The organism is Pseudomonas sp. SC11, assembly GCF_047039205.1.
GTDB lineage: Bacteria > Pseudomonadota > Gammaproteobacteria > Pseudomonadales > Pseudomonadaceae > Aquipseudomonas > Aquipseudomonas boreofloridensis.
The window spans coordinates 4,326,953-4,383,866 of sequence record NZ_CP178183.1; the positions used below are offsets into that span (position 1 = coordinate 4,326,953).

Here is a 56,914-nt window from a genome sequence, read left to right on the forward strand (position 1 = left end):
TGCCGGAACGCGCCAGGGTCCCTTCAGCGCTGATGATGTCGCCCAGGTCCCAGGTCTTGACCGCTGCCAGGGTCTGCTCGGGCAGGGTCTTGCGGTTGACGTAGACCTGGATGCGCCCGGTCATGTCCTGGATGACCATGAACGCGCCACGGTTGAGCATGATGCGGCCGGCGACCTTGACCGGAATCGCGGCTGCTTCCAGTTCTTCCTTGGTCTTGTCCACGTACTGCTTCTGCAGGTCGTTGCAGTAGCTGTCGCGACGGAAGTCATTGGGGAAGGCATTGCCCTTGGCCCGCTCGGCGGCAAGTTTGTCCTTGCGCAGGGCGATCAGAGTGTTTTCTTCCTGTTGCAGGTCTTGCGATTCGGTCTTCAGGTCGCTCATGTCGTCATTGGTTCCATCAGGTGTTCGTTGCCCCTGTCGGGCAGGCCACGCGACACCGGCCCCAGGCCAGGTATCGCGGCGGTGGTGTGCGGTTTACAGGCCCTGCTTGAGGCTCGCTTCGAGGTACTGATCGAGGTCGCCGTCGAGGACTTTCTGGCAATCGCTGCGCTCGACGCCGGTGCGCAGGTCTTTGATCCGCGAGTCGTCAAGCACGTAGGAGCGGATCTGGTGACCCCAGCCGATGTCCGACTTGCTATCTTCCAGCGCCTGGGAAGCGGCATTGCGCTTCTGCATTTCCAGCTCGTACAACTTGGCCCGCAGCATTTTCATGGCGGTGTCCTTGTTGGCGTGCTGGGAGCGTTCGTTCTGGCACGCCACCACGGTATTGGTCGGCACGTGGGTGATACGCACCGCCGAGTCGGTGGTGTTGACGTGCTGACCGCCCGCACCGGAGGAGCGGTAGGTGTCGACGCGCAGGTCGGACGGGTTGATCTCGATCTCGACCTTGTCGTCGATTTCCGGCGAAACGAACACCGCCGAGAACGAGGTGTGGCGACGGGCGCCGGAGTCGAACGGGCTCTTGCGTACCAGACGGTGCACACCGATCTCGGTGCGCAACCAGCCGAAGGCATATTCGCCCTTGATGTGCACGGTGGCGCCCTTGATGCCGGCGACCTCGCCTTCGGACAGCTCGATGATGGTGGCATCGAAACCGCGCTTGTCGGCCCAGCGCAGGTACATGCGCAGCAGGATGTTGGCCCAGTCCTGCGCCTCGGTGCCGCCGGAACCTGCCTGGATGTCGAGGTAGGCGTTGTTCATGTCCATCTCACCGCTGAACATGCGGCGGAACTCCAGTTGGGCGAGGGATTCCTCGAGCCCTTCGAGTTCCCCGATCACATCGCTGACGGCTGCGTCGTCACCCTCTTCCACGGCCATGTCGAGCAAGTCCTTGCAATCGGCCAGGCCGCCGGACAGCTTGTCCAGGGTCTCGACCACCTGCGCCAGCATGGCCCGCTCGCGGCCCAGGCTCTGGGCATACTCAGGCTTGTTCCAGACGGCCGGGTCTTCCAGTTCGCGGTTGACTTCGATCAGACGATCACTTTTGTGATCGTAGTCAAAGATACCCCCGAATTGACTGGGAACGCTCGGTAAGGTCCTTGATGGTATTGAGGATCGGTTGGATTTCCATGGGCGGGCAGCTCTCGCGCGAATTCGGTGAAAAGCCCGCGAGTATATCGCAGTCTGCCGCGTGACGGCAGGCCCACGCAATCGTGTGTTTTTGCTGAATCCAGGTGTGATTCAAAGGGGCTTGCAAAGCTGTCTTGATTGATACGGATTCAAGACAGCCTTGCAACCCAATGAGGTGCCTGCTCAAACCTGCAGCCTGAGCCGACGCTCAGGGGAGCACTGCTTGATCTTCCTCGAGATAGCTCATAGGCGTAGAGGTGGATAGCCGGCGCAAATCCACTTTGACGACCGGCAGCCAACCGTCGGTGCTCTGCTTGAACTTGCGCTGGAAGTTCATCGCCGCTTCTCGCCCTTGGCTACTGGTATAAAAGAACGCCTCCATCGGGAGTTGATCGGGAATATCCTGCGGCCATGTGGCTACCAGCACTTCATTGTAGGTATCGACGATATTGGGCGGACGCTTGTCCCTGACCTTGTACGCCACCGCAAACTGACCGGCATCGCGAGTACTGAGTGAGCACTGATACTTGGAGTTTTCGATGGTGCGGGTGAACGCGTACCAGCCCGTCACAGTCGTTGCTTGCTGGCTGGCGCAAGTGCTTAGATCCAAATCAGCGGCAGACCGATTCGACGGCTGTAGTCCGCAACCATTGGCTGGGCGCCCTTCAAGTGCTGTCCAGGCGTCGTAGGCATAGACGCAAAGGTAGCGCAGGTCGAAGCCCTTCTCGATGGCCAGTTGCTGGGGCAGAAATATGAAACCGCTGGCGGTATGCAGACGCGTGACATGAGTACCCCGCCGTAGCCAGGACAACGACACCGCACCCAGTTTCTCAGCCCTCGGGCTTGGGTTCCACGGCATGAAATCGCCATCATCTATAGCCCGTATCAGCAGACCATTACAGTAATACGCGGGCGTTCCAGCTCGGCAGCTATCACGGGTGTCGACGAAACGTTGGTTGAGCGCCTGAGCTACATCTCGACCTGTCCTGGCCTTCTTGACCGCCAATCGGGCAGAAGGGGACACAATCACCCGTTCATCGGGCCAGCGGGTAACACTGGCAGTGACGAGCACGTGCCCATCCAGAGCGGCACGCGCCACGTCGTGTGGCACCGCGAAGGACAAGCCCCGGTGGTCTTTACCGACAACCTTCGACTCGGTCCAGGACTTCTGCGCATTGGACCACTGAAGCGTGATGCGATGACCTTCTGCCATACCCGGGTAGTCGACGTAAACATCGACGGGCTGCGTCCCCAGCGAGGAGAGCTCCAGCACGCCACTGCTGCCTACGCCTTTGATCTCAGGCGCCGGCACCTGAGCTACACGTTGATCCTCAACGTGATAACTGAACGGAGATTGTTCGAGGCGATCCAGGTCGAAGGCAACGACCGGTACCCACAGGCCCGTACGGGCATGGAACTTGTACTGGAAGGTCCTGGCATCCTCCAGCGAACGCACATCGCGCGCACGGTAGTAAAAGGCCTCGATCGGCAACTGCGCCCCGTGGCCCTGGGGCCAAAGCTCGACCATAAGCTCGTTCCAGGCGGCGTTCATGTTATCGGGCTTGTTGGCACGCACCTGGTAGCTGACCGCAAACTGATCAGCCTGACGCGTGCTCAAAGAACACTGATAGTCACGGTGAGCCAGGCTTTTAGTGAAGGCGTACCAGCCTTCGACGGTAGTGGCATTCTTGCCAGCGCACGTGCTGAGATCATCGTCCGAAACGCGCTCTTGCTTGAGTCCACAGCCTTTGTCGGGACGTGTACCCACCAGGGTGCCGGCATCATAGGCATAAATGCACAGGTAGTTGACAGCCTTCCCCTGAGCAATGGCCTCCGATTGCGGCAGAAAGATGAATCCACTCTTTCTGTACAGGTTATCGGTATGGGTGTCGACGCGGAAGTACGAAAACGATATCGCCCCCAGCCGCTCGCCGGAAGGACTGGGATCCCAGGGGTCGAAGTCGCCGTTATCTACCGAACGCACGATGATGCCGTTGCAGTAGTAGGCCGGAAGGTTGCCAGGACAGGCATTCTCGGTCGCGTTGAAACGTGCGTTGAGCCGCTGCGCAATACCGTCCCCCGTGGAACTACCCTCCCTGCCCACCGTGACGTTAAAAGCAGGCGAGGTCACTTCGGGTTGAGTGCCTGTTTTGACGCTGGCCGTTACGACCGCCCCACCGCCATCGTCGCCTGCGACCACAGAGGACGGAATCTGAAAGGCCATGGGTACACCAGGCACGGCCACCACCTGCTCCGGCGCCTGGTAGTCGGACGTCCCCTTCCAGTTCAGCGTGACGACATCGCCAACCGTCATAGGCTTGTACAGAAAAGTGATCACGACCGATTCGCCAATCTGGTCAAGGTTGACATGCGCGGCGGCAGAGTCGGGGAATCTCGGCCTGTACAATTCAAGCGCCAGACCTGCAGTGACTGACGAAGAAGGCGCCGTCACTGCATTTGATTCGGACCAAGCGGGATTCGGGAACAGCGCTGAAAGAAGCAGAACCAGCGCGTACGAAACGAAGGAGGAGCTGACAACCGTTGGTATATGCATGATGCCACCTAAGCACTTGAATGCCACAACCCTGGCGATAGTGGCTATTGAAATGCCTGAAGACAAAGCGCGGTACTGACAAAAATATCAGTGACACTCCCCCCTTGACGATCATAAGTGCACAGTCCTGACAAGGCCGGCGCTCAACACATCGCCATACGGGGTGTAATCGGTAGCTCCTGCCTCTTACAATGCGCGGCCTGGTAGTCTCAAGCGATACCGACCTGATTGCGACCGCTGTTCTTGGCCTGGTACAGGCCTTTGTCCGCCGCCGAGATCAGTTGCCGGCAATGGCTGCCGATCGCCGGGGTCTGGGTGGCCAGGCCGATGCTCACCGTCAGGCTCGAGTCCGCCTGCGGTGCGCTGTGGGGAATTTTCAGCGCCAGGACGGTCTGGCGCAGCTTTTCCGCGATCAGGCGCGCGCCGCCCGGTGAGGTGTTGGGCAGTACCAGGGCGAACTCCTCGCCGCCGTAGCGCGCCGGCAGGTCACTGGGCCGCGAACAGGAACCGCGAATGGCCTCGGCCACCTGGCGCAAGGCCTCATCGCCGGCCAGATGGCCAAAGCTATCGTTGTAGGCCTTGAAGTAGTCCACGTCGATCATCAGCAATGACAACTGCTGCTGCTCGCGCATGGCCCGGCGCCACTCGAGCTCCAGGTACTCGTCGAAGTGGCGGCGGTTCGACAGCCCGGTCAGGCCATCGGAGTTCATCAGCCGCTGCAGCATCAGATTGGTGTCGAGCAACTGCTGCTGGCTCACCCGCAAGGCCCGGTAAGCCTCGTCGCGCTGCAACAGGGTCAGGTAGGAACGCGAGTGATAGCGGATGCGCGCCACCAACTCGATGGTGTCCGGCAGCTTGACCAGGTAATCGTTGGCTCCGGCGGCGAAGGCGGCGCTCTTGACCAGCGGATCCTCCTTGGTCGAGAGGACGATGATCGGAATATCCTGGGTGGCGGGGTTGTTGCGGTATTCGCGCACCAGGGTCAGACCGTCCAGGCCCGGCATGATCAAGTCCTGCAGGATCACCGTGGGCTTGATGCGCATCGCCTGGGCCACCGCCTGATGCGGGTCGGCGCAGAAGTGGAAGTCGATGTTCTCTTCATGGGACAGCCCGCGACGCACCGCCTCGCCGATCATCGCCTGGTCATCGACCAGCAGGACCATGGCGGCACCTTCGTTGATCGTCGTGAAACCTTCGATCGGTAGATCATTCATCTGTATTCACCAGATCACTACCGACCACTCGGCGTGACTCAACACATGTCGTCATTTCGGAAAGATTTCCACTAGTCGCCCGGCAATCCGCTCCAGCGGCCGAATCTCGACGGCCGCCTGAATCGCTGCGGCCGCTTTGGGCATGCCAAATACCGCACTGCTCTGCTGGTCCTGGGCAATGGTCAGAAAGCCCTGCTCGCGCATCAGCTTCAAACCCTGGGCGCCGTCACGGCCCATGCCGGTGAGCAGCACCCCCACCGCCTCGCTGCGCCAGAAGCGCGCCACACTCTCGAAGAACACGTCGATCGAGGGTCGATAGATTTCGTTGACCGGCTCGGCGGTGTACGCCAATTGGCCGTTTTGCAACAGCCGAATATGGTGGTTGGTGCCGGCCAGCAGCACCTGACCCGGCTGCGGCGGCTCGCCCTCGCGCGCCAGGCGCACCGGCAGCCCGGACACCCCGCTGAGCCACTCGGCCATCCCGGCGGCGAACACCTGATCGACATGCTGGACCAGCACGATGGCGGCGGGAAAATCCCGCGGCAACGCCTTGAGCAGCACTTCCAGAGCCGCCGGACCACCGGCTGAGGAGCCGATGGCCACCAACGCACAGCGCGACGCCGGATTACGCGCCGGTGCATCCAGCGAACGTGCCGCACTGGAGCGTTGCTGACCGATCAGCCAGCCGATATTGAGGATCTTGCGCAGCAACGGCGCGGCAGCCTCACGGGCATCGCCCGCGCCCAGCGCCGGCGTATCGACCACATCGAGCGCGCCGTGGCCCATGGCCTCGAACACGCGGTGCACGTTCTGCTTGCGATCCACCGTGACGATGACGATCGCGCAGGGCGTTTCGGCCATGATGCGTCGCGTCGCCTCGACGCCGTCCATCACCGGCATGATCAGGTCCATGAGGATCAGGTCGGGCGTGAGTTCGGCGCACTTACGCACGGCCTCCTCACCGTTACCCGCGACCCACACCACCTCATGGGCAGGCTCGAAGGCCAGCGCACGGCGCAAGGCTTCCACGGCCATGGGCATGTCATTGACGATGGCGATTTTCATCCTTGTGCCCCTCCGATCAGCTCCACCACGGCGTCCAGCAACGCATCGTCATGGAAGCTGGCCTTGGCCAGATAATAGTCGGCACCGGCGTCCAGACCACGTCGTCGGTCTTCTTCCCGGTCTTTGTATGACACCACCATCACCGGTAATGACTGCAATCGATTGTCGCAACGGACCAAAGTCACCAGTTCGATGCCATCCATGCGCGGCATGTCGATGTCGGTGATCAACAGGTCGAAATCCTCGCCTCGAAGCGCATTCCAGCCATCCATGCCATCGACCGCCACGGCCACCTCGTATCCGCGTGTGCTGAGCAGCTTGCGCTGCAATTCGCGCACGGTGAGCGAATCGTCGACCACCAGCACGCGCTTGCGCGGTACGCCTCGACCAGCGCCCGCGCTGCGCTCGATGCGCTCCAGGCGACCGGTGCTGAGCAGCTTGTCCACCGAGCGCAGCAAGTCTTCGACATCGATGATCAGCACCACCGAGCCGTCGTCGAGCAACGCCCCGGAAGAAATGTCCTGCACCTTGCCCAGACGCGGATCCAGCGGCATCACCACCAGCACCCGCTCGCCGATCAGGCGCTCGACCGCCACCCCATAAAGCTGCTCGCGCTCACGGATGACCACTACGCGCAGACTGTCCGCATCCCCCTGCGCGGGCGGACGATTGAGCAACTGGCTGGCGGCGACCAGGCCGATATGGCGGTCTTCGTGCCAAAAGTGCTGGCGCCCCTCGATCTGCACGATGGATTGCGCGGGGACGTCGAGGGTGCGCTCGATGTGCGCCAGCGGGAAGGCGTAGGCTTCGCTCCCGACCTCGACCACCAGGCTGCGCACCACCGACAGGGTCAGCGGTACTTCCATGTGGAAGCAGCAGCCGTGGCCTGGCGACTGGGTCAGCTCGATCGAGCCGCGTAATTCGCGAACCATGTGCTGCACCGCATCCAGGCCCACCCCGCGTCCTGACACCTCGGTGACCTGCTCGCGCAGGCTGAAACCCGGCAGGAACAGGAAGGTGAGCAGTTCTGCTTCGCTCATCTGTGCGACGGTTTCGGCCGGCGACAAGGCGCGCTCGACGATGCTGCGGCGCAGGCGCTCCAGGTCGATACCGGCGCCATCGTCGGTCAGCTCGAGGATCAACAAGCCGGCCTGATGGGACGCGCGCAAGCGCAAGGTGCCATCGGCCGGCTTGCCCGCCAGCAAGCGCTGTTCCGGCGACTCGATGCCGTGGTCGACGGCGTTGCGCAGCAAATGGGTGAGCGGTGCATCCAGGCGCTCCAGCACATCACGGTCGACCTGCGTCTTGTCGCCCTCGATCAGCAACTGCACCTGCTTGCCGAGCGACCGGCCGAGGTCGCGGACCATGCGGCTCTGCCCGGTGAGTACGTCGGCGAACGGCCGCATGCGGCACGCCAGCGCCGTGTCATACAGCAATTGAGCGCGTTGACTGGCCTGCCAGCCGAACTCGTCGAGGTCGGCGGCCTGCTGCTGGAGGATCTGCTGGGTTTCGGCCAGCAGGCGTTGGGTCTGGGCCAGGGCCTCGAGCACCTCGACGTTCTGAGCGCTGCCCTCGAGCTGGCCCCTGAGCCCGTCCAGCGCACGCATGCCCTGGCCATGCATGCGCTTGAGGCGCTGCAGGGTGGCCAGGTAAGGCTTCAGGCGTTGGGTTTCCACCAGGGATTTGCTCGACAGGTCAAGCAAGCTGTTCAAGCGATCGGCGGTGACCCGCAATACCCGCTCGCCGCCCTCACCGCCTCGCCTGCTGGTCTTGGTAGCGATCGCCGCTTCGGATTCGGGTTCGCGCTCGACCGTGGCCACCGGCAACGCCGGCGGATACGCTGGGGTCGGGGCGGGCGCAGGCTCGGCGGGCAGGCTCGGGCGCGGCACGATGGGCGTGGTGGGATCGAGCAGCGCCGCCATCTGCACCAGGAACGCCGGCACCGCTGCCTCGCCTTGCAGATCGCCCGGGGTGGCGATTCGCATGAGCAGATCGGTGCCCTGCAACAAAGCGTCGATGTGCTCCGGGCGCAACAGCAGTCGCTGTTCCTGAGCTGCCACCAGACAGTCTTCCATGACATGGGCCACGCTGACGCCCGCATCGATCCCGACGATTCGCGCGGCGCCCTTGAGCGAGTGCGCGGCACGCATGCAGGCCTCGAGCTGATCGGCCTGGGCCGGATTGCGCTCCAATGCCAGCAGGCCGGCACTGAGCACCTGGGTCTGGGCCTCGGCCTCCAGGCTGAACAGTTCGAGCAGCGAAGCGTCGCGCATTTGCTCCGGGGTCATGACAGGCTCCGCTTCACGGCAGACAGAAGTTGGCGCTCATCCAGCACGCGCACGCTGCGGGCACGCCACTGCAGTACCGCCAGGGTGAAGGTCGCGGCGTCGCGCTCGTCCTGCGCCTGCGCAAGGTCCAGGCGATGGATGCCGTCGACCTCGTCCACCGGCAACACCACCGGCCCGCCCTCGGCGGCAAGGATCAGCATGCGCGGCATGATTCGGCCCGGGCGCTCAGCGCCTGAGACTGCGGCCACGCCCAGCAGGTCGGCGAAGGACAGGCACGGCACCAGCGCACCGCGCACGTTGGCCACCCCCTGCAGGACTCGCGAGCGTTGGTGCGGCAGCGAATGCACCGGCAGCAGCGGTTCGATCTCCGCCAGGCAGGCTGTGGCCAACGCCAGCCACTCCTCGCCCAGCCGAAACAGCAGCATGGAGCGTCCCGCAGCCCTCGGCTCGACGCTGACGGCCTCGACCTGCTCGTCCTGTTGCAGCGCGTAGCGATCCAGCAGTCGGGTGGCCGCAGCGGCGTGCACTTCGCAGTTACGACAGTGGATATGCCGTTCAAGCAACGGGCATTGCTTGTCGCCGTGAACACCGATGCGGTTCCAGCAGTCATCGATATCGTCGTCGGCCCGGGCGATCAGTGGCAGGCCCTGTTGCTCGCTCATCGCTCAGACTCCCGGTCCGCCTTCGCCGCACGCGCCTGCAGGCGCCGTGCGCCGGCACTGTCCCCCTGGGAGGCCAACAACGCGGCCAGGTGCATCAGTGCCTCGGCATGCTGCGGCTCCAGATACAGTGCCTTGCGGTAATGCTTGAGCGCCTCGCCGGCATCGCCCTGGGTATCGCTGAGCAAGCCCAGCCAGTAATACACCTGGGCCTTGGGCGCGAACTGGCGCAAGTAACGCTCGCAACTGGCGCGGGCCTGATCGCTGGCGCCGCTGTTGGCCAAGCGCGCAATGCTCGCCAGCAGTTCGGGCTCACCCTCGCTCGCCGCCGGTTCTGGCAGCGGCCTGATCGGCGCTGGCGGAGTGCGGGTAGCCTGCAGCGCATTCGGCGCCCAGGCAGTCGCTCGCGGCGGCGGTGCGGGCGTCGCCGCCACACGCACGACAGGTGCGGGACTGGGCGGCGCAGTGACGCTGGCGGGATCCTGGCGCACATAGGCGAACGACTGCGCGATACCGACCGGGCGCATGCCCAGGCGTGCCAGCAGGCTGCCCTCGGCCGGGCCGATGAACAATACACCGTCGTCGTGCAGCAACAGCTTCAATACCTCGAACACGCGCTGCTGAGTCGGGATGTCGAAATAGATCAGCAGGTTGCGGCAGAACACGATGTCATACAGTCCACTGCGCGCGCGCAACGCCGGATCGAGCACGTTGGCCGCTTCCAGGCTGACCTGCCGGCGGACCCGCTCGGATAACTGGTAGCTGTCGTTGACGCCTTCGAAGTGCCGGTCACGGAAGGCCAGATCGCTGCCGCGGAATGAATTGCGTCCATACACCGCGAGTTCGGCGCGCGCGATGGAGCTGGGGCTGATGTCCATGGCGTCGACGCGGAAGGCACAGGGCGCAAAGCCCGCGTCGAGCAACGCCATGGAAATCGAATAGGGCTCTTCGCCGGTCGAGCACGGCAGGCTGAGCAGGCGCAAGGGCCGGGCACCGGCCAGTTCGGCCAGGCGCTTACGGGCCAAGGTGGCCAGCGCGGTGAACGACTCGGGGTATCGGAAGAACCAGGTCTCCGGCACGATCACCGCCTCGATCAGCGCCTGCTGCTCGACGGTCGATTGCTGCAGGCACAGCCAATAGTGGTCGAGGTCGCCGGCCGCCGACGCCGCACAGCGTTGGCGCAAGGCGCGCTCCACCATCGAGGCGCCCACCGACTCCACGTCCAGCCCGATGCGCTCCTGGAGGAAGCGGAAAAAGCGCTGCTCGCTCATTCAGCCTCCGCTTCAGAGACTTCGGGGAACAGCAGCCGGCGCACATCCTCGTCGAGCAAATCATCGACCTGAATGCGCTGCAGCAGGCCATGTTCGTCCTGTCGTACCGGGCCGAGGTAGCGTGCTTCGCGGTTATCCACGCCATACGGCAGGAACTCATCGGGTTGGCAGCGCAGGGTGTGGGTGGCCTGTTCCAGCACCAGGCCCAGGCGAAGCGGCGCGCGCAGGGGATCGCCTTGATAGTGCACCAACACCAGACGCGTACCGGTGCGGCGCGGCGCAGGTGTGCCGAAGCTCAGCGCCGACAGGTCGATGACCGGCACCAGCGTACCGCGATGACCAAGAATTCCGGCCACCCAATGCGGTGCCTGGGCGATGGGCTTGAGCGGGCGCAGCGGCAGCACCTCGATCACCTCGCGCACGTCCAGGGCGAAGCGCTGCTGGCCAATGCTGAACTGCAGGTACAACACGCCCTTGTTTGCGGTCTGGCGCTGCTCGTGCGATTGCGGCTCGGCCATCGTCGTCAGACTTTGAAGCGCGAGACGCCGCCGCGCAGTCCGGTTGCCACCTGACTCAATTCGTCGATGGCGAAGCTGGCCTGACGCAGCGACTCGACCGTTTGCGTGCTGGCATCGCTCAACTGAGCCAGCGCCTGGTTGATCTGCTCGGCACCGGTGGCTTGCGCCTGCATGCCTTCGTTGACCATCAGCACGCGCGGCGCCAGGGCCTGCACCTGATGGATGATCTGGGTGAGCTGCTCGCCCACCTGCTGCACCTCAAACATGCCGCGGCGCACTTCTTCGGAGAACTTGTCCATGCCCATGACCCCAGCCGACACCGCAGACTGGATCTCGCGCACCATCTGCTCGATGTCGTAGGTGGCCACCGCGGTCTGATCGGCCAGGCGACGCACCTCAGTGGCCACCACGGCGAAGCCACGGCCATACTCACCGGCCTTCTCGGCTTCGATGGCGGCATTGAGCGACAGCAGGTTGGTCTGGTCGGCCACCTTGACGATGGTCACCACCACCTGATTGATGTTGCCGGCCTTCTCGTTGAGGATGCCCAGCTTGGCGTTGACCAGGTCGGCCGCGCCCATCACCTGGTGCATGGTTTCCTCCATCCGCGCCAGACCTTGCTGACCGGAGCCGGCCAGGCTGGAGGCCTGATCGGCGGCGCTGGTGACCTCGGTCATGGTGCGCACCAGGTCGCGAGAGGTCGCGGCGATCTCGCGCGAGGTCGCGCCGATTTCAGTGGTGGTGGCTGCGGTTTCGGTGGCGGTGGCCTGTTGCTGCTTGGAGGTGGCAGCAATCTCGGTGACCGAAGTCGTGACCTGGACCGACGAGCGCTGGGCCTGGGCGACCAGGTTGGCCAATGCCTCGGCCATGTCGTTGAAGCCGGTCTCGATGGCGCCGAACTCATCCTTGCGCGCCATGCTCAGGCGCACGCTGAGGTCGCCCGAACTGAGTTTGTCCAGGGCCTGCACGATGCTGCGCATGGGCGCGCTGATGACCCGCATCAGCAGCAGGCCGCAGATGCCGGCGGCGAGAATCGCCAGGATCAGCGATACCACCATGCTCACCTTGGCCGTGGCCACCGCATCGACGATGTCCCGCGTGGCGGCATTGGCTGCTTCGGTGTTGCGGTCGATGACCGTGTTCAGGTGCTTGCGGCCAGCGGTCCAGGCCGGCGTCAGCACCTCGATGATCAGGCGCTCGGCTTCGGCATAGTTCCCTGCTCGATAGGCACCCAGCACCTGATCGATGGCTTTCTCGTACGCTTGTTCAAGCCCCACGAAGGTATCGAAGGAGGCTTGATCCTGGGCATCCTGGATGGTGCCCTGGTAGTTGGCCATCTGCTCTTTGAGCCGGTCGTGGAAGCCCTTGAACAGCTCGGCGTCGGCCGAGCTCAGCTCGCGGTGCTCGGACAGGCCGACCAACTGCTGGGTCGCGACGTAGCTGTCGACCCAGGCGCTGCGGATCATCGAACTGTAGTAGATGCCGGGAATGCTGTCGGACCCCACCGCTTCCTCGCTGGACTCGATGGTCACCAAACGCGAGTAGGCGGCCACGATCATCAACAGCATGATGGCGATGATCACGGCAAAGCTTGCCAGGATCCGTTGGCGCAAGGTCCAGTTCTTCACAATCAGCCCTCAGGAAAGCTTCACGAGCGGGAAAATCGTCGAAGTATAGCCCAGGCGCCTGACGCTTTATCGGGAGAATTGAAGGCTTACCGGGCTTCCGTGCCCGATGGGTAGCTAAAAGCCATCTCAGGATGTCGATACCTGCCTGACCTGCAGTTCAAGTTCCTCGCGCAATGCGGGTTCCAGGCGCAGTTGGCGAGCCAATTCGTCGAGGTAAGCACGTTCCATGAAGTGCTCCTGATCGACCATCATCACGCTGGCCAAGTACATCTCGGCGGCCATCTCCGGCGTTTGCGCCGCACGCGCCACCTCTGCCGGATCGAGCGGCTTGTTCAGTTCGCCCTGCAACCAGCGCTGCAGCTCTGGGTCGCTGTCCAGGCGCGTGAACTCGCCCTCGATCAGCTCACGCTCACGCGCATCGATATGGCCATCGGCCTTGGCGGCGGCCACCAGGGCCTTGAGTACGGCCTGGCTGTGTTGCTCGGCCTGGGCTGGCGGCAGTCGGTCGAGCGTCTGCGGCTCGCCAGCGTCGCCCTGGCCCTGGCGCGCCTGCCAGTTGCCGTAGGCCTTGTAGGCCAGCACGCCCAATGCGGCGAGGCCACCGTAGGTCAGCACCTTGCCACCGACCTTGCGCACCTTCTTGTTGCCCATCAGCAGGCCCATGGCCCCGGCAGCCAACGCGCCGCCACCGGCGCCGGAAACCAGGCCTCCCAGGCCGCCGGCCTTGCCGCCGAGCAGATCGCCGAGCCCCGGCACCTTGCCGGTACCGGGCTTGCCCGACGAATTCTGCAGCAGCGATTGACCGGATTTGAGCAATTGATCGAGCAGACCACGGGTATTCATCTGGCGAACCCTCAAGGACAGGAAAGCACCAGATTACGACCGCAGTCTGAATCCAGGCTTAATCGCGCAAATCCGACTCGTGAATCGGGTTGGCGCGATGGGTGGCGCGCTGGTACTGGGCAGGCCAGGTCGCCTTGTTGCCGCCCAGGTCATCGTCGGCATGCAGCGGCCAGTAAGGGTCGCGCAGCAGCTCACGGGCCAGGAAGATCAGGTCGGCCTGACCGGTGCGCAGGATGTGCTCGGCCTGGGCCGGTTCGGTGATCATGCCGACGGTGCCGGTGGCGATTTCCGACTCCTTGCGCACCCGTTCGGCGAAGCGCGTCTGATAACCGGGCCCGGTGGGAATCTCGGCGTTGACCGAGGTGCCGCCAGAGGACACATCGATCAGGTCCACTCCCAGCGCCCGCAGCCGGCGCGCCAGCTCCACCGTCTCGTCAGGGTTCCAGCCATCCTCGACCCAATCGGTGGCCGACACTCGTACGAACAGCGGCAGTTCCTTGGGCCAGACCTCGCGCACCGCTTCGGTCACCTGCAAGGTCAGGCGGATGCGGTTGTCGAAGGAACTGCCATAGTCGTCACAGCGCTGATTGCTCAATGGCGAGAGGAATTGATGCAGCAGGTAGCCGTGGGCGGCGTGCAATTCCACCACTTTGAAGCCCGCGGCCAGGGCGCGCCGCGCGGCCTCCACGAACGCCTCGACGACCTCCTGGATGTCATCGTGGCTCAGTTCGCGCGGTGCGGTGTGCTGGGGGTCGAAGGCGATCTTCGACGGCCCCACCGGCTGCCATCCACCGTCCTGCGGCGCGACGCTGCCGTGCTTGCCGAGCCAGGGCCGATGGGTACTGGCCTTGCGCCCGGCGTGGGCCAACTGGATACCTGGAACCGCGCCCTGGGCGGTGATGAAACGGGTGATGCGTTGCAGCGCAGCGATCTGTTCGTCGTTCCACAACCCAAGGTCTTCTGCGGTGATGCGTCCGTCGGCGGTCACAGCGACGGCCTCCGTGATCACCAGGCCAGCGCCGCCGACAGCGCGACTGCCCAGGTGGACCAGGTGCCAGTCGTTGGCCAGGCCATCGACGCTCGAGTACTGGCACATCGGCGAAACGGCGATGCGATTGGGCAACGTCAGCTGACGCAGGGTGTAGGGCTCAAGCAGCATGCTCATGGGAGGGCCTCCGAAGGTCTGCAATGACGGTCCGGCCCAGACGCTGTGGTGCGATCCTGGACCGTTACCGGCGTTCCTTGAGACTAGACCAGATTACCCTGGGGATCGGTTCCCGAAAATTCAGGCCATGGCACCTGCACGGTCATCGGTCGCGACCTGGCGCCGCCATCCCGAGCGAATGCGCCGAGCCCTCAGCGCGGCTCCATATGCGCAATCATCAACTGCACACTTTCGTTGCCGCGAAACTCGTTCACATCCAGTTTGTAGGCCAGCTCCACCCAGCGCACCGTCGGGTTGGGCCATACCTCGCGATCGACGCTGAAAGCGATGCCGTCAAGACGCAGCGAACCGCACTCGCTCTTGAGCACCACTTTCAGATGGCGCTCGCCGACCACCCGTTGCTCCACCAACTCGAACACGCCGTGGAACAACGGCTCGGGAAAATGCTGCCCCCAGGGGCCGGCATTACGCAGGGCGCGGGCAAGGTCGAGGTGGAACTCCTCGACCGCCAGGCTGCCGTCGGACAACAACCGACCGGTCAGATCGTCCTCATCCAATTGGCGTCGCACCTCCTGGTCGAACGCCTCGGCGAATACCGAGAAGTGCTCAGCCGGCAGCGACAAGCCTGCCGCCATGGCATGTCCGCCGAACTTGCTGATCAACTGGGGGTGCCGCGCCGCCACCGCATCCAGGGCATCGCGAATGTGAAACCCCGGCACCGAGCGCGCCGAGCCCTTGAGCATGCCTTCGCCGGCGTCGGCGAAGGCGATGGTCGGACGGTGATAGCGCTCCTTCAAGCGCGAGGCGAGGATGCCGATCACGCCCTGGTGCCATTCGGCGTCGAACAGGCATAGCCCATAGGGCATGGCGTCGAGCGGCAGGTCCTTGAGCTGGGCCAACGCTTCGCGCTGCATGCCTTGTTCGATGGACTTGCGGTCCTGGTTGAGCCCATCCAGTTGCGCAGCCATGTCCAACGCCGTGGCGGGGTCTTCGCAGAGCAGGCATTCGATGCCCAGGCTCATGTCGTCCAGACGCCCCGCTGCATTGAGCCGAGGCCCGAGAATGAAGCCCAGGTCGGTTGAGGTGATGCGCCGGTGATCGCGCCGCGCGACCTCAAGGATGGCCTTCAGGCCTGGCCGGGCACGGCCCGCACGGATGCGCTCGAGTCCCTGGTGAACCAGGATGCGGTTGTTGGCATCCAGCGGCACCACATCGGCGACGCTGCCCAGGGCCACCAGATCGAGCAACTCCCCGATGTTCGGTTGCGCCTGGGTCTCGTAGCGCCCCAGGCTGCGCAAGCGCGCGCGCAGCGCCATGAGCACGTAGAAGATCACCCCCACCCCGGCCAGCGATTTGCTGGGGAAGGTGCAACCGGGCTGGTTCGGGTTGACGATGGCATCGGCCTGCGGCAACTGCTCGCCCGGCAAGTGGTGGTCGGTGACCAGCACCTTGAGCCCGGCCGCCTTCGCCGCAGCGACGCCTTCGACGCTGGAGATCCCGTTGTCCACCGTCACCAGCAGGTGCGGCTCGCGCTGCAGCGCCACCTCGACGATTTCCGGCGTCAGGCCGTAACCGTACTCGAAGCGATTAGGCACCAGGTAATCGACCTGGGCTGCACCCAGCAGACGCAGGCCGAGCACGCCGACGGTGCTGGCTGTAGCGCCATCAGCGTCGAAGTCGCCGACGATGAGGATGCGCTGGCGCCGGTCCAGGGCCTCCACCAGCAGGTCCACGGCAGCGTCGATGCCCTTGAGCTGCTGATAGGGCAGCAAGCGCGCCAGGCTCTTGTCCAACTCCAGTTCACTCTGCACACCACGGGCGGCGTACAGACGGGTCAGCAGGGGCGGCAGTTGGCCGAGAAATGGCAGGGTTGCAGGCAGGGGGCGGGGCTCGATGCGCATGGGGCTCTTCAGTCAGGTCGAATCAGGTCAGCCGCGCTCGCCGAGCAGCCACTGCAGTTGGACTTCGTGCTGACCCCGGTCGTCGGTCACGAAGAGCGTGCCTTCGCTGATCATCACGTCCCACTTGATGGTGCGCGGCATGTCGGTGGCCAGCACATCCAGCACCTCTTGCGGCACCGCTGCGATGCTCAGGTTCTTCAGGCCCTTGACCGCCGGCACCACCTTGCCCTCCCACACCCGCAGGCTGCCGTAGGCCAGCAGGCTGGTGCGCTCGGTGCGACGCGAGCACCAGGTCAGGCGATCGGCATCGGGCTGGCCCACTTCGATCCAATGCAGGATCCGATCATCCAGGCTCTTCTCCCACACCGCAGCCTCATCGACGTCCGACAGACCGCGCCCGAAGGCCAACTGTTCGTTGTACCAGAGCGCGTAGGCCAGCAAGCGAACAGCCATGCGCTCCTCGGTCTCGGACGGATGACGGGCGATGGTCCGGCGTACGTTTTCGTACACGCCACGGTCGAGGTCGGTGAGATTGAGTTCGAACTTGTAGGTGGTGGACGGCTGGGCCATGGGGCAGAGGCTTCTTCGAAGAAAGTCGGAGAGTTTACCCGATCCGCGTGCGCAGAGGGGCTCGTGTCGTCCGCCATTGCGCACAGGCACGCAACCGCTGTCGCGAGCCATTACCTGCATCGAGCCAGCTGTGATAAAACCAAGCCCTCTTTTCAGCCGTCACGGATCCACCATGTCCAGTCCTGCCAAACCCCTCGCCGGCCTCAAGGTGATCGAGCTCGGTACCCTGATCGCCGGGCCCTTCGCCTCGCGCATCTGCGCCGAGTTCGGTGCCGAGGTGATCAAGGTCGAATCGCCCGACGGCGGCGATCCGCTGCGCAAGTGGCGCAAGCTCTACGAGGGCACGTCGTTGTGGTGGTTCGTGCAGGCGCGCAACAAACAGTCGCTCACCCTGAATCTCAAAGACCCGGAGGGTCGCGAGGTGCTCAAGCGGCTGCTGGCCGAGGCCGACATCCTGATCGAGAACTTCCGCCCCGGCGTGCTGGAAAAACTCGGCCTGGGCTGGGACGTGCTGCACGCCCTCAACCCGCGGCTGGTAATGGTCCGCCTTTCCGGCTTCGGCCAGAGCGGGCCGATGAAGGACCAGCCCGGCTTCGGTGCGGTCGGCGAGTCCATGGGCGGCCTGCGCTACATCACCGGCTTCGACGACCGACCACCGGTGCGTACGGGCATCTCCATCGGCGACTCGATCGCCGCCTTGTGGGGCGTGATCGGTGCGCTGATGGCCTTGCGTCATCGGGAAGTCAACGGTGGCCAGGGACAGGTGGTGGACGTGGCCTTGTACGAAGCGATCTTCGCCATGATGGAAAGCATGGTGCCGGAGTTCGACGTGTTCGGTTTCATCCGCGAACGCACCGGCAACATCATGCCGGGCATCACCCCGTCGTGTATCCACACCAGTGCCGACGGCCGCCATGTGCAGATCGGCGCCAATGGCGATGCGATCTTCAAGCGCTTCATGCAGGCCATCGGCCGTAACGACCTTGCCGACGATCCCACTCTTTCCAGCAATGACGGTCGCGACCTGCGCCGCGACGAGTTGTATGGCGTGATCGACCGTTGGGTCAACGGTTTGCCGCTGGATCAGGTGATGCAGGTGCTGAACGATGCCGGTGTGCCCGCCAGTCGCATCTATTCAGCCGAAGACATGTTCCACGACCCGCAGTTTCTCGCTCGGGAAATGTTCGTCCAGGCTCGGCTGCCAGACGGCAAGCCGTTCAAGATGCCAGGCATCGTTCCCAAGCTTTCGGACACGCCCGGCTCTACCGAATGGGTGGGGCCGGCCCTTGGCGAGCACACCGTCACGCTGCTGACCCGCCTGGGCTACAGCGAGGCCGACATTGCCCGACTGCGCGAACAGGGGGCCATCTGATTCAACTTCAAAGGGCCGCGCAGCGCCTGCTGCTGTGCATCCTGCCGCTACTGGCGCTGCAACCTGCGAAGGCGGGTGAGCGCCTGACCTGGTTGGTGCGTGACCTGCCGCCGTTTACCATATACGAAGGCACGGAAAAAGGTCAGGGTGTGATCGACAGCCTGCTACCCCAGTTGATCGAGCAGTTGCCGGAGTACCAACACAGCATCGTGCGCGTCAACCGCCCGCGTGGCATCCAGATGCTGCAGGACCCTACCCTCACCTGCGATCCGACGCTGCTGTGGACACCGGAGCGGGCCAGCTTCGCGAAATTTTCCCAGCCTTTGCTACCGATCGTGAGCAGTGGCGTGATCATACGCAGACAGGATCTGGCAGCGCTGAACCTGTCCGCAGGCCAGACCTCCGTGGACCTCACGCAATTGCTCGGCGCGCCGGGTCTGAAACTGGGCGTCGTCGCCGGCCGCAGTTACGGGCAGGAAACCGATGCGATCCTCAGTCAGTTGCCTGACTCGGCGTTGAGTCGGCACTACGGCAACGATGCCACCGCCAATCTATTGCAGATGCAGCAGTTGGGTCGGTTGCACGTGGTATTGGGTTACTGGCCTGAAGCACGCTATCTGCTTCAACAGCAAGGCAACGCGTTGGACGCGTATGCGTTTCTCTCGATCAAGGGCGCCAAACGCTATCAACTGATCCACGTCGGTTGCTCCGACACCCCGGCAGGTCGAGAGGCCATCGCCAAGATCGACCGACTCCTGCCCCATCTGCGCTCAGCGGAGCTGCTTGAGCGCTATGCCCGATGGCTGGATCCCGAACTGCGCGAACACTACCTGAAACAGGCGCAGCGGCTGTTGCAAGCAGAGCAGCCACCGGACGCCGCCCACAGCGCTGATCGCTAAAAAGAAACCCCGCAGGCTGTCGCACAGCCAACGGGGTCAAGCAAAGGCCTTGCGGGCCTCGCGCCCTGGGTCGATACCACCGGAGCAAAGCAGTATCACCACAGGGTCAAGAAATGTGACGGGGCGCTTACGCGAAGGTTCCCTGAGCTTGCACAGGCTGACGCAGCGCCGCGATCACGCACGGCTGCAAGCGGCCTTCGACGATCTGCAGGTCGCGGTGCAGACCGTCCACCAGATCCACCAGCAGCCGCTGATCCTGCAACTGCAACAGGCTGACCGAGCGCCGCAGCACGGATGTGCCGCGCATGTCGACGACGCTCAACTGGCGGTGGCCGCTGGCGTCCACGGCATCGAGCTGGACCTGATAGGGGGACAGGGCATCATTGAGCAGGGTGCAGATTCTTTCCATCCGGCGTACTCGCTTTGTCGGTAACCTAACGAAACTGACCGCCAAGCGAAGCGGAAAGTTCGCTTGACGGTCGCCGCGTCATCGAGCATGGAGGCTGGAGGTGACAGTTTCGATATCCCGCGTCTGCAGCCCACCGATCGCCGGACGCAAGCGCAACAGCGCAGCGTGCAAGGCCGGCATCGAGAGCGGCCAGGAAAGGTTGGCGACCACCCACAACCCTCTGCGCCAGGCTTCCACGGACAGGTTCGGAGCCCCCGCCGGTGGCGCGCCGATGAACAGCACCGCACGCACTTGCCCTTGACGCACGATGCTTTTCAATAGCGCCTGAACGGCCAGGGTGGGCATGCCATGATCGATGAGCACCGCATCCGGCGCTTGGGCCAGACTCGCCTTGGCGTTGTGCAGGTCGTTGACCACCCGCACCTTGAACACGCCCAGCGCGTTGCAGGCTTGGTGGAGGGTGATCTGGTGAGAGGGACGGGACTGGACGACGAGAAGATCGAGGCGCTGCATGAGCCGCTCCTGAGGGCTGCTGGCCCTGGTGGACAGGGCGCCCACTCTAGAAAGGCGATACAGAAACTCCTATAGGAAGAAACTGATAGTGCAGGATGAATCTTCGCAGAACCCCCTCCATTCGAACGAAAACGGGGCAAGCCGGATGACCGACTTGCCCCGCTTGGCCTCTCGACCAAAACGCCTTACAGCGGCTTGCCGCGATTACCGTGCTGGCTGACGAACGCCTGGACCGCTTTCAGATCGTTGGCCAGCACCGTGCAACGCTCCTCACGGCTGAACAGGTCGCTCAGGTGCACCGGCAACTCCAGCGCCTTGCCGACGCCCGCCTGCTCGACCGCCTCGGGGAACTTCACCGGGTGTGCAGTGCCCAGCACCACCATCGGCGTATCCAGGCTACGGCGGCACTCGCGAGCGGCCTTGACACCGATTGCAGTGTGCGGATCGAGCACCTCGCCGGTGGCCTTGAACACCTCGGCAATGGTGTCGCACGTCTGCTCGTCGCTCACCGCCAGTGAGTCGAACAGCTTGCGCGCCTCGGTCCAGCGGTCCTGCTCGACGCTGAAACCGCCGCCTTGCTTGAAGTTGGCCATCAACTCGGCAATCGCCGCGCCATTACGACCATGCAGGTCGAACAGCAGGCGCTCGAAGTTCGACGAGACCATGATGTCCATCGACGGCGACAGGGTCGGGTGCAGGGCGTCCTTGACGTACTGGTTGCCGCTCATGAAGCGGTGCAGGATGTCATTGCGGTTGGTCGCCACGACCAGCTGGCTGATCGGCAGGCCCATGTTGCGCGCCAGGTAACCGGCGAAGATGTCGCCGAAATTGCCGGTCGGCACCGAGAATGCCACGGAACGGGCCGGGCCACCCAGCTGCAGCGCCGCATGGAAGTAGTAGACGATCTGGGCCATGATCCGCGCCCAGTTGATCGAATTGACCGCCACCAGCCGGGTGCCTTTGAGGAAGGACTGGTCGGCGAAACTCGCCTTGACCATCTCCTGGCAGTCGTCGAAGTTGCCCTCGATGGCGATGTTGTGGATGTTGTCGCCCAGGATGGTGGTCATCTGACGGCGCTGGACTTCCGACACACGCTGGTGCGGGTGCAGGATGAAGATGTCGACGTTGTCGCAGCGGCGGCAGCCTTCGATGGCAGCCGAGCCGGTGTCGCCGCTGGTGGCGCCGACGATCACCACGCGCTCGCCACGCTTGAGCAAGACGTGGTCGAGCAGACGACCCAGCAGTTGCAGGGCGAAATCCTTGAACGCCAGGGTCGGGCCGTGGAACAGCTCCATCACCCACTCATTGCCATTGAGCTGGCGCAGCGGCGCCACCGCGGCGTGGGCGAAGACGCCGTAGGTTTCCTCGAGAATCTTCTTGAAATCGGCATCGGCGATGCTGCCCGCCACGAAGGGGCGCATCACGCGGAACGCCAGCTCGTGATACGGCAGGCCGGCCCAGGAAGCGATCTCTTCCTGGGTGAAGCGCGGCAGGTTTTCCGGTACGTACAGGCCGCCGTCGCTGGCGAGGCCCGCCAGCAGAACGTCTTCGAAATTCAACGCCGGAGCCTGGCCCCGAGTACTGATATAGCGCATGGGTGCAAACCTTTCATTTGAGCTGCAAGCTGTAAGCGTCAAGCCACGAGAAAAAGCCGATTGGCGTTGGTCTCGCGCCGTGCTTCTCACCTTTGCCGCGAATGGACTCTATTGAAAGCCTCAACACCGCGCCGCTTTTACTGGCAGCTCGCAGCGTGAGGCTTGCCGCTTAATTGAGCTGTTCGACGCGGATGCGTACCACGCTGCCGACCACGTCCTGCAGCGCTTCCAGGGCGACGATGGCGTCGTCGATGCGCTGTTCGATGACCCGGTGAGTGAGCAGGATCATCGGCACCAGGCCATCCTGCTCCTCGGCTTCCTTCTGCATGATCGACTCTATGTTGATGCCACGCTCGGAAAGGATGCTCGCCACCTGGGCCAACACGCCCGGGTGATCCTTGGCCTGGATGCGCAGGTAGTAGGCGCTTTCGCAGGCCTCGATCGGCAGGATCGGATGCGCCGACAGCGAGTCGGGCTGGAACGCCAGGTGCGGGACGCGGTTCTCCGGGTCGGCGGTCATGGCGCGCACCACATCGACCAGGTCGGCGACCACCGAAGAGGCGGTCGGCTCCATGCCGGCACCGGCGCCGTAGTACAAGGTCGAGCCGGCGGCATCGCCGTTGACCATCACCGCGTTCATCACGCCGTTGACGTTGGCGATCAGGCGGTCGCTGGGAATCAGGGTCGGGTGGACGCGCAGCTCGATGCCATCGGCGGTACGGCGCGCCACGCCCAGGTGCTTGATGCGATAGCCCAGGGCCTCGGCGTAGTTGACGTCGGCGGTGGTCAGACGGGTGATGCCTTCGGTATAGGCCTTGTCGAACTGCAGCGGAATGCCAAAGGCGATGGACGCCAGGATGGTCAGCTTGTGCGCAGCATCGATGCCCTCGACATCGAAGGTCGGATCGGCCTCGGCATAGCCCAGCGCCTGGGCCTCAGCCAGCACATCAGGGAAGGCACGGCCCTTCTCGCGCATTTCGGTGAGGATGAAGTTGCCGGTGCCGTTGATGATGCCGGCCAGCCAATTGATACGGTTGGCCGACAGCCCCTCGCGAATGGCCTTGATCACCGGAATGCCACCAGCGACTGCGGCTTCGAAGGCGACGATCACGCCCTTTTCGCGGGCTTTGGCGAAGATCTCGTTGCCGTGGACGGCAATCAGCGCCTTGTTGGCCGTAACCACGTGCTTGCCGTTTTCGATGGCCTTGAGCACCAGATCGCGGGCAATGGTATAGCCACCGATCAGCTCGATGACGATGTCGATCTCAGGGTTGGTCGCAACGTCGAACACATCAGCGGTAATGGGGGTACCGGTAATCTGGCAGTTCGGGTTCTGCGAGCGCATGGCGATCTGGGCCACTTCAATACCGCGCCCGGCACGGCGGGCGATCTCCTCGGCGTTGCGCTGAAGCACATTGAAGGTACCGCCACCGACGGTCCCCAACCCACAGATGCCTACTTTGACCGGTTTCACTGTGAACTCCCCATAGAACGACCGGCACTGTGCCGACCGTGAAACATGCCGTCACCCCATGACGACGGCGTACTGAATGAATTACTTGGCCGCTTGCGCCTGGCCGGCCAACGCCAGCTTGGCCACTTGCGGTGCCGGCTGGTAGCCCGGAATCACCTGACCGCTTTCGAGCACGATCGCTGGCGTACCGTTGACGCCGATCGACTGGCCGAGGTGGAACTGTTTGCTGACCGGGTTGGCGCACTTGGCCGCCTTGATTTCCTTGCCATCGACCATCTTGTCCATCGCCGCGACGCGATCGCTGGAGCACCACACGGCCTGCAACTGCTCGTCACCCGGCGAGCCCAGGCCTTGGCGCGGGAAGGCCACGTACCGCACCTCGATACCGCGCTTGTTCAGCTCCGGTACCTCAGCATGCAGCTTGTGGCAGTACGGGCACGTGGTGTCGGTGAACACGGTGATGTGCGAGCGGGTTTCGCCCTTGGCCGGATAAACGACCATTTCAGCCTTGGGAATGCCGTTGATCAGCTTGGCGATGCCTTGGCGCTCGGTCTTCTCGGTGAGATTGACCGGCTTGCCGTCCTGCAGTTGATACAGGTAACCCTGCATGACGTACTGGCCGTCACCACTGGCATAGAGCACCCGACCGCCTTGTAGCTTGACTTCGTACAGACCACCGACCGGGCTGTTGGAGACGCTCTCGATCGGCACTTCCAGTTCAAGGGTCTTGAGCGTGTTGCGAATGGCCTGCTCGGCGCCTGCGTTGGCACCGGCACTGGCCTCGGTGGCCGCGGCGGCGGCAAAGGTACTGGCCAACGCCAGAGCGGCGGCGGCAAAAATCTGGGTCACGCGCATGGGGTACTCCTGAAGACGGACGGGGACCGGAGGACATCGCCTGCGGGAAAAGCGCGGCGACTAGAGCGGTCCCTGATGCAAACCGCCCAAGACTACCACATCAGGCGGGGACGAAATCAGTGTCTGGAAAGCCGCCGAGCGGAACATGAGGATCATTCATCCACGCGGGTGGTGCTGGGCGTGCAACTGCTGCAAGCGCGCCTTGGCCACATGGGTGTAGATCTGCGTGGTGGACAGGTCGCTGTGGCCCAGCAGCATTTGCACCACGCGCAGGTCGGCGCCGTGGTTGAGCAAATGCGTGGCGAAGGCATGGCGCAAGGTGTGCGGCGACAGCGGCTTGTCGATCCCGGCCACGCGCGCATGGTGCTTGATACGGTGCCAGAAGGTCTGCCGGGTCATTTCCTCTCCACGCAGGCTGGGAAACAGCACGTCGCTGGGACGACCGTTGAGCAGATCGGCGCGGCCACCGCGCAGGTAGCGCTCGATCCACAGCACCGCTTCCTCACCCATCGGCACCAAGCGCTCCTTGCTGCCCTTGCCCATCACCCGCAAGACGCCTTGCCTGAGGTTGACCTGGTCCAAGGTCAGGCTGACCAACTCAGTCACCCGCAGGCCGCAGGCATACAACACCTCGAGCATGGCGCGGTCACGCTGGCCGATGGCCTCACCCAGATCCGGCGCCTTGAGCAGGGCCTCGACATCCGCTTCCGACAGCGACTTGGGCAACGGTCGGCCCAGTTGCGGCATGTCCACCTGCAAGGTGGGATCGAGGGCAATCAGCTTCTCGCGCAGCAGATAGCGATAGAAACCCCGTACTCCGGACAGAAAGCGGGCGGTGGAGCGTGGCTTGTAACCCTGGTCCAGACGCCAGGCAAGGTGATCGAGGATGGCGGCACGGCCCGCCTCGGGCAAGGCCAGGCCCTGCTCCTGCAGCCAACCGTTGAACAGGGCCAGATCACTGCGGTAGGAAACACGGGTATTGTCCGAAAGTCCTTTTTCCAGCCAGAGGGCATCGAGGAATTGGTCGATCAGCGGGTGGGCCAGAGCAGGCATTTAACGGGTCTGTGGCGAAAAAGTGCGCCTAGTCTTCCACACGGGACAACGCTTGTCTGCAATGGCCTGGCGACACATCTTTTCACGGACGCAGAACGCAAAAAAGCAGCCCGAAGGCTGCTCTTTCTCTCGCAAGGTGGCCGAGGCCACCGGTCAAACTGCACTCAGGACAGTTTTTCCTTGATGCGAGCGGCTTTGCCGGACAGGTCGCGCAGGTAGTACAGCTTGGCTTTACGCACGTCACCACGACGTTTCACGGCCAGGCTGTCGATCTGCGGGCTGTAGGTCTGGAAGGTACGCTCGACGCCAACGCCGCTGGAGATCTTGCGCACGGTGAAGGCGCTGTTCAGACCGCGGTTACGCTTGGCGATGACGACGCCTTCGAACGCCTGCAGACGGGAACGCTCACCTTCCTTCACTTTGACCTGGACGACAATGGTGTCGCCGGGTGCGAAGGCTGGGATTTCCTTGCTCATCTGCTCGGCTTCGAGCTGCTGGATGATCTTGTTGGTCATGCTGTGCTCCTAAGATGGATACGCGATCCACCATCGATACGTTTAACTATCGTCCCGCTCGCGGAGGTATTCCTCGAGCAGCTTCTTCTCTTCTCCAGAAAGCGAGCGACTTTCCAGAAGATCGGCGCGTCGTTCGAAGGTCCTACCAAGGGACTGCTTCATTCTCCAACGCCGGATGTGTGCATGGTTGCCACTGAGCAACACGTCGGGTACACGCTGATCCGCATACACCTCAGGTCGGGTGTAGTGCGGGCAATCGAGCAGACCGTCGGTGAAGGAGTCTTCCTCCGCCGAGTCCACATGCCCTAAAGCTCCGGGCAGCAGCCGTGTAACCGCATCGATCAACACCATGGCCGGCAGCTCGCCACCGGAAAGCACATAGTCGCCAATCGACCACTCCTCATCGACATGAGCCTCGATAAAGCGCTCGTCGATGCCTTCGTAACGGCCCGCGATCAGGATCAACGATTCCTGTTCGGCCAGACCTTTGACCGCCTGCTGAGTCAGCTTGCGGCCTTGTGGCGAGAGGTAGATCACCTTCGCCGCTGCTCCGGTCGCTTGCCTGGCACTGGCCAGGGCGTCTTCCAGAGGCTTGATTTTCATCACCATGCCCGGACCACCGCCAAAAGGCCGATCATCCACCGTATGGTGACGATCCGTGGTGTAGTCCCGCGGATTCCAGCAGGTCACCTGAAGCAACCCCTGTTTCACCGCGCGGCTGGTAATGCCGTACTCCGTGATGGCCGAGAACATCTCCGGGAACAACGTCACGACTTCTACGCGAAGGTTACCCATCGTCTAGAAATCCGCGTCCCATTCGACTCGCATCACGCCTGCTTCCAGGTCGATGGCCAGCACGCATTGCGCCGTATAGGGCAACAAACGCTCGCGATCGTCCAGGCTGCCAGCGCAAGGCTTGACCACCATGACATCGTTCGCACCGGTCTCCAACAGGTGATCGACCTTGCCGAACAGCTGTTCGTCCTGGTTGATGACCTTCAGACCCACCAACTGGTACCAGTAGTACTCGTCAGCGGCCAGGTTGGGCAAAAGGCTCCGCGGTATGCAGATTTCGTAACCGCTCAGAAGACGGGCTTCATCACGATCCTCGAGACCTTTCAACTTCACGACCAGGCCCTTCTGGGAGCCACGACCGTTGACCAGCTCGACCTGTTTTACCTTGCCTTCGTGCCTGAGCGTCCAGCGCGGATAATCCAACAGGTTTTCAATCGGATCGGTAAAGGAATACACCTTCACCTCGCCGCGAACGCCGTGAACCGAAAAAATCTTGCCGACGACGATGAGATCGTCAGGCTTTTCTGGCGTCGCGTTCATACTGCTCAGGCGGCGGCCTTGGCAGCGTCCTTCAGCAGCTGAGCAACACGCTCAGACGGCTGCGCGCCCTGGCTCAGCCAGTAGGTGACGCGTTCCTGGTTGACCGACAGCTTGACTTCGGCGCCCGATGCGATCGGGTTGAAGAAGCCTACGCGCTCAACGAAACGGCCGTCACGGGCGTTACGCGAGTTGGTCACGGTCAGGTGGTAGAAGGGGCGCTTTTTCGAGCCGCCACGGGCCAGACGAATGGTTACCATGTGAACATCGTTCCTATAGTCGGTACTGCAGTCGGTGCTGCAAATCTGAATGCCAAATAGGCACACGGGTGCCCAAAAGGCCGCATATTCTCGGGGAATACACGGACATTTGCAAATGGCTTTTTCGCAAAAGCCTTGCAATGCCGGCCAGACCTGCCGGTTAAGCCGCGCTGAGGCGGCCGGTTTTCCCGCCGAAGCGGGGTCGGATCGGCTGCCGCGCGAGGCGAGCAGCCGATCGGATTCCTTACAGTTTCGGCATACCGCCACCGGGCAGCATCCCGCCCAGGCCGCGCATCATCTTGGCCATGCCGCCTTTGGCGGAGAATTTCTTCATCATCTTCTGCATCTGCTTGTGCTGCTTGATCAGCCGGCCGATGTCCTGCACCTGGGTGCCGGAACCCATGGCGATGCGACGCTTGCGCGACCCGCTGATCAGGTCGGGATCGCGGCGCTCGGCCGGGGTCATGGAATTGATGATCGCTTCCATCTGCTTGAACTGCTTCTCGGCCGCGCCCTGGGCATTGCCCATCTGCGACAGATTGACCCCGCCGATGCTCGGCAGCTTGTCCATCAAGCCGCCCAGGCCGCCCATGTTCTTCATCTGCTGCAGCTGGTCGCGGAAGTCTTCGAGGTCGAAGCCCTTGCCCTTCTTCAGCTTCTTGGCGAGTTTGTCGGCCTTGGCCTTGTCGATGTTCTGCTCGGCCTGCTCGATCAGGCTGAGCACATCGCCCATACCGAGGATGCGCGAAGCGATGCGGTCGGGATGGAACGGCTCGAGCGCCTCGCTCTTCTCGCCCATGCCGATGAACTTGATCGGCTTGCCGGTAATGGCACGCACCGACAGCGCGGCACCGCCGCGGGCGTCACCGTCGACCTTGGTCAGCACCACGCCGGTCAGCGGCAGCGCTTCGCCGAACGCCTTGGCGGTGTTGGCGGCGTCCTGGCCGGTCATGGCGTCGACCACGAACAGGGTTTCCACCGGCTTGACCGCGGCATGCAGGGCCTTGATCTCGTCCATCATGTCGGCGTCGATGTGCAGACGACCGGCGGTGTCGAGAATGACCACGTCGATGAACTTGATCTTGGCTTCGCGAATCGCCGCCTCGGCGATATCCACCGGCCTCTGGCTGATATCGGACGGGAAGAAGGTCACGCCGATGTCGTTGGCCAGGGTTTCGAGCTGCTTGATCGCCGCGGGACGGTAGACGTCGGCGGACACCACCATCACGCTCTTCTTCTTGCGCTCCTTGAGAAAGCGCGCCAGCTTGCCGGCAGTGGTGGTCTTGCCCGCACCTTGCAGACCGGCCATCAGCACCACGGCCGGCGGGGCTGCATTGAGCGCCAGGTCTTCGTTGGCCGCGCCCATCAGGCTTTCGAGCTCGGCCTGGACGATCTTCACGAAAGCCTGGCCCGGGGTGAGGCTGCGCGACACTTCGGTGCCGACTGCACGTTCCTTGATGCTGTTGACGAAGTCCTTGACCACCGGCAGGGCGACATCGGCCTCGAGCAGGGCCATGCGCACTTCGCGCAGGGTGTCCTTGATGTTCTCTTCGGTCAGCTTGGCCTTGCCGGTGACATGGCGCAGCGTCTGTGACAGACGGTCGGTCAGGTTTTCGAACATGGTGATCCTTTCAGGCCCAGTGAAGCCGAGGTTGTTCAGGCGCCCCGGCAAAGATCGCACGCCGAGGGCACAGCAAGCCGGGCAGTATAACGGAGAGCAACGAAGGCGCGAAGCGGCAAGCGGCAAGCGGCAAGCGGCAAGCGGCAAGCGAGTTTGGCGCGATCCGCTCCTGCTTGCCGCTCCAAGCTTGAAGCCCGCGGCTTCTTGAAGCTTGCAGCTTGCGGCTTGACGGTGCGAAACTCCCCTCCTTTAAGGGCTCGCCTCCCAGGACCTATGCTCTCCTCACCCAGCCTCATCCCCAACCTGATCGCAGCCATTCTCTACATCGCCGCGACCGTCCATCAGGGCACGCGCCTGGCACAGGGCAACAAAGCGGACAAACGGCTGCTCGGCTTGCTGGGCGTGGTCGCCGTGCTTGCCCAAGGCAGCGCCTTGTTCTTCCAGTTGCTCACCCCGCTGGGGCTGAGCCTCGACTTCTTCAGTGCGGCCAGCCTGATCGCCACGGCGGTCATTGCACTCACCTTGCTGGCTTGCCTGAGCATTCCGGTGGAGAACCTGCTGGTCCTGCTGTTCCCGCTCGGCGCCATCACTGCGTTGCTGTCGCAGTTCGCGCCGGCCGGTACGGTGCCACTGGTCAACGAAGAGCCCGGCATCCTTGCGCACATCCTGTTGTCGATCCTCGCCTACGGCCTGTTCACCATCGCCGTGGTGCAGTCGCTGCTGTTGCTGTTGCAGGATCACCAGCTCAAGCACAAGCACCCCTCCGGACTGATCCGTAACTTCCCGCCGCTGCAGACCATGGAAAGCCTGCTGTTCGGCTTCCTCTGGGCCGGGTGGATCTTGCTGTCGCTGTCGCTGATTTCCGGCTGGCTGTTCCTGGACAACCTGTTCGCCCAGCACCTGGTGCACAAGACCTCGTTGTCGTGCCTGGCGTGGATCGTGTTCAGCGTGCTGCTCTGGGGACGCACCCGCCTGGGCTGGCGCGGACACAAGGCAATCCGCTGGACGCTGGCCGGTTTCTGCCTGCTGATGCTGGCCTATTTCGGCAGCAAGCTGGTTCGCGAATTCATCCTGCACATCTGACGAGCGGTCATGAACACTCTGCCGTATGCCCCTCTGCTCGGCACCCTGACACTGGCGCTGCTGTGGTCGGCGCTGTTCAGCGCCGTCGACGCCGCCCGCCAGCACCTGCTTGGCCAGCCCCGCCACAACGACATGCCAGCCCCTGCCCTGCCCGCCCAGGCCTTGGTGCTATGCGCCAGCCTGGGCCGATTGCTGGTCCTGGGCCTGGCCTGCCTGATCGGCCAGCGCCATAGCGGCGAACACGGGTTTTGGCTGGGCGGACTCGGCGCCACGCTGGCGCTGCTGGTGCTGGCCGAGTACCTGCCGCGCCGCCTGGCCCGGCGTAACCCCCAAGCCTTCGTCAGCCTCGGCGCCAGCCTGCTGAAACTGCCACTGACGCTGCTGCAGCCACTGGCCTGCCTGCTAGACGGGATGGCCAAGCTCATTTTGCGCCCGTTCCGTGTACAGCCTGCCGCCGTCGCCCTGCACCCACAGGACGAGGAGCGTTTCGACGAACACGAGCCCCACGAAGCACCCCGCCAGGGCCTGGCCGAGGGCTTGCAAGCGTTGGACAAGATCACTGTCAACGACATCCTGGTGCCACGCAACGAAGTCGATGGCATCAACCTCGACGACCCGCTCGAACAGATCGTCCGGCAATTGATTGTCAGCCGTCACACGCGGCTGCCGGTCTATCACAACGACATCAATCAGGTCGAAGCCATCCTCAACACCAAGCTCATCAGTCACTTGCTGGCCAGCGCCGAGCTGACCTTGGAGAGCCTGAAGAGCGCCTGCTACGACCCCTATTTCGTCCCCGAAAGCACGCCCCTGCATCTGCAATTGCTGAATTTCCACAAGCAGCAGCGGCGCATGGGTGTGGTGGTGGACGAATATGGCGAGGTGCTGGGCCTGGTGACGCTCGAAGACATCCTCGAAGAAATCGTCGGCGAGTTCGAGGAAGAGCAGGGCCTGGACAATCCGCACATTCACCCGCAGGTCGATGGCCGCTTCGTCATCGATGGCACCGCTTCGTTGCGCGAGCTCAACCGCAGTCTCGGCTGGCACCTGCCCTGCGACGGCGGCCCGAAAACCCTCAACGGCCTGGTCACCGAAGCCCTGGAAAGCATTCCCCCCAGCGCGGTCTGCCTGAAGATCGGTCGCTATCGCCTGGAGATCCTCGAAATCGAAGACAACTGTGCGAGCAAGGTGCTGGTCTGGGCCGTCACTCGCTAGCTATACTCGGCCCACGCTTACCCAGCCCTGCCGTCCCGCCCGCTATCCGCATCGGCGGCTCACGGCCAGTCCGCTGCTGACGAGCCTGCGGTCCTGCCATCTACCCCGAACAGCATCCGCACCCTGCCATCCCTGGGTCTTCGTCAGCCTGGCGAACCACAATAATACGCGGTGGCCTGCGCGTGCAGCCTCGCGAACGACTGCTCAGGGACTTTCGCATGACAACCAGCAGCACCTACGCCGAGCCTGCCTCGGCGACTCCGGTCAATTCACCTGCCCGCGTGGCGACCGCCAGCTTCATCGGCACCGCCATCGAGTTCTACGATTTCTACGTCTATGCGACTGCCGCGGCACTGGTCATCGGCCCGGTATTCTTCCCCTCAGGCTCAGGCACCGCGCAGATGCTGGCGGCCTTTCTCACCTTCGGCATCGCCTTTCTCGCCCGCCCGCTGGGCTCGGCCCTGTTCGGCCACTTCGGCGACCGTATCGGACGCAAGTCGACGCTGGTGGCCTCGCTGCTGCTGATGGGCGTATCGACCACCCTGATCGGCGTGCTGCCTGGCTACGACAGCATCGGCGTGTGGGCACCGATCATCCTCTGTGTACTGCGCTTCGGCCAGGGCCTGGGGCTGGGCGGGGAATGGGGCGGCGCGGCGCTGCTGGCCACCGAGAATGCGCCGGAAGGCAAGCGCGCCTGGTTCGGCATGTTTCCCCAGCTCGGGCCGTCGATCGGTTTCCTGGCCGCCAATGGCCTGTTCCTGACACTGGCCTTGCTGCTCAGCGACGAACAATTCCGTGAATGGGGCTGGCGCATTCCCTTCCTGCTCAGCGCGGCGCTGGTGCTGGTCGGTCTCTATGTGCGACTCAAGCTCGAGGAAAGCCCAGTGTTCGCCAAGGCCGTGGCGCGTCACGAGCGGGTGAAGATGCCGGTGGTCGACCTGTTCGCCCACCACTGGCGCCCCACCCTGCTCGGCGCGGCGGCGATGGTGGTGTGCTACGCACTGTTCTACATCTCCACGGTGTTCTCGCTCAGCTATGGCGTCTCGACGCTGGGCTACAGCCGCGAGACCTTCCTCGGCCTGCTGTGCTTCGCCGTGGTGTTCATGGCCCTGGCCACACCGCTGTCGGCCTGGCTCAGCGATCGCTACGGGCGCAAGCCGGTGCTGGTGATTGGCGGACTGCTGGCGATCGCGTCGGGTTTCACCATGGAGCCGCTGCTGACCTCTGGCTCCACGACCGGCGTGGCGCTGTTCCTGGCCCTCGAGCTGTTCCTGATGGGCGTGACCTTCGCACCGATGGGGGCCTTGCTGCCAGAGCTGTTCCCCACCCACGTGCGCTACACCGGCGCCTCGGCGGCCTACAACCTGGGCGGCATCGTCGGCGCCTCGGCCGCGCCATTCTTCGCCCAGAAGCTGGTGAGCCTGGGTGGATTGAGTTGGGTAGGCGGGTATGTGTCGGCAGCCGCGCTCATCAGCGTGATCGCGGTACTGTGCCTGAAGGAGACCCGGCAGACGCAGCTTTAAGCCTGGGCCTGCGGCCAGTTGCAAGCGGCAAGCGGCAAGCTACAAGCTACAAGAGGATCCGCACACGCCGCGGATCGCTCTTTCTTGCCGCTTGTAGCTTGTAGCTTGTAGCTTGTAGCTTGCGGCAAGCGGCTTGCCGCTCGTGGTTTAAAAGTCGACGTGGACTGCCTGGGCGGCGCGGGTGGCCTTGGCGCGGGCGGCTTCGATCGACTCGTCGCGTGCCAAGCACACGCCCATGCGTCGGGTGCCGTTGATTTCCGGCTTGCCGAACAGGCGAATGGCGGTGTCGGGCTCGCTCAGCGCGGCGCCGAGGTTGGCGAACGCGGTCTGCTGCGACTGACCTTCCGGCAGGATCACCGCCGAGGCCGACGGGCCGAACTGGCGGACCACCGGAATTGGCAGGCCCAGGATAGCGCGAGCATGCAGGGCGAACTGCGACAAATCCTGGGAAATCAGAGTGACCAGGCCGGTGTCGTGAGGGCGCGGCGACACTTCGCTGAACCACACCTGATCGCCCTTGACGAACAGCTCGACCCCGAACAGACCACGACCGCCCAGCGCATCGGTGACCGCCTGCGCGACGCGCTGCGACTCGGCCAAGGCCTTCGGGCTCATGGCCTGGGGCTGCCAGGACTCCTGATAGTCGCCCTTCTCCTGACGGTGGCCGACTGGCGCGAGGAACGTGGTCCCGCCGACGTGTCGGACAGTCAGCAGGGTAATTTCATACTCGAAATCGATGAAGCCCTCGACGATTACCCGGCCCTTGCCGGCACGGCCGCCCTCTTGGGCGTAATCCCAAGCTTTCTGCAGGTCGGCATCGCTGCGCAGCAAGCTCTGGCCTTTGCCCGACGAGCTCATGACCGGCTTGACCACGCACGGATAGCCCACATCGGCCACGCCCTTGGCGAAGTCTTCATAGGTGTCGGCGAAGTGATACGGCGAGGTCGGCAACTCCAGCGCTTCGGCGGCCAGGCGGCGGATGCCTTCGCGGTTCATGGTCAACTGGGTGGCGCGGGCCGTCGGCACCACGTTGAAGCCTTCGTTTTCCAGCTCCACCAGCGTGGCCGTGGCGATGGCTTCGATCTCCGGCACGATGTAATGCGGTTTTTCCGCTTCGATCACAGCGCGCAGGGCGACGCCATCGAGCATGTTGATCACGTGGCTACGGTGGGCAACCTGCATGGCCGGCGCATTGGCGTAACGGTCCACGGCAATCACTTCGACGCCCAGGCGCTGCAGCTCGATCACCACTTCCTTGCCCAGCTCGCCGCAGCCACACAGCAGTACGCGGGTCGCGGTGGGCGACAATGGGGTTCCGATACGGGTCATTTCAGGTCCTCGTAGGCGTCCGGGGCGCGCCGGCAGGGGGCTGCCCGCTGAAAAAGGACCGGTATTCTACATCAATCGCGTGCGCTTCAACCTGCTGCCAGCAAGCGGCGAGCACGCCAGGCCATGATCAGCCAGACTGCGGTCACCCCGGCGAACTTGGAGGCCATGGCCGTGCCGATCACCGCTGGGGTAAGCGCACCGATCATGCCGAAGAAGATGAACGTGTCCACCGGAATGCTCAGGGCCGAGCTCAGCCACAGGCGATCGCGCAGGGGCCTGCGGGTGATGCTGAACACCAGCCAGTCGATCAGCTCGGACACGAAGAACGCCGTGGCACTGGCCAGGGCGATGGCCGGTTCGGAGGTGGCGTAGGACAGCACCAGCGCGACCAGCATGGCGATCAGGGCACCATGGCCGAAGCGGGTCTGGACCATGTCGCGCAGGATGAACACCAGCCCGCCCCAGGCGGACCAGATCACGTCCAGGTGCGGCGCACTGGAGAAGGCGTAGTTGATCAGCACCACGCTGCTGATGTAGGCGATGAGATAGAACATGACTGGAGATTCTGTGGGCAAGCCGGACAGATTAGCGGGGAGTGAATCGCCGGTAAACCCGCTGCTGCGCAACCCCGCCCGCAGACACGCTCAACCGATGACCAGGCCCGCCGCCAGCGCTCGTTCGTGACAACGCATCAGCACTGCCCGGCGCTGGTCGTTGTCCAGGCGTGTCCATTGGCTGATTTCCTCCACGGTACGCTGGCAACCCGTGCAAATGTCCTGCTCATCCAGGGCGCAGACGTTGACGCAGGGTGAGCCGACCGGCCGCTCGTCAGTCTTCATCGAGCACCAACTCGCGCCCATAACGCTCGGCGTTGTGCACGTAATGCGCAGCGCTGGCCTCGAGCATGCGTTTCTGCTGCTCGGTGAGCTCGCGCACCACCTTGCCCGGCGAGCCCATCACCAGCGAGCCGTCGGGAATTTCCTTGCCCTCGGGGATGAGTGCGTTGGCGCCGATGATGCAGTGTCGACCGATGCGCGCGCCGTTAAGAATTACCGCGTTGATGCCAATCAGGCTGTAGTCGCCGACGCTGCAGCCATGCAGCATGGCGTTATGGCCGATGGTCACACCCTTGCCCAGGGTCAGCGGCGAGCCCATGTCGGTGTGCATCACCGTACCGTCCTGGACGTTGCTGTCCTCGCCGATGTCGATCAGCTCGTTGTCGCCACGCAGCACGGCGCCGAACCAGACACTGGCCCGCGCCTGCAGGCGCACCTTGCCGATCAACGTGGCGGTGGGCGCGGCCCAACTGCTGGGATGGGCTTCGACGCGCAGGTCGCCCAGGCGGTATTTCATATGTGCTTCCTCACGGTTGGCTGCGGTTGGCGGGTGGACCCCGCTCAGTGCTCGATGAAACGCTCGGGCGGCCGGTGCAAGCTGATGCCGGCGTCGAACAGCAGGTTGACCAGCTCGACGATCATGATCGCCGACAAGCCCCAGATCTTGTAGTCGCCATAGCGGTAGCTGGGCACGTACCAACTGCGGCCCTGGTAGTCGATACGGTGGGTGTGATCGCGAGGGTCCTGGCGAAAGAACGACAGCGGCACCGTGAACACCGCAGCGATCTCGGCATCGTTGGCGCGGTATTGGACGTAATCCGGAATCACGCCGACGAACGGCGTTACCTTCAAGCCATGCAGGGAAACCAGCGGGCTCAGCGGACCGAGCACTTCCACCAGGCCGGGCGGCAGGCCGATTTCTTCTTCGGCCTCACGCAAGGCGGTGAAGACCAGGTCAGGGTCCTCGGGGTCGCGCCTTCCACCCGGAAAGGCCACTTCGCCGCCATGGGTCGACAGGCCCTGGGCGCGCAAGGTCAGGACCAGCTCGGGCTCTTCGCTGCGGGTGATGGGCAACAGCACCGCCGCCTCCGGAAAACGGCGGTCCGCCTCCAGGGGCACGGGGATATGGTTGCTCATACGGCGAAGAAGCTCGTCCAGCATCGCGCACTCTCGATTCCAAAGCCTACCCGGCATGATGCACCAAAAGCCCGGGAGCACCCAAGCCCTGGCCGCTTGCGGCAACCCACCGGGCCGCGCCAAGATAGCCACCCACACAGGACGATCAGCATGAAATTCTGCAGTGCGTGCGGCAACCCGGTCATTCAACAGATTCCCGAGGGCGACAGCCGGCTGCGCTATGTTTGCCCGGCCTGTCAGACTATTCATTACCAGAACCCCAACATCGTCGCCGGGGTGCTGCCGACCTGGGGCACGCAGGTGCTGCTGTGCCGCCGCGCCATCGAACCGCGTCGCGGCTTCTGGACCTTGCCGGCCGGCTTCATGGAAAACGGCGAGACGCTCGATCAGGCCGCCCGTCGCGAAACCGTCGAGGAAGCCTGCGCGCGGGTCGGCCCGACTACCCTCTATCAGTTGTTCGACTTGCCGCACATCAACCAGGTGCATGTGTTCTTCCGCGCCGAACTGGCCGACCTGGATTTCGCCGTCGGCGTCGAGAGCCTTGAGGTGCGGCTGTTCGAGGAACACGAAATCCCCTGGGACGCGCTGGCTTTTCGCACCGTGAGCAGGACACTAGAATGCTACTATCGCGACCGCATCAGGCAGCATTTCCCCTTGGGACATGAATCGCTGCCGCCGATGCAGGTGTCGTCGTCCAACTAGCTCTTTCAGGATACGTGTGATGCGTTGCTTGCTTGCCCTCTTCTGCCTGTGCGTGGCCTCGGTATCGCAGGCTGCGTTCACCGAAACCATCATCCGCAAGCCCGCGTCCGCGAACACGCCGCCGGTTGCGCAGCCACATGTCTTGCCACCGCGCAGTGCGAGCCAGCCGTTGATCGACAAGGTGCTGGTGCTCAAGTCCGAACGTCGCCTGCAACTGATCAGCCGCGGCGAGCCGCTCAAGACCTACCGCATCTCCCTGGGCAAGCAGCCCAAGGGCGCCAAGGAGCGCGAGGGCGACAAGCGCACCCCCGAAGGTTTCTACTGGCTCGACTGGCGCAAGGCCAGCGACCGTTACAACCTGGCGATGCACATTTCCTACCCGAACATCAGCGATGCCGCCAAGGCACGCCGTGACGGGGTGAACGCCGGCAGCATGATCATGATCCACGGCACGCCGATCAACGACGAGTACCCGGAGTGGTACTTCCATACCCTGGACTGGACCGAGGGCTGCATCGCCATGCGCAACGCCGACATGCGCGAAGTGTGGAGCATGGTCAAGGACGGCACCATGATCGAGATCCGTCCCTGACGACCACCCGCGTCAGCCCTTGGCCCGCCGGGCCTTGAAGAATTCGCTGAGGATCGCCCCGCACGCCTCGGCCAGCACCCCGCCCTCGAACAGCACCCGGTGGTTGAGAAAACCCTGGGTGAAGAACTGGCCCTGGCTCTGCACCACGCCAGCCTTGGGTTCGAGCGCGCCGAACACCACCCGCTCGATGCGCGAATGGACGATCAGCCCAGCGCACATGCTGCACGGCTCGAGGGTCACGTACAGGGTGCTGCCCGGCAGCCGGTAGTTGTTCGCCGCCTGCGCCGCCGCGCGGAGGGCGATCATCTCGGCATGGGCACTGGGATCGCTGTCGATGATGGGGCGATTGAAGCCCTGGCCCAGCACCTCGCCGTGCTGCACCAGCACCGCCCCCACCGGCACCTCGCCCAGCGCCGCGCCCTGGGCCGCGAGCGTCAGCGCCAGGCGCATGAATTCCTCGTCGCGGCTGCGATCAATGATCCGCGGACGCATCACACCACCGCGATCGCGGCCATCAGGCCGGTTTCCATGTGGTCGATCACATGGCAATGGAACATCCAAGTGCCGGGGTTATCCGCCACCAAGGCCACCTGGGCACGTTCGTTGCGGCCCAGCAGGTAGGTGTCGGTGAACCAGGGCTCGGTGATCTTGTGCCGATTGGAGGCGATCACCTTGAAGCTCATGCCGTGCAGATGGATCGGGTGCTGGTACTGGGTCATGTTCTTCAGCTCGAAGATATAGCTCTTGCCCTTTTTCAGCCTGGCGATGGGACGGTCGGCGCAGGTCTTGTCGGTGATATCCCAGGCCTGCCCGTTGATCTGCCACAGGCTCGGCGGCCTGCCGTTGTCGGTGTCCACCGAGACCTTGCCTGCCCACTCGAAATTGAAGTTGAGCTTCTCGGCGTTTTCCAGATCCGGCTCGGCGATGGGATTGGGCGGCAGGGCTTCGGGCCAGTTGCCTGGGGCCTCACTGCTGGCCACCGAACGCAGCGTACCGAGACGCACGAAACCATCACGCAACGAGATCTCCTCGCCCGCGTCGGGAATGCGAATGGCCAGGCAGATGCGCATGCCGGGGCCGAGCCAGTACTCGTCCTCCAGCGGCCTCGGCGTGACCGGGTTGCCATCGAGGGCGTAGACCTTGGCCTCGCAATTACCCTTGAGGTTGATGCGGTAGGTCCAGGTATTGTCCAGATTGAGCAGCCGCACGCGCACGACTTGGCCGGCCGGTAGCTCGGTGACCGCCTCGGCCTGGCCGTTGATGGTGATCAGCCGCCCGGCCGTGCCATTGCGCGCCGCCTCGCGCGGTACGCTGAAGGGCATGAAGGCGCCCTGCTCGTCCACGTGCCAAGTCTTCAAGCTCAGCGTGCGTTCGTGAAGAAAGCCGGTGGGCTCGCGCTCCTCGACGATCAACGGCCCCACCAGGCCGCGGCCAAGCTCTTCGGAACTGCTGACATGCGGGTGATACCAGTAGCTGCCGGCATCCGGCACGCGGAACTTGTAGTCGAAGAACTCACCCGGCTTGACCGGCAGTTGCGACACGTAGGGCACGCCATCCATTTCCAGCGGCAGACGAATACCGTGCCAATGGATGGTGGTTTCCACCGGCAGGTGATTGATGAAGCGCACCCGCAGCCAGGTTCCCTGGCGCACCCGCAGTTCGGTGCCCGGCGCCGAAGGCCCGAAGGCCCAGGCTTCGGTCGTGAAGCCCGGCACCAGTTCAACGTCCAGCGGGGCGGCGATCAGCTCGTAGTCGTGCCCGGCATTTTCGTCCTCGACCTTGCCCAGCCAGTAACGCGCCGCACCTCCGGCGCCCAGGCCAACCACCACGAGACCGGTCAGGCCTTTGAGCATTTGTCGACGGGTAAAGGACATCGGTGCAGGTACCTCGTAGGCGCAATCAAATGGCCATTATCGGCCAGTGACGGAAGGGCGAATACGATACACCTGCAACTGAGAAAGATTAAGTGCGCGATTGTCGCGTCTGCTCGCGCACCCAGTGACTTGACGGCCTCGCCAGCGATGGCTGCCCGCCGGACGGTCAGCTGTATTCGGCTTGCGCCTTGGCCAGCGCACGACGATAGCGCATGCCTCCGAGCAGCCCACTGCTCAGCGACTCGCGCAAAGCCTGGTATTCGGCGCTGTCCGGCTCGACCTGACACGCCTGCTCGCACCAGTACACGGCACGGGGGTACTGATCACCCAGTGGGCAGTCCTCGGTACGGTAGTATTCGACCAGCACGCGCATCGGCTCGGGCCATCCACCTGCGGCGAAGGCTTCGAGCATCGCCAGGTTGCGCCGCACCCGAGGCGAATCGACCCGATGATCGGCCAAATAGCTGCCCAGCCCGAGGAAACAGTTGAGCGCGCGGTTGTATGCACGTGTGGTGATCTGCTCCTGCCCCATCAGTATGCCCAGGCAGTCCAGCTCGGCGTCGTTGCCCATTTCGCGCAATGTCTGCACATCCATGCCGGGCAAGCCACCGGCCTCAACGCCCCGATCGCACACCGCGCTGAGGTTGTACAACGCTCGCGAAAAACCGTGGGCTCCAGCCTGCCGATAGGCCTGAAGGGCGACCAGCGGGTCGCTGTCCTCGTGCAGGCTCGCCCAGGCGAACTGCATTTCGGGCACCCCGCGCGAAGCGGCGTACTCGACCATCGGTCGCAGTGCGGTGGCCTGCACCGACTCGTCGAAGGCGTAATACAGGTCGTTGAAAGGACACAGCCCCTCAGGCTCGGGCATTGGCCCCATGTCCAGCGCGCAGGCGTACCATTGCCGGGCGATCGCCGGATCGTGCTGCACCCCGCACCAGCCGGTGTCGCAGAGCATGCCGTAGAGCACGGCGCCGACCGGCGAAGACAGCCGTGAATTCAAGGCGACCTGCCCTAGCCAAGCCTGCATTCCGGTCGCGACGGCGGTATGCAGCATCCTCACCAGCACGCGTTCTTCGACCCTCAATGTCGGAGCTTGCGCCAGGGCCTGGACGAAGTGCTCCCGCGCCTGTGCGGCATCGCCGGCCAACCATGACAGCTCACCCAGTCGTACCTGCACGGAGGCCTTGCCCAGCACACTGAGCGGCAGTTGCAATAGCTGTCGGCCACGCTCGAAAGCTGTTTGAACCGCTGCGGGCTCATCGGTATCGACGTTGTCTTCATCCAGCGTGTCCAACCAGGCGATCAGGCGCAGGTCGTTGCGCTGGGACTCGTCGAGCTTGGCGGCCATGGGCGAGTCGGCCAGCCAGAGGATTTCATCATGGCTACCGCCCCAGCGCGGAGTCGACAACTGAGCGAAGATCTGTAGCGCACTGGCGCCGACGGCAGCGCCCTGCAGGGCCTGCAGCAACCACAGGAAACCCTCTGGCTCACCCTCGGCGCGCGGATGTGAACGCATTACCCCGGCCAGTGGCTCTGGCGCGCTGCAGCCCAGCGCCGGCACTGGCCCCAACGCTGGCCAGCGCGCCTGGGCAGCGCCCGGTACACTGCCAAGGTATTGAAGATCATCCGCCATCAGCTCGCCTTGGAACCAAGCCTGCAACCACTGCGGTTCACCGAGCACCATCACGTTGCGCATCAACACCGTCGCCAGCACCCACGGCAGCGCGTGCCGTTGCACCAGGTCCATCGCCGTGAACAAGAGCGCAGCCTGGGCCAGGTCTGCGTCTTTCCGATTGGCCTCGGTGACTTCAGCCGCCAGACCCTGCCCCCGCGCCTGGTTGGCGACCTGCTCCCACATCAGGCACGCGACCAGGTCCGGCCATTGACTGTCAGGGCAGGCCAGACGCCAGCGCGGCAGCAGTTCGACATAGTGATGATTGCGCTGCGCCGCTTGTTGGAGATGGGCACAGAGATTGAAGAAACGTTCTTCGCTTTGTGCATCGGGCGCACGCAGCAGCGCTTGCAGGGTGGCGTCGACGCGCTCGAAGCGGCCTGCCGTCAAATCGACGATGACTGCAGGAAGGCAATCGACGAGTGAAGCCTCGACGCTGTGGGAGGGAATCATGGGCAACCTCATGGCTAGGCACAAGCTGACTGCAGGACAGCCTGTGCTGCGATTCATTCGGGGCGCGGTCTGGCGGGGTACGCCAGGCCGACCTGCGACCAGAGGTTGACCGTTTTACCGGGCGATGGTGCCCGTCGCAAGCGCACAACGCTTCTTGAGAATGACAAAGACTGGGAAGATCGCCGGACGACCTGAGGTTTGGGATTCGGCAGGCGAATCGGTTGCAACGCATGCACTGGATACGCATCCTCCCGACCGGAGATCTACAGGCAAGCTACGCCAGCACGGTGGCGGCGTTTATCCACTCACCCTTCGATGCACTGACGATGCTTTGCACAAGCATTCAGTCCAGGCACGCAGTGACCAAGATGATCAAACACCTCTACAGTCGTCGAGCATCAGCAGCACTTTTCAAGGTCTGGATCGTAACGAGCGGTGCGCTTCTCGTTGCCTGCCAGTCGCCGCACGACGCACTGCAACGATTGGCGCAGGAGCACGGCCGACAAGTGGACGTCGTGCCGGGACACGCCCTCCCCGTGGTGATACTCGCACCACAGACCCCACTGAAAACCTCGAGCCGCCTGCGTGTCTATGTGGAAGGAGACGGTCACGCCTGGGCAACGGCCAATCGACCCAGCCTGGACCCCAGCCCGCACAATCTCCTGGTGGCGCGCTTGGCGGTGAATGATCCGACACCCAATGTGTACCTGGCACGACCCTGCCAGTTCGTCATGGCTGAGGCTTGTCAGCCAGCACTCTGGACTGATCGACGCTTTTCCCAGGAAGTGGTCAGCCGCCTTAGCCAGGTACTTGACTGGGTGAAACAGCGTTATGGCAATCAGACATTCGAGTTGGTGGGGTATTCAGGCGGCGCAGCGCTCGCGCTGCTATTGGCCGTACAGCGCGATGATGTCACCCAGGTACAGACCCTTGCTGGCAATCTCAGCCCAGGCCTGTGGGCGACGATGAAAGACCTGTCGCCACTCGACGGCTCACTCGACCCGCTGGACTATCGCGATCAACTCGCCTCGTTGCCCCAGCGTCATTTCATCGCACAAGCCGATTCGGTCATCCCAGGCGCTCTCGCCGAACGATACCAGCAAGTACTTGGCGCCTCCGTGTCGCACTGCATCTTGATACCAGACGCGAGCCATGATCGAGGCTGGGAAGAAACGTGGCGTCGGTGGCGCGAAACGCCATGGGGTTCTGAGCGTACGGAATCGAAATGAAGGACCTGTGTCGCATTTCTGAAATGTCTGGCCGCGCGCTGAATGGATAGTGGTGAATTGCCATCTTCATTCGTGTAAATTCACGCGCGCTTGATTCAGCACTTCACTGAAAAGCTGGCAGGGATGCAGACAACAGACGCCAAAGCGGGTTGCTCCCTGTCAGTCTCTGCCCTGTAAGGATACTGCTTTGACTATTTCCCCTCTGCGCCGCTCACTGTTGGCGCTCTCCGTGGCGGCTGTCGTTGCCCCACTCCAAGCTGCAACCCTGGACAATCTGAATCACGACCTGAGTGCTGGGGGCTACCTTAGTACAGGTGAAGTTTTCAGTAATGCCACCTTCACCGGCACCTCCCAGAACGCAGGGGTTAGGTTTAACGACGTCACCCTGGCAGGTAACGTGATAAACCGAGGCACAATCAACCGAGCAGATAGCTCAAAAGGATCCGCAGCAGGACTCTCGATCGACGGCTTGTACGCCAACATCGCTGGCGATGTGGTCAACGAGGGTAACATCACGGTGAGCGGTGATCTCGGCGGCGGTCTGCAAATGTACCGGACCAAGATCGTAGGCGAGGTGAATAACTCCGGCAACATCACCGTCACGGGTGAAGAGGCCGAAGGCATGTGGATCAGCTCGACTCAAGCGCGCATCAACAACACCGGCACCATAACGGCACGTGGCACCGACGCTGAGGGCATCGTGCTCGATAAAGCCCAATTCACCGGTAACGCGCCGGGCTCTCCTTATCAGTCCGACGTCAACAACAGCGGGACTATTTCAGCCGACGGTGTAGGTATCCACGTCATCGATGCAAGTACACCGGGGAACCTGCTCAGCATCACCCAGACCAGCGGCCTGATCGAAGGCGGCGTCGCAGCGATTCTGGCCGACGAGGATGCACCTAATACCTACTTTTACTGGCGCGGCGGCCAAGTGAAGGGAGACCTGCAGGGCCTGGGCGGTGTCCTGGTCAAAGGCGATGCGCAGTTCGATGGCTCGACCATTCGCAGCGGCTTCGTCGATATTGACGGAGGCCGCCTGACGCTGCTGCGCCCACAGACCACGATCGTCGGCGACCTCGACCTGGACAGCGACACCGCACGCCTGCGCCTGTTGCTGGACAACGACACGCAGCCCAACACGCCGATCCTGAAAGTCACCGGCAATACCTACTTTTCCAAAGGCAGCCAGGTCGAACTGCAAGCGCGCTCCGACGACTTCCGCACATCCGCCCAAGGCACACGCTACACACTGATCAATTCCGGCACCTGGGAAGAACAACAGAACCTCTCCGTGGTGTCTTCGTCGGCCCTGCTCGAAGTCAAGAACTTCGGTATCGAAGGCCAGGACGTCAAAGCATTGGTGACCACCCGCAGCGATGAGGAGGTCGCACAGAACGTGGTGGAGGCCAGCGGTTCGGACAACGCGGTCAACGCCGTGAATCCGCTGAAGAACACGATCATGGGCCAGATCGCCGAAAGCGACCCGGTCTTCCAGCGTTTCGCCAGCGCCGCCAGCAACGCCGAACTCGCCAAACTGGCTGAAACCCTGACGCCGGACCTCAGCCGTGGCGTGATCAATGCCGCCACCGACAGTCAAAACCTGGTGGCCAATGCCATTCACGCGCGCGCCAGCAAAGCGCGTAGCGGCCTGTCTTCCGGTGACGTACTGGCAGAGCAAGGCGTCTGGCTGCAAGCGCTGTCCAGCGATGCCAACCAGGACAGCCGCCACGGCGTCCAGGGCTACGACGCCAAGACCAAGGGCATCGCCCTGGGTGCCGATGGCAAGCTCAATGCCGACACCACACTGGGCCTGGCCTACAGCTACCTGACCAGCGACGTCAAATCCGACCTGGGCCACAAAACCGATGTCAGCGGCCATGCCCTGACCTTGTACGGCAACTGGACGCGCGGCAACGTCTTCGTCGACACCTCGCTGATGTATGGCTGGAACGACAACGAATCCAAACGCTACATTGCTGGCACCCGTGCCAAAGCCGACTACGACAGCGAGACCTTCGGCGTCAATGCGCTGGCCGGCTACCGGTTCCAACTCGACAAGCAATGGCTTGTGGAACCGCAGGTCGGGGCACGCTACGCCAACGTGTCGATCGATTCGTACCGGGAAAAAGGCAGCTCGGCGGCCCTCAAGGTCGGCAGCCAGCGCTATGAAATCGGCGAAATGGGCCTGGGCGCTCGCCTGGCGGCAGCGTTCGACATGGGCGTGGGCAGTCTGGAGCCGGAGGCCAAATTGATGGCTTGGCACGACTTCATCGGCGACAAGGCCAGCACCACCTCCACCTTCGTGCTTGGCGGCAACGCCTTCACCACCACCGGTGCCACTCCGGCGCGCGACAGTTACGAGCTGGGACTCGGCGCGACCTATCGCGTGGGCGCATGGAGCGTAGGTGGAAGTTACAACTACCTGGCCCGCAGTGGTTTCGACGCAGACAGCTTCATGGCCAATGTACGTTATGACTTCTGACTGAACGCCTTCGCCTGAAACAACGAAGCCCGTATTTACGTTAATGCTGTTCGCTCAAAGAATGCTGGGGCCGCTTCGCGGCCCTTTCGCGGCACAAGGCCGCTCCCACCACGTCCGCGTGAACCCCGAAACATGGGGCTCAGCTCACCTCTAAGACAGGGCATAAAAAGCGAATGACGCTAGCCCACTAGCATGGCGCTACGGGTGCTTGCATTGTTCTTTTCTTGAATGCAATGACCCAGAGCATGATGAAAGCGGCCGGAGGTATCACAGCGGTCAAACACCACCATCCGCTGTAGCCAAACTTCTTGAGAATGACAAAGATTGAAAAAATCGGCATCACAAGGTGGAGCAGGACCAACGTGACGTTTTGAGGAACGGCCAGGAAGTACCTGTTGGGTAATTCATTTCTGGCAGGCCATGCCCTGAGGGCGAGAATCGGGAAGCCAATCCATGCGCCCAACGGTATACCGAATGGGACAATCATGAATATCAACGACCAATACGGAGAGAGCCCGGCCTTTTTAAGTAAAAAGGCATAAGGAATACCAAGCAAAACAAACACCAGCACAGCATCCTGCACATAAAACATGTTAGACATCCTTATCCATCATCATGAGTACATCCCAGGCTGCGAGCACTGGCCGGACAAGCGTAGTGTAAATCACCTAAGGCTATCCGTGTTTTGGGGTTAGGCCGTTTAGCCATTCGCGGAAACTGCATTCGTGGTAGTCAATACAGTCAGTGAGTCTGCAACGCATCAAAAACACTGCACAGCGTTACTTATTCCCAACTTCCAAAAACCCAAAGCCCGCAAGGACGCGGGCTTTGGGTGTCACTTCTACTACTTGATGCCGGTCTAAACCGGACGCGGGATCACTCCCACTCAATCGTCGCCGGCGGTTTGCTCGACACGTCGTAGGTCACCCGCGAGATGCCTTCGATCTCGTTGATGATACGCCCGCTCACGGTCTCCAGCAGCTCGTAAGGCAGGTGCGCCCAGCGTGCGGTCATGAAGTCCACAGTCTCCACGGCGCGCAGGGCAACGACCCAGGCGTAGCGGCGGCCGTCGCCGACGACGCCTACCGACTTCACCGGCTGGAATACGACGAAGGCCTGGCTGGTCTTGTGGTACCAGTCAGCCTTGCGCAGTTCTTCGATGAAGATGTGGTCGGCGCGGCGCAGGATGTCGGCATAGTCCTTCTTCACTTCGCCAAGGATGCGCACGCCCAGGCCCGGGCCTGGGAACGGGTGGCGGTAGACCATGTCGTACGGCAGGCCCAACTCCAGGCCGATCTTGCGCACTTCGTCCTTGAACAGTTCGCGCAGCGGCTCGACCAGCTTGAGGTTCATTTCCTCCGGCAGGCCGCCGACGTTGTGGTGCGACTTGATCACGTGAGCCTTGCCGCTCTTGGCGCCGGCCGACTCGATCACGTCGGGGTAGATGGTGCCTTGGGCGAGGAACTGGATGTTGGGCAGCTTGCTGGCCTCGGCGTCGAACACGTCGATGAAGGTGCGGCCGATGATCTTGCGCTTCTTCTCCGGATCGGCTTCGCCGGCCAGGTTGTCCAGGAACTGCTGCTCAGCGTCGGCGCGGATCACCTTGACGCCCATGTTCTCCTTGAACATGGCCATCACCTGGTCGCCCTCGTGCAGGCGCAGCAGGCCGTTGTCGACGAACACGCACGTCAGTTGGTCGCCGATGGCGCGGTGCAGCAGCGCCGCGACCACCGAGCTGTCGACACCGCCCGACAGGCCCAGCAGGACGTTGGCCGAACCCACTTGCTCGCGCACTTGAGCGATGGCGTCTTCGACGATGTTGGAGGGGGTCCACAGGGCTTCGCAGCCGCAGATGTCCTGGACGAAACGCGACAGGATGCGACCGCCCTGCTTGGTGTGGGTCACTTCCGGGTGGAACTGCACGCCGTAGTAGCCGCGCGCGTCGTCGAACATGCCAGCAATCGGGCAGCTCGGGGTGCTGGCCAGCACGTGGAAGTCGGCCGGCATCTGGGTGACCTTGTCGCCGTGGCTCATCCACACGTCCAGCCCCAGCACGCCGTCGGCATCGACATGGTCTTCGATGCCGTCGAGCAGGCGGCTCTTGCCGACCACATCGACTCGGGCATAGCCGAACTCACGCAGCTCGGAGCCGGCCACTTTACCGCCCATCTGCTCGGCCATGGTCTGCATGCCGTAGCAGATGCCCAGCACCGGCACCTTCAGGTCGAACACGGCCTGCGGCGCGCGTGGGCTGTTGGCTTCGTGAACCGACTCGGGACCACCGGCGAGGATGATGCCGCGTGGGTTGAATTCGCGAATCGCCTCATCGTCCATGTCGAACGGGTGCAGTTCGCAATACACGCCGATCTCGCGCACACGGCGGGCGATCAACTGGGTGTACTGGGAACCGAAATCGAGGATCAGGATGCGGTGAGCGTGAATGTCGAGGGCCATGGGGGAATCTCTGATTCAGCTGCGAGCTTGAAGCTGCAAGCTGCAAGTTGATCGGGGGAAAAACACGATGGCTGCATCGACGCAGCCATCGTTTGTCACATGTGGCGAAGCCGCTCGGCGCGGCTTCAGGGGTCAGCCGACCCGGTAGTTCGGCGCTTCCTTGGTGATCTGCACGTCGTGCACGTGGGACTCGGCCATGCCAGCGCCGGTGATGCGCACGAACTCAGGCTTGGTGCGCATCTCTTCGATGGTCGCGCTGCCGGTGTAGCCCATGGACGAGCGCAGGCCGCCCATCAGTTGGTGGATGATCGCGGCCAGGGCGCCCTTGTACGGTACGCGGCCTTCGATACCTTCCGGCACCAGCTTCTCGGCGCCGGCCGAGGAGTCCTGGAAGTAGCGGTCGGACGAGCCTTGCGCCTGCGCCATGGCACCCAGTGAGCCCATGCCGCGGTAGGCCTTGTAGGAACGGCCCTGGAACAGCTCAACTTCGCCTGGAGCCTCTTCGGTACCGGCGAACATCGACCCCATCATGACGCAGGAAGCACCGGCAACGATGGCCTTGGACAGGTCACCGGAGAAGCGGATACCGCCGTCGGCGATCAGCGGCACGCCTGTGCCTTCCAGCGCAGCGGCAACGTTGGCGATGGCGCTGATCTGCGGCACACCGACACCGGCGACGATACGGGTGGTGCAGATCGAGCCTGGGCCGATACCGACCTTGACCGCATCGGCGCCCGCTTCGGCCAGGGCCTTGGCGGCGGCGCCAGTGGCGATGTTGCCGCCGATCACCTGCACCTGCGGGTAGGTTTGCTTGACCCAGCGAACGCGTTCGATCACCCCCTTGGAGTGGCCGTGGGCGGTGTCGACCACCACCACGTCGACGCCAGCGGCCACCAGCGCAGCAACACGCTCGCCGGTGTCCTTACCGGTGCCGACCGCCGCGCCGACGCGCAGGCGACCCTGGTCGTCCTTGCTGGCCAGCGGGTAGGCCTTGGCTTTTTCGATGTCCTTGACAGTCATCATGCCCTTGAGGGCGAACTTGTCGTCGACGATCAGGACTTTTTCCAGACGATGCTTGTGCAGCAGCTCGCGGACTTCGTTCTTGTCGGCGCCTTCACGCACGGTGACCAGACGCTCTTTGGGCGTCATCACGTCGCGTACCTTGGCGTCCAGACGCGATTCGAAGCGCACGTCGCGGGAGGTGACGATACCCACCAGATCACCGTTTTCCAGCACTGGAACACCGGAGATGTTGTTCAGACGGGTGAGGTCGAACAGGTCGCGCACGGTGGCGTCGGCCTCGATGGTGATCGGATCCTTGACCACGCCAGCCTCGAACTTCTTGACCTTGCGCACTTCGCCGGCCTGCTGCTCGATAGTCATGTTCTTGTGGATGATGCCGATGCCGCCTTCCTGGGCCATGGCGATGGCCAGGCGCGCTTCGGTGACGGTGTCCATGGCAGCGGACACCAGCGGGATGTTCAGCTCGATGCCGCGGGTCAATCGGGTCTTGAGGCTGACTTCATTGGGCAGTACCTCGGAATAACCGGGTACAAGGAGAATGTCGTCGAAGGTCAGGGCTTCTTGGCTGATACGCAGCATCGCGGGGGCTCCCGGGCGGGAAAAATGGAAGCGCGCCATTATACTCATGCAGGGCCCGGGGCTCAATGGGCAGCAGGCCTCACCGCTCAGCCCACCCTGACCACCGCCACCGGTTGATCCAGCCAGTCGGCGAAGTTGTCGAGAAAAGCCTGGGTGAACCCGGCCTCGCCCCAGTTGTTGAAGATGAAGCCCAGGTTGGAGAACGCGCACGGCTGCAGATACAGGAAGCCGTTGATGTCGTCCTCGAAGCCGCACAGCGGACAGGTGAAGTTGTCACTCACCGCTGGCATCCACTCCTCCAGGCTTTCGAACAGCGGTTCGCCCACTTCGCGGCGACACTCAGGGCAGCCGGCTTCCTCCAGAAAGCCGTCAGTCGGGGTATAGATGCAGCGCTTGAGCATCACTTCCAGACCATTGACCGGCTCGCCGAACGGCAGACGCTCCGGGTGCAGGGCCACCTTGCGTGCCCCCTCGGCCAATGCATGGCCCATGCGGTTGCCGGTGCGCCCGCAGGTGCTCAGGTGTTCCTCGACGATTTTCTCGCGTACCAGCCAGCGCACGATGGCCCGGGCGCGGGCCTCGTGCGCGGGTACGGTGGACAGTTTGGGGACAATGATGCTGTGGATGTTCATGAAGGGTCAGGCCTGAAACTGTAGCGATCGCGCAAGTCTACGCCCTGCTCAGCCCGTGAGGTAGCGACCGATCAGCGCCAGCCCACTGCCCAGCACCAACCAGGTGACCAGACGCACGAAGGCCTCGCGGGACAGGCGCAGGCTCAGGCGCCGCCCCAGCCACAAGCCGATCGCCATCACCGGCAGCAAGCACACCGCCAGCCACAGCAAGCTACTGTCGGCATACACCCCGGCCACCAGGAAAAGCGCCAGGCGCACCAGGGTGCTGCAACTAATCAATGCGCTCTGCGTCGCCCGCACGTGCTCCTTGGCCGTCAGCCGCGCACTGAGGTAGATCGCATAGAGAAAGCCGCCACTGCCGAACAGTGCCCCGAACAGCCCGCCCACCGTCCCCATGGGCACCGCCCAGGCGGCGGCCAGACGCTGCGGGCGAGCCTTCACGCAGAGGCTGTAGAGCGCGTAAGCGGTGACGAACAGCCCCATGAGCAAGAGCAGCAGGTCCGACTTCAGGTGCAGCAGGAACGCCACGCCCAAGGTGCAGCCCAGCGCCATGCACGGCAGCAGGCGCAGCAGTTCGCTGCGCACCACATCACGTCGCGACGGCAGCAGGTTGCCGAAAGCGGCGACGAAATCGAGCAACACCAGCAGCGGAATGATCCGCGACAACGGCATGAAATGGATCAACACCGGCCCGGCAATCAACGCGGTGCCGAAGCCGGCAATGCCAAAGACGACGTAAGCGGCAGCAATGCCTAATAGGATCGGCAGCCACTCCAAGCCTGTAAAAGGAAGCGCAATGAACATGTGCAGGTTTCCTGGAAAGACAGCACAAGGTTAGCCACCCTTAAGCTATGCCGACTAATATGCCTTGACCTCTAAACCCATCTCGAAAAGGCATATCAAGGATGACCTCGCTCCGCCAACTGCGCTACTTCGTGGAAATCGCCGACAGCGGCAGCTTCACGGCGGCTGCCGAGCGGCTGTACGTCGCCCAATCGGCCTTGAGCCGCCAGATCAAGGAACTGGAGCAGCATCTCGGTACACAGCTGTTCGAGCGCACCGCACGCCAGCCTCGATTGACCCCGGCCGGCGAAGCGTTTCTCGGTCGGGCTCGGCAACTTCTGGCAGACCTGGACAACGCACAGCGCCTGGCGTTGGAGGTCGGACAAGGTCTGCGCGGCAGCCTGCAGTTGAGTCATTCCAGCACCGTCCCCCTCACGGGCGAGCTGCTGACGCGCCTGAGCAGCTATCTGCGAAACCATCCAGAGGTCAACCTGGAAATCGCCCAGCAGTCATCGGAGGCGCAACTGCTGGACATCGCCGAAGGACGCCTGGACATCGGCTTGCTGCGCCTGCCCGTGCTGCGCCAGCACGAAGGCGTCGAACTGCACGAGCTGTTCAGCGAACCGCTGCTGCTGGCCGTCGCGGCCAAGCACCCGCTGGCTGGCATGTCTGAAGCCGCGCTGGAGCGCTTGAAGGACGAACGCTTCGTGTCCGTTCCCCACCGGCATCGAGGCGGACTGAGTTACTTGTCGGCTTCGCTGTGCCTGGACGCAGGATTCTTTCCCAAGGCCGCCCAGGTGGTGTCACGCAAGACCACCCAGCTTCAATTGATCGAGGCCGGTTTGGGCGTGGCGCTGTTGCCGGCCTGCATGCGCGACATTGCCCCGGTTTCGCTGAAGTTCATCACACTGAACCCACGCTGTGACAGCACGGTGGCCTTGGCCTGTCGCGCTGACGCGAGCGTGCTGGTGAGGCAGTTCGTGGCGGCGATGACGGCGTGAGGTCGGCTGATGGGGGGCACCACCCCTGTGTACCCCTCGCTGCCACCCAAGGAGCGGACACAGACAATCGCAAGCGTTGTCCTTTATGATGCCCGCCATGATCAGAGATCCTTTCGAACGACTCGGCCTGGACCGCGAGGTCCTCACCGTCACCCAGCTCAACGGGCGCGCGCGCGTGCTGCTCGAGGACGTGTTCCGCAGCGTCTGGGTGGAAGGCGAGATATCCAACCTCGCCCGCCCAGCCTCCGGCCACCTCTACTTCACCCTGAAAGACAGTGGTGCCCAGGTGCGCTGCGCGCTGTTCCGGCAGAACGCCGCGCGGGTTCGCCAGGCCCTGCGTGACGGTCTGGCGGTGAAGGTACGCGGCAAGGTGTCGCTGTTCGAGGGCCGTGGCGACTACCAGTTGATCGTCGACAGCGTCGAGCCGGCCGGCGATGGCGCCCTGCGCCTGGCCTTCGAAGCCCTGAAGGAAAAACTGGGCGAACAGGGCCTGTTCGCCGCCGAGCGCAAACAGCCGCTGCCGGCGCATCCGCGGCGCATCGGCATCGTCACCTCGCCCACCGGCGCAGTAATCCGCGACATCATCAGTGTCTTCGCTCGCCGCGCACCGCAGGTGGAACTCAACCTGATCCCCACGGCGGTGCAGGGGCGCGAAGCCGTCGGGCAGATCGTGCGTGCGCTGCAGCGGGCCGACAGCCTTGGCTTCGACGCGCTGATTCTGGCCCGTGGCGGTGGCTCGCTGGAAGACTTGTGGTGCTTCAACGAAGAACCGGTGGCGCGCGCCATCGCGGCCTGCGTCACGCCGATCGTCAGCGCGGTGGGGCATGAGACCGATGTGTCGATCAGCGACTTCGTCGCCGATGTGCGGGCCCCCACGCCCTCGGCGGCCGCCGAATTGCTGGCGCCCGACAGCAGCGGTCTGCTGCAACGCCTGGACAGCCTGCAGCGCCGTCTGCTGTTGCGCATGAATGCCCGCTTGAGCCACGACCGTCTGCGCCTGGACGGCCTGGCCCGACGCCTGCGCCATCCACGCGAGCGACTGCGCCAGCAGGCCCAGCGCCTGGATGACCTGGACATGCGCCTGCGCCGCGCCTTCATGCTCGACCTGAACCAGCGCCAGCAGCGCCTGGGCCGTCTCGACACGCGCCTGGCCGCGCAGCATCCCGGGCGCACCCTGGCCCTGCTGGGACAGCGCCTGGACAGCCTGGGCGAACGTTTGCCCAGGGCCATGCAGGCAGTGCTTCGTGACCGTCGCCAGCGCTTCCAGGCGCAGTTGCAAACGTTGCAGATCGTCAGCCCCCTGGCCACCCTGGCGCGTGGCTACAGCATCCTGCTCGACGACCGTGGCCAAGCGATCCGCAGCGCTGCCCAGACTCACAACGGCCAACGCCTGACCGCCCGCCTGGATCAGGGCGAGTTGCAGGTGCGGGTCGAAGACAACCATCAGACCCCGGTCACCCTCTCGCTTCTGGACTGACACATGCCCCGTCTGCTCGCCCCCCTGCTCGCCCTTTGCGCCCTGCTGCTGACCACTACGGCCCAGGCCAGCTACATCACCCGCACCTTGAACAAACCCGTGCCTGGCGGCGTTGCGGTGGTCGATCTGGGCCCTGCCGTCAGCGCCCCGAGCGCTCGCTTCGAGGGCAAGCCGGTGCTGGTGGTCAAAGAGCAAGACCGCTGGCTGGCCATCGTCGGCCTCCCTCTCACCCAGAAGCCCGGTCCTGCCAGCCTCACCCAGGGCACGCGCACCTTGCCCTTCAGCGTCGGCAGCAAGAAGTACCCGGAGCAACGCATCACCCTGAAGAACACACGCCAGGTCAATCCTGAGCCGGACGACCTCAAGCGCATCGACCGCGAATTGGCCGAACAGATCAAAGCGTACCGCAGCTTCAGCCCAGGCGTGCCCAGCAACCTGATCCTCGACAAGCCAGTCAATGGTCCCCTGTCGAGCAAGTTTGGTGTGCGCCGCTTCTTCAACGGCGAGGAGCGCAATCCCCACGCCGGTCTGGACTTCGCCGTGCCCGCCGGCACGCCGATCAAGACCCCGGCCAACGGCAAGGTGATTCTGGTGGACGATTATTTCTTCAATGGCCGCACGGTGTTCGTCGACCATGGCCAGGGCTTCATCAGCATGTTCTGTCACATGTCCAAGGTGGACGTGCGGCCGGGGCAGGTATTGCGCCGTGGCGACGTCGTCGGGCGGGTGGGCTCTACAGGACGGGCCACCGGGCCGCACATGCATTGGAACGTCAGCCTGAACGATGCGCGGGTGGATCCGGCGATTTTCATCGGTGCGTTTCAGCCTTGAAGGCAGTGGCGGCAGTTCGCAGCTGAGGCCGCCTGCTCACAAAACCGAGTTGCGCCATCCAAAAATACTGCGCAACAATTCAAAACCCTTTATTAGAATTCAGCTATTGAATCTCGCAAAAAAGGTTTATTTAAGCATTCCTCTCAAATTTTTCCCGCCGCTTGCCAACCCCCATGCCACTGGTTAGGGTTGAGGGCATGAAAACCGCCAATACCCTCATTCTGCTCCGCCAACACCGCAGCCTTTGCCTGGTCAGTGCACGACTACCTGGCTGAACCGCATCGTCCCGCCGCGTCATCTCGTCACCGCTTGGCAGGCCCGATCAGGCCGCACATTTAAAGGATTGCTCCAATGACCATGCTCAAAGACCCTTCCAAGAAGTACCGCGCCTTCCCCACCATCGACCTGCCCGACCGCACCTGGCCTTCGCAAACCCTCACCCAGGCGCCAATCTGGTGCAGCTCCGACCTGCGTGACGGCAACCAGTCGCTGATCGAACCGATGGATGCGGAAAAGAAGCTGCGCTTCTGGAAGACCTTGGTGCAGGTCGGTGTGAAAGAAATCGAAGCGGCCTTCCCCTCGGCCTCGCAGACCGATTTCGACTTCGTGCGCACCCTGATCGAAGATGGCCACATCCCCGACGACACCACCATCCAGGTGCTCACCCAGGCCCGCGAAGACCTGATCGCACGTACCTTCGAGTCCCTGCGCGGGGCCAAGAAAGCCATTGTTCACCTGTATAACGCCACTTGTCCGTCATTCCGCCGCATCGTCTTCAACCAGGACAAGCAAGGCGTGAAGGACATCGCGGTGAACGCCGCCAAGCTGTTCGTCAAGTACGCCGCCCAGCAGCCAGACACCCAGTGGACCTTCCAGTATTCCCCGGAAACCTTCAGCGCCACTGAAATGGCGTTCGCCAAGGAAGTGTGCGATGCGGTGATCGAGGTGTGGAACCCGACGCCGGAACACAAGATCATCCTCAACCTGCCAGCCACCGTCGAAGTGGCCACGCCGAACGTCTACGCCGACCAGATCGAATGGTTCTGCCGCCACGTCAACCGTCGCGACAGCGTCATCATCAGCCTGCACACCCATAACGACCGTGGCACCGGCATCGCCGCCACCGAGCTGGGCTTGATGGCCGGCGCCGACCGCGCCGAGGGCTGCCTGTTCGGCAACGGCGAGCGCACCGGCAACGTCGACTTGGTCACCCTGGCGCTGAACCTGTACACCCAGGGCATCGACCCGCAACTGGACTTCTCCGACATCGACGGCGTGCGCAAGGTCGTCGAAGAGTGCAACCAACTGCCCGTGCACCCACGTCATCCGTATGTGGGCGACCTCGTGCACACCGCCTTCTCCGGCTCCCACCAGGACGCCATCCGCAAGGGCTTCACCCAGCAGAAGGACGGTGAATTGTGGGAAGTGCCGTACCTGCCGATCGACCCGGCTGACATCGGCCGCAGCTACGAGGCGGTGATCCGCGTCAACAGCCAGTCCGGCAAAGGCGGCATCACCTACCTGCTGGAGCAGGAATACGGTATCAGCCTGCCGCGTCGCATGCAGATCGAATTCAGCCAAGTGGTGCAAGGCGAGACCGATCGCCTGGGTCTGGAAATGACCGCTCAGCAGATCTACAGCCTGCTGCACAAAGAGTACCTGCAAGCCAACGCACCCTACGCGCTGGTCAGCCATCGCTTGCAGGAAGAGAACGGCAGCAGCGCCGTGGAAGTGGAAGTGGCCGGTGAAGGCGAAACCACCCTGCACTGGCGCGGCAAGGGCAACGGCGCCCTGGAAGCCTTGGTCGCCGGCCTGCCGGTCGCGGTCGAGATCATGGACTACAACGAGCACGCCATCGGTGCCGGCACCAACGCCAAAGCGGCAGCCTACATCGAACTGCGCGTGGCCGGCGGTCGTCCGGTGCATGGCGTGGGTATCGACGAGAACATCACCACGGCCAGCTTCAAGGCCCTGTTCAGCGCCCTGAACCGCTCGCTGAGCCAGCAGTCTGCCAAAGCGGCCTGATTGCCAGCGCTCTACCCGGAGAGCCCGCCTCGCAAGACGCGGGCTTTTTGTTGTGCGCAGGACAGTCGCTCGTGCGCAGCAGACCGCCTCCCCCAGCAGAAACTGGCGTCACAGGTCTGAGCACGACAACGGCTGATCTCGCAGTTCAAGGGCGCCTGATCGTCGAATCACAGGCAAAAAAAGGGGCGCCGACCAAGCGCCCCACAAGCCGTACAGCACACAACGAAATTCGTATCAGCCCAGCAACGCCATGGCCTCGGCGCTGCACGCCTCGATCCGCGCCCAGTCGCCGCTCTTGACCCAACTGCTGTCGAGCATCCAGGTGCCGCCAACGCACATCACGTTCGGCAAGGCCATGTAGCTGCGGGCATTGGCCGGATTGACGCCGCCGGTAGGGCAAAAACGGATGTCGCCGAACGGGCCGCCATAGGCCTTGATCGCGGCGACGCCACCGACTACTTCTGCCGGGAACAGTTTGAAGCGGCGATAGCCCAGCGCGTAACCGGCCATGATTTCCGATGGCGTGCTGATGCCTGGCAGCAGCGGGATGTCGCTGCGAACACCGGCCTCGAGCACCTCAGCCGTGATGCCCGGCGTCACCACGAACTGCGCGCCCGAAGCTTCGACCGCAGCGTACATCGCCGGGTCAAGCACGGTGCCAGCGCCGATGCACAGCTCGGGGCGCTGTTCACGCAGCACGCGGATGGCCTTCAAGCCGTGCTCGGAGCGCAAGGTCACCTCCAAGGTGCGAATGCCACCGGCGGCCAGCGCGTCGGCCAACGGCAGGATGTCCTGCTCGCGGGCGATGGTGATCACCGGCAGGATGCGCGCCTGG

52 protein-coding genes (2 of these 52 cut by a window edge) are annotated in these 56,914 nt (G+C 63.4%); 13 read left to right on the forward strand and 39 right to left on the reverse strand.

Annotated features, from left to right (window positions below; genetic code table 11):
- From lysS to ACK2SD_RS19355, 14 genes are all read right to left on the reverse strand, one after another.
- Positions 1-382, reverse strand: partial view of a lysine--tRNA ligase gene (gene lysS, locus ACK2SD_RS19290; RefSeq protein ID WP_039575795.1) — the 5' end (the start) only. Its footprint begins 1,121 nt before the window's first position; only the first 382 of its 1,503 coding nucleotides appear in the window; the start codon lies at positions 380-382; the stop codon falls past the left edge of the window.
- A 93-nt stretch (positions 383-475) separates the two neighbouring features.
- Positions 476-1,571, reverse strand: a protein-coding gene (gene prfB / locus ACK2SD_RS19295) for a peptide chain release factor 2 (RefSeq protein WP_116887664.1) whose coding sequence is annotated in 2 segments (ribosomal slippage) — positions 476-1,498 and positions 1,500-1,571 — 1,095 coding nt in all. Because the reading frame shifts where the segments join, the coding sequence is not laid out codon by codon here.
- 207 nt (positions 1,572-1,778) lie between these two features.
- Positions 1,779-4,124: a hypothetical protein gene (locus ACK2SD_RS19300; RefSeq protein WP_412460603.1), complete on the reverse strand. Its 2,346-nt coding sequence runs from the start codon at positions 4,122-4,124 to the stop codon at positions 1,779-1,781.
- A gap of 209 nt (positions 4,125-4,333) precedes the next feature.
- Positions 4,334-5,338, reverse strand: a complete 1,005-nt coding sequence (locus ACK2SD_RS19305) for a response regulator (RefSeq protein WP_039575790.1) — start codon at positions 5,336-5,338, stop codon at positions 4,334-4,336.
- Between the two features lie 51 nt (positions 5,339-5,389).
- Positions 5,390-6,403, reverse strand: a complete 1,014-nt coding sequence (locus ACK2SD_RS19310; RefSeq protein WP_412460604.1) for a chemotaxis response regulator protein-glutamate methylesterase — start codon at positions 6,401-6,403, stop codon at positions 5,390-5,392.
- Entirely contained in the window at positions 6,400-8,691 is a 2,292-nt protein-coding gene (locus ACK2SD_RS19315; protein WP_412460605.1) for a hybrid sensor histidine kinase/response regulator, read from the reverse strand. Before ACK2SD_RS19315 ends, ACK2SD_RS19310 begins: the two co-directional genes overlap by 4 nt.
- Entirely contained in the window at positions 8,688-9,353 is a 666-nt protein-coding gene (locus ACK2SD_RS19320) for a chemotaxis protein CheW (RefSeq protein WP_039575784.1), read from the reverse strand. Before ACK2SD_RS19320 ends, ACK2SD_RS19315 begins: the two co-directional genes overlap by 4 nt.
- Positions 9,350-10,621: a CheR family methyltransferase gene (locus ACK2SD_RS19325; protein WP_039575783.1), complete on the reverse strand. Its 1,272-nt coding sequence runs from the start codon at positions 10,619-10,621 to the stop codon at positions 9,350-9,352. Before ACK2SD_RS19325 ends, ACK2SD_RS19320 begins: the two co-directional genes overlap by 4 nt.
- Entirely contained in the window at positions 10,618-11,139 is a 522-nt protein-coding gene (locus tag ACK2SD_RS19330) for a chemotaxis protein CheW (protein ID WP_412460606.1), read from the reverse strand. The genes ACK2SD_RS19325 and ACK2SD_RS19330 overlap by 4 nt, the downstream gene beginning before the upstream one ends.
- 5 nt (positions 11,140-11,144) lie before the next feature.
- Positions 11,145-12,707: a methyl-accepting chemotaxis protein gene (locus ACK2SD_RS19335; RefSeq protein ID WP_412462342.1), complete on the reverse strand. Its 1,563-nt coding sequence runs from the start codon at positions 12,705-12,707 to the stop codon at positions 11,145-11,147.
- 186 nt (positions 12,708-12,893) lie between these two features.
- Positions 12,894-13,610: a tellurite resistance TerB family protein gene (locus tag ACK2SD_RS19340; RefSeq protein ID WP_304483914.1), complete on the reverse strand. Its 717-nt coding sequence runs from the start codon at positions 13,608-13,610 to the stop codon at positions 12,894-12,896.
- Positions 13,611-13,668: 58 nt separating this feature from the next.
- Positions 13,669-14,775: an NADH:flavin oxidoreductase/NADH oxidase gene (locus ACK2SD_RS19345; RefSeq protein ID WP_317871270.1), complete on the reverse strand. Its 1,107-nt coding sequence runs from the start codon at positions 14,773-14,775 to the stop codon at positions 13,669-13,671.
- Between the two features lie 191 nt (positions 14,776-14,966).
- On the reverse strand, positions 14,967-16,676 hold the full coding sequence (gene recJ / locus ACK2SD_RS19350) for a single-stranded-DNA-specific exonuclease RecJ (RefSeq protein ID WP_412460607.1): 1,710 nt from the start codon (positions 16,674-16,676) through the stop codon (positions 14,967-14,969).
- 27 nt (positions 16,677-16,703) lie between these two features.
- A complete protein-coding gene (locus ACK2SD_RS19355) occupies positions 16,704-17,246 on the reverse strand; it encodes a YaeQ family protein (RefSeq protein ID WP_039575775.1) in 543 nt (180 codons plus the stop codon).
- Positions 17,247-17,418: 172 nt separating this feature from the next.
- Here ACK2SD_RS19355 and ACK2SD_RS19360 point away from each other — a divergent pair, with 172 nt between their 5' ends.
- Positions 17,419-18,618, forward strand: coding sequence for a CaiB/BaiF CoA transferase family protein (locus ACK2SD_RS19360; RefSeq protein ID WP_412460608.1), 1,200 nt, complete (start codon positions 17,419-17,421; stop codon positions 18,616-18,618).
- On the forward strand, positions 18,615-19,517 hold the full coding sequence (locus ACK2SD_RS19365) for a TIGR02285 family protein (protein ID WP_412462343.1): 903 nt from the start codon (positions 18,615-18,617) through the stop codon (positions 19,515-19,517). The genes ACK2SD_RS19360 and ACK2SD_RS19365 overlap by 4 nt, the downstream gene beginning before the upstream one ends.
- A 127-nt stretch (positions 19,518-19,644) precedes the next feature.
- Here ACK2SD_RS19365 and ACK2SD_RS19370 read toward each other — a convergent pair whose 3' ends face one another.
- The 11 genes from ACK2SD_RS19370 to ffh form a co-directional block, all read right to left on the reverse strand.
- Positions 19,645-19,926, reverse strand: a complete 282-nt coding sequence (locus ACK2SD_RS19370; protein ID WP_412460609.1) for a DUF3509 domain-containing protein — start codon at positions 19,924-19,926, stop codon at positions 19,645-19,647.
- A 78-nt stretch (positions 19,927-20,004) separates the two neighbouring features.
- A complete protein-coding gene (locus ACK2SD_RS19375; RefSeq protein WP_029613343.1) occupies positions 20,005-20,439 on the reverse strand; it encodes a hypothetical protein in 435 nt (144 codons plus the stop codon).
- 185 nt (positions 20,440-20,624) lie between these two features.
- Positions 20,625-22,034: a threonine synthase gene (thrC, locus tag ACK2SD_RS19380; RefSeq protein ID WP_039575767.1), complete on the reverse strand. Its 1,410-nt coding sequence runs from the start codon at positions 22,032-22,034 to the stop codon at positions 20,625-20,627.
- Positions 22,035-22,203: 169 nt separating this feature from the next.
- Entirely contained in the window at positions 22,204-23,508 is a 1,305-nt protein-coding gene (locus ACK2SD_RS19385) for a homoserine dehydrogenase (RefSeq protein ID WP_039575764.1), read from the reverse strand.
- An 81-nt stretch (positions 23,509-23,589) separates the two neighbouring features.
- Positions 23,590-24,363, reverse strand: coding sequence for a DsbC family protein (locus tag ACK2SD_RS19390; protein WP_304483907.1), 774 nt, complete (start codon positions 24,361-24,363; stop codon positions 23,590-23,592).
- 156 nt (positions 24,364-24,519) lie between these two features.
- Positions 24,520-25,416 (reverse strand): site-specific tyrosine recombinase XerD, encoded by an 897-nt coding sequence (xerD, locus tag ACK2SD_RS19395; RefSeq protein WP_412460610.1) that lies wholly within the window; start codon positions 25,414-25,416, stop codon positions 24,520-24,522.
- Between the two features lie 164 nt (positions 25,417-25,580).
- A complete protein-coding gene (rplS, locus tag ACK2SD_RS19400; RefSeq protein WP_029613346.1) occupies positions 25,581-25,931 on the reverse strand; it encodes a 50S ribosomal protein L19 in 351 nt (116 codons plus the stop codon).
- Positions 25,932-25,973: 42 nt separating this feature from the next.
- Entirely contained in the window at positions 25,974-26,726 is a 753-nt protein-coding gene (gene trmD / locus ACK2SD_RS19405; protein ID WP_029613347.1) for a tRNA (guanosine(37)-N1)-methyltransferase TrmD, read from the reverse strand.
- 3 nt (positions 26,727-26,729) lie between these two features.
- Positions 26,730-27,266 carry a ribosome maturation factor RimM gene (gene rimM / locus ACK2SD_RS19410; RefSeq protein WP_029613348.1) on the reverse strand — a complete coding sequence of 179 codons (537 nt, stop codon included), beginning with the start codon at positions 27,264-27,266 and terminating at the stop codon, positions 26,730-26,732.
- A gap of 5 nt (positions 27,267-27,271) precedes the next feature.
- Positions 27,272-27,523, reverse strand: coding sequence for a 30S ribosomal protein S16 (gene rpsP, locus ACK2SD_RS19415; protein WP_008094480.1), 252 nt, complete (start codon positions 27,521-27,523; stop codon positions 27,272-27,274).
- A gap of 244 nt (positions 27,524-27,767) precedes the next feature.
- Complete coding sequence (ffh, locus tag ACK2SD_RS19420) at positions 27,768-29,144, reverse strand: signal recognition particle protein (protein ID WP_412460611.1); 1,377 nt, start codon at positions 29,142-29,144, stop codon at positions 27,768-27,770.
- Positions 29,145-29,417: 273 nt separating this feature from the next.
- On the opposite strand from ffh, the gene ACK2SD_RS19425 reads away from it, so the two are divergent.
- The 3 genes from ACK2SD_RS19425 (at position 29,418) to ACK2SD_RS19435 (ending at position 32,965) form a co-directional block, all read left to right on the forward strand.
- Positions 29,418-30,227 (forward strand): inner membrane protein YpjD, encoded by an 810-nt coding sequence (locus tag ACK2SD_RS19425; protein WP_029613350.1) that lies wholly within the window; start codon positions 29,418-29,420, stop codon positions 30,225-30,227.
- A gap of 9 nt (positions 30,228-30,236) precedes the next feature.
- Positions 30,237-31,442 (forward strand): transporter associated domain-containing protein, encoded by a 1,206-nt coding sequence (locus ACK2SD_RS19430; protein WP_295484230.1) that lies wholly within the window; start codon positions 30,237-30,239, stop codon positions 31,440-31,442.
- A 218-nt stretch (positions 31,443-31,660) separates the two neighbouring features.
- Entirely contained in the window at positions 31,661-32,965 is a 1,305-nt protein-coding gene (locus ACK2SD_RS19435; protein WP_295484228.1) for an MFS transporter, read from the forward strand.
- Positions 32,966-33,112: 147 nt separating this feature from the next.
- On the opposite strand, the gene purT is transcribed toward ACK2SD_RS19435, so the two are convergent.
- The 5 genes from purT to ACK2SD_RS19460 form a co-directional block, all read right to left on the reverse strand.
- Positions 33,113-34,294 (reverse strand): formate-dependent phosphoribosylglycinamide formyltransferase, encoded by a 1,182-nt coding sequence (purT, locus tag ACK2SD_RS19440; RefSeq protein ID WP_412460612.1) that lies wholly within the window; start codon positions 34,292-34,294, stop codon positions 33,113-33,115.
- An 86-nt stretch (positions 34,295-34,380) separates the two neighbouring features.
- Positions 34,381-34,848 (reverse strand): VUT family protein, encoded by a 468-nt coding sequence (locus ACK2SD_RS19445; RefSeq protein ID WP_342649562.1) that lies wholly within the window; start codon positions 34,846-34,848, stop codon positions 34,381-34,383.
- Positions 34,849-34,938: 90 nt separating this feature from the next.
- A complete protein-coding gene (locus tag ACK2SD_RS19450) occupies positions 34,939-35,133 on the reverse strand; it encodes a DUF1289 domain-containing protein (protein ID WP_412460613.1) in 195 nt (64 codons plus the stop codon).
- The gene (locus ACK2SD_RS19455) at positions 35,123-35,647 is read right to left on the reverse strand and encodes a gamma carbonic anhydrase family protein (protein WP_295484221.1); all 525 of its coding nucleotides are present in this window, start codon (positions 35,645-35,647) and stop codon (positions 35,123-35,125) included. The genes ACK2SD_RS19450 and ACK2SD_RS19455 overlap by 11 nt, the downstream gene beginning before the upstream one ends.
- 44 nt (positions 35,648-35,691) lie before the next feature.
- Positions 35,692-36,291 carry a CoA pyrophosphatase gene (locus ACK2SD_RS19460; RefSeq protein ID WP_412460614.1) on the reverse strand — a complete coding sequence of 200 codons (600 nt, stop codon included), beginning with the start codon at positions 36,289-36,291 and terminating at the stop codon, positions 35,692-35,694.
- Positions 36,292-36,417: 126 nt separating this feature from the next.
- On the opposite strand from ACK2SD_RS19460, the gene ACK2SD_RS19465 reads away from it, so the two are divergent.
- Together ACK2SD_RS19465 and ACK2SD_RS19470 are read left to right on the forward strand one after the other, a co-directional pair.
- Positions 36,418-36,969, forward strand: a complete 552-nt coding sequence (locus ACK2SD_RS19465) for an NUDIX hydrolase (protein WP_412460615.1) — start codon at positions 36,418-36,420, stop codon at positions 36,967-36,969.
- 19 nt (positions 36,970-36,988) lie between these two features.
- Positions 36,989-37,561, forward strand: coding sequence for a L,D-transpeptidase family protein (locus ACK2SD_RS19470; protein WP_116887653.1), 573 nt, complete (start codon positions 36,989-36,991; stop codon positions 37,559-37,561).
- A gap of 12 nt (positions 37,562-37,573) precedes the next feature.
- Here ACK2SD_RS19470 and tadA read toward each other — a convergent pair whose 3' ends face one another.
- From tadA to ACK2SD_RS19485, 3 genes are all read right to left on the reverse strand, one after another.
- Entirely contained in the window at positions 37,574-38,053 is a 480-nt protein-coding gene (gene tadA / locus ACK2SD_RS19475) for a tRNA adenosine(34) deaminase TadA (protein ID WP_412460616.1), read from the reverse strand.
- The gene (locus tag ACK2SD_RS19480) at positions 38,053-39,435 is read right to left on the reverse strand and encodes a multicopper oxidase family protein (protein WP_412460617.1); all 1,383 of its coding nucleotides are present in this window, start codon (positions 39,433-39,435) and stop codon (positions 38,053-38,055) included. The genes tadA and ACK2SD_RS19480 overlap by 1 nt, the downstream gene beginning before the upstream one ends.
- A 166-nt stretch (positions 39,436-39,601) precedes the next feature.
- Positions 39,602-41,560: a DUF4034 domain-containing protein gene (locus tag ACK2SD_RS19485; protein ID WP_412460618.1), complete on the reverse strand. Its 1,959-nt coding sequence runs from the start codon at positions 41,558-41,560 to the stop codon at positions 39,602-39,604.
- 230 nt (positions 41,561-41,790) lie between these two features.
- Between ACK2SD_RS19485 and ACK2SD_RS19490 the strand changes: the two genes are divergently transcribed.
- Both ACK2SD_RS19490 and ACK2SD_RS19495 read left to right on the forward strand, forming a co-directional pair.
- Positions 41,791-42,789 carry an alpha/beta hydrolase gene (locus ACK2SD_RS19490; RefSeq protein ID WP_412460619.1) on the forward strand — a complete coding sequence of 333 codons (999 nt, stop codon included), beginning with the start codon at positions 41,791-41,793 and terminating at the stop codon, positions 42,787-42,789.
- A 469-nt stretch (positions 42,790-43,258) separates the two neighbouring features.
- Positions 43,259-45,274 (forward strand): autotransporter outer membrane beta-barrel domain-containing protein, encoded by a 2,016-nt coding sequence (locus ACK2SD_RS19495; protein WP_412460620.1) that lies wholly within the window; start codon positions 43,259-43,261, stop codon positions 45,272-45,274.
- A gap of 187 nt (positions 45,275-45,461) precedes the next feature.
- On the opposite strand, the gene ACK2SD_RS19500 is transcribed toward ACK2SD_RS19495, so the two are convergent.
- The 5 genes from ACK2SD_RS19500 to ACK2SD_RS19520 form a co-directional block, all read right to left on the reverse strand.
- Entirely contained in the window at positions 45,462-45,866 is a 405-nt protein-coding gene (locus ACK2SD_RS19500; RefSeq protein WP_412460621.1) for a hypothetical protein, read from the reverse strand.
- A gap of 284 nt (positions 45,867-46,150) precedes the next feature.
- Positions 46,151-47,728, reverse strand: a complete 1,578-nt coding sequence (guaA, locus tag ACK2SD_RS19505; protein ID WP_317871283.1) for a glutamine-hydrolyzing GMP synthase — start codon at positions 47,726-47,728, stop codon at positions 46,151-46,153.
- Between the two features lie 132 nt (positions 47,729-47,860).
- The gene (guaB, locus tag ACK2SD_RS19510; RefSeq protein ID WP_039575726.1) at positions 47,861-49,330 is read right to left on the reverse strand and encodes an IMP dehydrogenase; all 1,470 of its coding nucleotides are present in this window, start codon (positions 49,328-49,330) and stop codon (positions 47,861-47,863) included.
- Positions 49,331-49,416: 86 nt separating this feature from the next.
- Complete coding sequence (locus ACK2SD_RS19515; protein ID WP_039575723.1) at positions 49,417-49,962, reverse strand: hypothetical protein; 546 nt, start codon at positions 49,960-49,962, stop codon at positions 49,417-49,419.
- Between the two features lie 48 nt (positions 49,963-50,010).
- Positions 50,011-50,766 carry a sulfite exporter TauE/SafE family protein gene (locus ACK2SD_RS19520; RefSeq protein ID WP_412460622.1) on the reverse strand — a complete coding sequence of 252 codons (756 nt, stop codon included), beginning with the start codon at positions 50,764-50,766 and terminating at the stop codon, positions 50,011-50,013.
- A gap of 101 nt (positions 50,767-50,867) precedes the next feature.
- On the opposite strand from ACK2SD_RS19520, the gene ACK2SD_RS19525 reads away from it, so the two are divergent.
- The 4 genes from ACK2SD_RS19525 to leuA all read left to right on the forward strand — a co-directional run bounded on the left by ACK2SD_RS19525 (position 50,868) and on the right by leuA (position 56,079).
- Positions 50,868-51,746, forward strand: coding sequence for a LysR family transcriptional regulator (locus tag ACK2SD_RS19525; RefSeq protein ID WP_412460623.1), 879 nt, complete (start codon positions 50,868-50,870; stop codon positions 51,744-51,746).
- A 97-nt stretch (positions 51,747-51,843) separates the two neighbouring features.
- Positions 51,844-53,223 carry an exodeoxyribonuclease VII large subunit gene (gene xseA / locus ACK2SD_RS19530; protein ID WP_039583057.1) on the forward strand — a complete coding sequence of 460 codons (1,380 nt, stop codon included), beginning with the start codon at positions 51,844-51,846 and terminating at the stop codon, positions 53,221-53,223.
- Positions 53,224-53,226: 3 nt separating this feature from the next.
- On the forward strand, positions 53,227-54,054 hold the full coding sequence (locus ACK2SD_RS19535) for a peptidoglycan DD-metalloendopeptidase family protein (RefSeq protein ID WP_412460624.1): 828 nt from the start codon (positions 53,227-53,229) through the stop codon (positions 54,052-54,054).
- A gap of 351 nt (positions 54,055-54,405) precedes the next feature.
- Positions 54,406-56,079 (forward strand): 2-isopropylmalate synthase, encoded by a 1,674-nt coding sequence (gene leuA / locus ACK2SD_RS19540; RefSeq protein ID WP_029613363.1) that lies wholly within the window; start codon positions 54,406-54,408, stop codon positions 56,077-56,079.
- Positions 56,080-56,313: 234 nt separating this feature from the next.
- Here leuA and ACK2SD_RS19545 read toward each other — a convergent pair whose 3' ends face one another.
- A protein-coding gene (locus ACK2SD_RS19545; RefSeq protein ID WP_412460625.1) for a bifunctional 4-hydroxy-2-oxoglutarate aldolase/2-dehydro-3-deoxy-phosphogluconate aldolase crosses the window boundary here: on the reverse strand, positions 56,314-56,914 show its 3' portion. Its footprint extends 74 nt past the window's final position; 601 of the gene's 675 nt are visible here — the last part of the coding sequence; its start codon lies beyond the right edge, outside the window — the gene reads right to left on this strand; it ends in the stop codon at positions 56,314-56,316.

Bases quoted from the DNA above. Each gene is read 5' to 3' on its own strand.
- ACK2SD_RS19300 (WP_412460603.1), bottom strand. From the start codon at position 4,124: ATGCATATACCAACGGTTGTCAGCTCCTCCTTCGTTTCGTACGCGCTG.
- ACK2SD_RS19305 (WP_039575790.1), bottom strand. From the start codon at position 5,338: ATGAATGATCTACCGATCGAAGGTTTCACGACGATCAACGAAGGTGCC.
- ACK2SD_RS19310 (WP_412460604.1), bottom strand. From the start codon at position 6,403: ATGAAAATCGCCATCGTCAATGACATGCCCATGGCCGTGGAAGCCTTG.
- ACK2SD_RS19315 (WP_412460605.1), bottom strand. From the start codon at position 8,691: ATGACCCCGGAGCAAATGCGCGACGCTTCGCTGCTCGAACTGTTCAGC.
- ACK2SD_RS19320 (WP_039575784.1), bottom strand. From the start codon at position 9,353: ATGAGCGAGCAACAGGGCCTGCCACTGATCGCCCGGGCCGACGACGAT.
- ACK2SD_RS19325 (WP_039575783.1), bottom strand. From the start codon at position 10,621: ATGAGCGAGCAGCGCTTTTTCCGCTTCCTCCAGGAGCGCATCGGGCTG.
- ACK2SD_RS19330 (WP_412460606.1), bottom strand. From the start codon at position 11,139: ATGGCCGAGCCGCAATCGCACGAGCAGCGCCAGACCGCAAACAAGGGC.
- ACK2SD_RS19335 (WP_412462342.1), bottom strand. From the start codon at position 12,707: ATGCTGTTGATGATCGTGGCCGCCTACTCGCGTTTGGTGACCATCGAG.
- ACK2SD_RS19340 (WP_304483914.1), bottom strand. From the start codon at position 13,610: ATGAATACCCGTGGTCTGCTCGATCAATTGCTCAAATCCGGTCAATCG.
- ACK2SD_RS19345 (WP_317871270.1), bottom strand. From the start codon at position 14,775: ATGAGCATGCTGCTTGAGCCCTACACCCTGCGTCAGCTGACGTTGCCC.
- recJ (WP_412460607.1), bottom strand. From the start codon at position 16,676: ATGCGCATCGAGCCCCGCCCCCTGCCTGCAACCCTGCCATTTCTCGGC.
- ACK2SD_RS19355 (WP_039575775.1), bottom strand. From the start codon at position 17,246: ATGGCCCAGCCGTCCACCACCTACAAGTTCGAACTCAATCTCACCGAC.
- ACK2SD_RS19360 (WP_412460608.1), top strand. From the start codon at position 17,419: ATGTCCAGTCCTGCCAAACCCCTCGCCGGCCTCAAGGTGATCGAGCTC.
- ACK2SD_RS19370 (WP_412460609.1), bottom strand. From the start codon at position 19,926: ATGGAAAGAATCTGCACCCTGCTCAATGATGCCCTGTCCCCCTATCAG.
- ACK2SD_RS19375 (WP_029613343.1), bottom strand. From the start codon at position 20,439: ATGCAGCGCCTCGATCTTCTCGTCGTCCAGTCCCGTCCCTCTCACCAG.
- thrC (WP_039575767.1), bottom strand. From the start codon at position 22,034: ATGCGCTATATCAGTACTCGGGGCCAGGCTCCGGCGTTGAATTTCGAA.
- ACK2SD_RS19390 (WP_304483907.1), bottom strand. From the start codon at position 24,363: ATGCGCGTGACCCAGATTTTTGCCGCCGCCGCTCTGGCGTTGGCCAGT.
- xerD (WP_412460610.1), bottom strand. From the start codon at position 25,416: ATGCCTGCTCTGGCCCACCCGCTGATCGACCAATTCCTCGATGCCCTC.
- rplS (WP_029613346.1), bottom strand. From the start codon at position 25,931: ATGACCAACAAGATCATCCAGCAGCTCGAAGCCGAGCAGATGAGCAAG.
- trmD (WP_029613347.1), bottom strand. From the start codon at position 26,726: ATGGGTAACCTTCGCGTAGAAGTCGTGACGTTGTTCCCGGAGATGTTC.
- rimM (WP_029613348.1), bottom strand. From the start codon at position 27,266: ATGAACGCGACGCCAGAAAAGCCTGACGATCTCATCGTCGTCGGCAAG.
- rpsP (WP_008094480.1), bottom strand. From the start codon at position 27,523: ATGGTAACCATTCGTCTGGCCCGTGGCGGCTCGAAAAAGCGCCCCTTC.
- ffh (WP_412460611.1), bottom strand. From the start codon at position 29,144: ATGTTCGAAAACCTGACCGACCGTCTGTCACAGACGCTGCGCCATGTC.
- ACK2SD_RS19425 (WP_029613350.1), top strand. From the start codon at position 29,418: ATGCTCTCCTCACCCAGCCTCATCCCCAACCTGATCGCAGCCATTCTC.
- ACK2SD_RS19430 (WP_295484230.1), top strand. From the start codon at position 30,237: ATGAACACTCTGCCGTATGCCCCTCTGCTCGGCACCCTGACACTGGCG.
- ACK2SD_RS19435 (WP_295484228.1), top strand. From the start codon at position 31,661: ATGACAACCAGCAGCACCTACGCCGAGCCTGCCTCGGCGACTCCGGTC.
- purT (WP_412460612.1), bottom strand. From the start codon at position 34,294: ATGACCCGTATCGGAACCCCATTGTCGCCCACCGCGACCCGCGTACTG.
- ACK2SD_RS19445 (WP_342649562.1), bottom strand. From the start codon at position 34,848: ATGTTCTATCTCATCGCCTACATCAGCAGCGTGGTGCTGATCAACTAC.
- ACK2SD_RS19450 (WP_412460613.1), bottom strand. From the start codon at position 35,133: ATGAAGACTGACGAGCGGCCGGTCGGCTCACCCTGCGTCAACGTCTGC.
- ACK2SD_RS19455 (WP_295484221.1), bottom strand. From the start codon at position 35,647: ATGAAATACCGCCTGGGCGACCTGCGCGTCGAAGCCCATCCCAGCAGT.
- ACK2SD_RS19460 (WP_412460614.1), bottom strand. From the start codon at position 36,291: ATGCTGGACGAGCTTCTTCGCCGTATGAGCAACCATATCCCCGTGCCC.
- ACK2SD_RS19465 (WP_412460615.1), top strand. From the start codon at position 36,418: ATGAAATTCTGCAGTGCGTGCGGCAACCCGGTCATTCAACAGATTCCC.
- ACK2SD_RS19470 (WP_116887653.1), top strand. From the start codon at position 36,989: ATGCGTTGCTTGCTTGCCCTCTTCTGCCTGTGCGTGGCCTCGGTATCG.
- tadA (WP_412460616.1), bottom strand. From the start codon at position 38,053: ATGCGTCCGCGGATCATTGATCGCAGCCGCGACGAGGAATTCATGCGC.
- ACK2SD_RS19480 (WP_412460617.1), bottom strand. From the start codon at position 39,435: ATGTCCTTTACCCGTCGACAAATGCTCAAAGGCCTGACCGGTCTCGTG.
- ACK2SD_RS19485 (WP_412460618.1), bottom strand. From the start codon at position 41,560: ATGATTCCCTCCCACAGCGTCGAGGCTTCACTCGTCGATTGCCTTCCT.
- ACK2SD_RS19490 (WP_412460619.1), top strand. From the start codon at position 41,791: ATGCACTGGATACGCATCCTCCCGACCGGAGATCTACAGGCAAGCTAC.
- ACK2SD_RS19500 (WP_412460621.1), bottom strand. From the start codon at position 45,866: ATGTTTTATGTGCAGGATGCTGTGCTGGTGTTTGTTTTGCTTGGTATT.
- guaA (WP_317871283.1), bottom strand. From the start codon at position 47,728: ATGGCCCTCGACATTCACGCTCACCGCATCCTGATCCTCGATTTCGGT.
- guaB (WP_039575726.1), bottom strand. From the start codon at position 49,330: ATGCTGCGTATCAGCCAAGAAGCCCTGACCTTCGACGACATTCTCCTT.
- ACK2SD_RS19515 (WP_039575723.1), bottom strand. From the start codon at position 49,962: ATGAACATCCACAGCATCATTGTCCCCAAACTGTCCACCGTACCCGCG.
- ACK2SD_RS19520 (WP_412460622.1), bottom strand. From the start codon at position 50,766: ATGTTCATTGCGCTTCCTTTTACAGGCTTGGAGTGGCTGCCGATCCTA.
- ACK2SD_RS19525 (WP_412460623.1), top strand. From the start codon at position 50,868: ATGACCTCGCTCCGCCAACTGCGCTACTTCGTGGAAATCGCCGACAGC.
- xseA (WP_039583057.1), top strand. From the start codon at position 51,844: ATGATCAGAGATCCTTTCGAACGACTCGGCCTGGACCGCGAGGTCCTC.
- ACK2SD_RS19535 (WP_412460624.1), top strand. From the start codon at position 53,227: ATGCCCCGTCTGCTCGCCCCCCTGCTCGCCCTTTGCGCCCTGCTGCTG.
- leuA (WP_029613363.1), top strand. From the start codon at position 54,406: ATGACCATGCTCAAAGACCCTTCCAAGAAGTACCGCGCCTTCCCCACC.